Annotated in this window: 50 protein-coding genes and 3 tRNA genes (2 of these 53 cut by a window edge); 23 read left to right on the forward strand and 30 right to left on the reverse strand. The window is 71.5% G+C overall.

Annotation, left to right across the window (positions count from 1 at the left end; genetic code table 11):
- Positions 1–2,598, forward strand: partial view of a malto-oligosyltrehalose synthase gene (gene treY, locus ABD295_RS18570; protein ID WP_344305299.1) — the 3' portion only. Its footprint begins 1,497 nt before the window's first position; the window shows 2,598 of its 4,095 coding nt (coding positions 1,498–4,095); its start codon lies beyond the left edge, outside the window; it ends in the stop codon at positions 2,596–2,598.
- A 19-nt stretch (positions 2,599–2,617) separates the two neighbouring features.
- On the opposite strand, the gene ABD295_RS18575 is transcribed toward treY, so the two are convergent.
- Entirely contained in the window at positions 2,618–3,337 is a 720-nt protein-coding gene (locus ABD295_RS18575; protein WP_344305300.1) for a calcium-binding protein, read from the reverse strand.
- Between the two features lie 184 nt (positions 3,338–3,521).
- On the opposite strand from ABD295_RS18575, the gene ABD295_RS18580 reads away from it, so the two are divergent.
- On the forward strand, positions 3,522–4,013 hold the full coding sequence (locus ABD295_RS18580) for a gluconokinase (protein WP_344305301.1): 492 nt from the start codon (positions 3,522–3,524) through the stop codon (positions 4,011–4,013).
- A 48-nt stretch (positions 4,014–4,061) separates the two neighbouring features.
- Here ABD295_RS18580 and ABD295_RS18585 read toward each other — a convergent pair whose 3' ends face one another.
- Positions 4,062–4,778 carry an NAD-dependent deacylase gene (locus ABD295_RS18585; RefSeq protein WP_344305302.1) on the reverse strand — a complete coding sequence of 239 codons (717 nt, stop codon included), beginning with the start codon at positions 4,776–4,778 and terminating at the stop codon, positions 4,062–4,064.
- A 16-nt stretch (positions 4,779–4,794) separates the two neighbouring features.
- Positions 4,795–5,349 (reverse strand): DUF4333 domain-containing protein, encoded by a 555-nt coding sequence (locus tag ABD295_RS18590; RefSeq protein ID WP_344305303.1) that lies wholly within the window; start codon positions 5,347–5,349, stop codon positions 4,795–4,797.
- Between the two features lie 614 nt (positions 5,350–5,963).
- Between ABD295_RS18590 and ABD295_RS18595 the strand changes: the two genes are divergently transcribed.
- From ABD295_RS18595 to ABD295_RS18610, 4 genes are all read left to right on the forward strand, one after another.
- Entirely contained in the window at positions 5,964–6,236 is a 273-nt protein-coding gene (locus ABD295_RS18595; protein WP_344305304.1) for a site-specific integrase, read from the forward strand.
- A gap of 231 nt (positions 6,237–6,467) precedes the next feature.
- Positions 6,468–7,625: a Fic family protein gene (locus ABD295_RS18600; RefSeq protein WP_344305305.1), complete on the forward strand. Its 1,158-nt coding sequence runs from the start codon at positions 6,468–6,470 to the stop codon at positions 7,623–7,625.
- A 127-nt stretch (positions 7,626–7,752) separates the two neighbouring features.
- A complete protein-coding gene (locus ABD295_RS18605; RefSeq protein ID WP_344305306.1) occupies positions 7,753–8,145 on the forward strand; it encodes an NYN domain-containing protein in 393 nt (130 codons plus the stop codon).
- 112 nt (positions 8,146–8,257) lie between these two features.
- Entirely contained in the window at positions 8,258–8,593 is a 336-nt protein-coding gene (locus tag ABD295_RS18610) for a hypothetical protein (protein ID WP_344305307.1), read from the forward strand.
- Here the strand turns inward: ABD295_RS18610 and ABD295_RS18615 are convergent.
- Positions 8,587–9,534 (reverse strand): 1,4-dihydroxy-2-naphthoyl-CoA synthase, encoded by a 948-nt coding sequence (locus ABD295_RS18615; RefSeq protein WP_344305308.1) that lies wholly within the window; start codon positions 9,532–9,534, stop codon positions 8,587–8,589. The two genes, ABD295_RS18610 and ABD295_RS18615, sit on opposite strands and share 7 nt — an antisense overlap.
- Before the next feature lie 55 nt (positions 9,535–9,589).
- Between ABD295_RS18615 and ABD295_RS18620 the strand changes: the two genes are divergently transcribed.
- Positions 9,590–10,060, forward strand: coding sequence for a nitroreductase family deazaflavin-dependent oxidoreductase (locus ABD295_RS18620; protein WP_344305309.1), 471 nt, complete (start codon positions 9,590–9,592; stop codon positions 10,058–10,060).
- A 61-nt stretch (positions 10,061–10,121) separates the two neighbouring features.
- On the opposite strand, the gene ABD295_RS18625 is transcribed toward ABD295_RS18620, so the two are convergent.
- On the reverse strand, positions 10,122–10,988 hold the full coding sequence (locus ABD295_RS18625) for a PHP domain-containing protein (protein ID WP_344305310.1): 867 nt from the start codon (positions 10,986–10,988) through the stop codon (positions 10,122–10,124).
- Positions 10,989–11,047: 59 nt separating this feature from the next.
- Between ABD295_RS18625 and ABD295_RS18630 the strand changes: the two genes are divergently transcribed.
- On the forward strand, positions 11,048–12,364 hold the full coding sequence (locus ABD295_RS18630; protein WP_344305311.1) for an MFS transporter: 1,317 nt from the start codon (positions 11,048–11,050) through the stop codon (positions 12,362–12,364).
- On the opposite strand, the gene ABD295_RS18635 is transcribed toward ABD295_RS18630, so the two are convergent.
- The 10 genes from ABD295_RS18635 to ABD295_RS18680 all read right to left on the reverse strand — a co-directional run bounded on the left by ABD295_RS18635 (position 12,361) and on the right by ABD295_RS18680 (position 31,167).
- Positions 12,361–13,830: a purine-cytosine permease family protein gene (locus tag ABD295_RS18635; RefSeq protein ID WP_344305312.1), complete on the reverse strand. Its 1,470-nt coding sequence runs from the start codon at positions 13,828–13,830 to the stop codon at positions 12,361–12,363. The two genes, ABD295_RS18630 and ABD295_RS18635, sit on opposite strands and share 4 nt — an antisense overlap.
- Positions 13,827–14,648 (reverse strand): purine-nucleoside phosphorylase, encoded by an 822-nt coding sequence (locus ABD295_RS18640; RefSeq protein WP_344305313.1) that lies wholly within the window; start codon positions 14,646–14,648, stop codon positions 13,827–13,829. Before ABD295_RS18640 ends, ABD295_RS18635 begins: the two co-directional genes overlap by 4 nt.
- Before the next feature lie 4 nt (positions 14,649–14,652).
- Positions 14,653–15,273: an ACT domain-containing protein gene (locus tag ABD295_RS18645; protein ID WP_344305314.1), complete on the reverse strand. Its 621-nt coding sequence runs from the start codon at positions 15,271–15,273 to the stop codon at positions 14,653–14,655.
- 121 nt (positions 15,274–15,394) lie between these two features.
- Positions 15,395–17,077 carry a formate--tetrahydrofolate ligase gene (locus ABD295_RS18650; protein ID WP_344305315.1) on the reverse strand — a complete coding sequence of 561 codons (1,683 nt, stop codon included), beginning with the start codon at positions 17,075–17,077 and terminating at the stop codon, positions 15,395–15,397.
- A 136-nt stretch (positions 17,078–17,213) separates the two neighbouring features.
- Entirely contained in the window at positions 17,214–18,980 is a 1,767-nt protein-coding gene (recD, locus tag ABD295_RS18655) for an exodeoxyribonuclease V subunit alpha (protein WP_344305316.1), read from the reverse strand.
- Positions 18,977–22,336 (reverse strand): UvrD-helicase domain-containing protein, encoded by a 3,360-nt coding sequence (locus ABD295_RS18660; protein ID WP_344305317.1) that lies wholly within the window; start codon positions 22,334–22,336, stop codon positions 18,977–18,979. Before ABD295_RS18660 ends, recD begins: the two co-directional genes overlap by 4 nt.
- A gap of 20 nt (positions 22,337–22,356) precedes the next feature.
- Positions 22,357–25,659 carry an exodeoxyribonuclease V subunit gamma gene (gene recC / locus ABD295_RS18665; protein ID WP_344305318.1) on the reverse strand — a complete coding sequence of 1,101 codons (3,303 nt, stop codon included), beginning with the start codon at positions 25,657–25,659 and terminating at the stop codon, positions 22,357–22,359.
- A gap of 40 nt (positions 25,660–25,699) precedes the next feature.
- Positions 25,700–26,323: a TetR/AcrR family transcriptional regulator gene (locus ABD295_RS18670; RefSeq protein ID WP_344305319.1), complete on the reverse strand. Its 624-nt coding sequence runs from the start codon at positions 26,321–26,323 to the stop codon at positions 25,700–25,702.
- A gap of 93 nt (positions 26,324–26,416) precedes the next feature.
- Positions 26,417–29,812 carry a pyruvate carboxylase gene (locus tag ABD295_RS18675; protein ID WP_344305320.1) on the reverse strand — a complete coding sequence of 1,132 codons (3,396 nt, stop codon included), beginning with the start codon at positions 29,810–29,812 and terminating at the stop codon, positions 26,417–26,419.
- Between the two features lie 167 nt (positions 29,813–29,979).
- Positions 29,980–31,167 carry an exonuclease/endonuclease/phosphatase family protein gene (locus ABD295_RS18680; protein WP_344305321.1) on the reverse strand — a complete coding sequence of 396 codons (1,188 nt, stop codon included), beginning with the start codon at positions 31,165–31,167 and terminating at the stop codon, positions 29,980–29,982.
- Between the two features lie 75 nt (positions 31,168–31,242).
- Here ABD295_RS18680 and ABD295_RS18685 point away from each other — a divergent pair, with 75 nt between their 5' ends.
- Positions 31,243–31,653, forward strand: coding sequence for a VOC family protein (locus tag ABD295_RS18685; protein WP_344305322.1), 411 nt, complete (start codon positions 31,243–31,245; stop codon positions 31,651–31,653).
- Here the strand turns inward: ABD295_RS18685 and ABD295_RS18690 are convergent.
- From ABD295_RS18690 to ABD295_RS18700, 3 genes are read right to left on the reverse strand one after another with little or no spacing between them, the layout of a single operon-like run.
- Positions 31,643–32,824, reverse strand: a complete 1,182-nt coding sequence (locus tag ABD295_RS18690; RefSeq protein WP_344305323.1) for a cysteine desulfurase-like protein — start codon at positions 32,822–32,824, stop codon at positions 31,643–31,645. The genes ABD295_RS18685 and ABD295_RS18690 overlap by 11 nt on opposite strands.
- A gap of 26 nt (positions 32,825–32,850) precedes the next feature.
- Entirely contained in the window at positions 32,851–33,855 is a 1,005-nt protein-coding gene (locus tag ABD295_RS18695; RefSeq protein ID WP_344305324.1) for a YihY/virulence factor BrkB family protein, read from the reverse strand.
- A 24-nt stretch (positions 33,856–33,879) separates the two neighbouring features.
- Positions 33,880–34,356, reverse strand: coding sequence for a hypothetical protein (locus ABD295_RS18700; protein WP_344305325.1), 477 nt, complete (start codon positions 34,354–34,356; stop codon positions 33,880–33,882).
- A 262-nt stretch (positions 34,357–34,618) separates the two neighbouring features.
- Here ABD295_RS18700 and ABD295_RS18705 point away from each other — a divergent pair, with 262 nt between their 5' ends.
- On the forward strand, positions 34,619–35,815 hold the full coding sequence (locus tag ABD295_RS18705) for a CapA family protein (protein ID WP_344305326.1): 1,197 nt from the start codon (positions 34,619–34,621) through the stop codon (positions 35,813–35,815).
- 167 nt (positions 35,816–35,982) lie between these two features.
- Positions 35,983–37,410 carry an ATP-binding protein gene (locus tag ABD295_RS18710; protein WP_344305327.1) on the forward strand — a complete coding sequence of 476 codons (1,428 nt, stop codon included), beginning with the start codon at positions 35,983–35,985 and terminating at the stop codon, positions 37,408–37,410.
- A 117-nt stretch (positions 37,411–37,527) separates the two neighbouring features.
- Here ABD295_RS18710 and ABD295_RS18715 read toward each other — a convergent pair.
- Positions 37,528–37,600: transfer RNA gene (locus ABD295_RS18715), tRNA-Arg, on the reverse strand.
- A 300-nt stretch (positions 37,601–37,900) separates the two neighbouring features.
- On the opposite strand from ABD295_RS18715, the gene ABD295_RS18720 reads away from it, so the two are divergent.
- Positions 37,901–39,778 carry a phosphoenolpyruvate carboxykinase (GTP) gene (locus ABD295_RS18720; protein ID WP_344305328.1) on the forward strand — a complete coding sequence of 626 codons (1,878 nt, stop codon included), beginning with the start codon at positions 37,901–37,903 and terminating at the stop codon, positions 39,776–39,778.
- A 102-nt stretch (positions 39,779–39,880) separates the two neighbouring features.
- Entirely contained in the window at positions 39,881–40,906 is a 1,026-nt protein-coding gene (locus ABD295_RS18725; RefSeq protein WP_344305329.1) for a TrmB family transcriptional regulator, read from the forward strand.
- A 753-nt stretch (positions 40,907–41,659) separates the two neighbouring features.
- Here ABD295_RS18725 and ABD295_RS18730 read toward each other — a convergent pair.
- A tRNA-Ser gene (locus ABD295_RS18730) sits at positions 41,660–41,748 on the reverse strand.
- Between the two features lie 73 nt (positions 41,749–41,821).
- Positions 41,822–42,283 carry a hypothetical protein gene (locus ABD295_RS18735; protein ID WP_344305330.1) on the reverse strand — a complete coding sequence of 154 codons (462 nt, stop codon included), beginning with the start codon at positions 42,281–42,283 and terminating at the stop codon, positions 41,822–41,824.
- 123 nt (positions 42,284–42,406) lie between these two features.
- Between ABD295_RS18735 and ABD295_RS18740 the strand changes: the two genes are divergently transcribed.
- A complete protein-coding gene (locus tag ABD295_RS18740) occupies positions 42,407–42,790 on the forward strand; it encodes a hypothetical protein (protein WP_344305331.1) in 384 nt (127 codons plus the stop codon).
- A 73-nt stretch (positions 42,791–42,863) separates the two neighbouring features.
- A tRNA-Ser gene (locus ABD295_RS18745) sits at positions 42,864–42,955 on the forward strand.
- 11 nt (positions 42,956–42,966) lie between these two features.
- Here the strand turns inward: ABD295_RS18745 and ABD295_RS18750 are convergent.
- The 3 genes from ABD295_RS18750 to ABD295_RS18760 form a co-directional block, all read right to left on the reverse strand.
- Positions 42,967–43,197 (reverse strand): biotin/lipoyl-binding carrier protein, encoded by a 231-nt coding sequence (locus tag ABD295_RS18750; RefSeq protein WP_344305332.1) that lies wholly within the window; start codon positions 43,195–43,197, stop codon positions 42,967–42,969.
- Positions 43,198–43,227: 30 nt separating this feature from the next.
- Positions 43,228–44,157 (reverse strand): hypothetical protein, encoded by a 930-nt coding sequence (locus ABD295_RS18755; protein ID WP_344305333.1) that lies wholly within the window; start codon positions 44,155–44,157, stop codon positions 43,228–43,230.
- Positions 44,158–44,363: 206 nt separating this feature from the next.
- Complete coding sequence (locus ABD295_RS18760) at positions 44,364–45,140, reverse strand: carbon-nitrogen hydrolase family protein (protein WP_344305334.1); 777 nt, start codon at positions 45,138–45,140, stop codon at positions 44,364–44,366.
- A gap of 61 nt (positions 45,141–45,201) precedes the next feature.
- Here ABD295_RS18760 and mobA point away from each other — a divergent pair, with 61 nt between their 5' ends.
- From mobA to ABD295_RS18780, 4 genes are read left to right on the forward strand one after another with little or no spacing between them, the layout of a single operon-like run.
- Entirely contained in the window at positions 45,202–45,804 is a 603-nt protein-coding gene (gene mobA, locus ABD295_RS18765) for a molybdenum cofactor guanylyltransferase (RefSeq protein WP_344305335.1), read from the forward strand.
- Between the two features lie 12 nt (positions 45,805–45,816).
- Positions 45,817–46,140, forward strand: a complete 324-nt coding sequence (locus ABD295_RS18770; RefSeq protein WP_344305336.1) for a DUF6457 domain-containing protein — start codon at positions 45,817–45,819, stop codon at positions 46,138–46,140.
- 1 nt (position 46,141) lies between these two features.
- Positions 46,142–47,122, forward strand: coding sequence for an NAD(P)H-quinone oxidoreductase (locus ABD295_RS18775; protein WP_344305337.1), 981 nt, complete (start codon positions 46,142–46,144; stop codon positions 47,120–47,122).
- 9 nt (positions 47,123–47,131) lie between these two features.
- Entirely contained in the window at positions 47,132–47,770 is a 639-nt protein-coding gene (locus tag ABD295_RS18780; protein ID WP_344305338.1) for a bacterial proteasome activator family protein, read from the forward strand.
- A gap of 35 nt (positions 47,771–47,805) precedes the next feature.
- Here ABD295_RS18780 and ABD295_RS18785 read toward each other — a convergent pair whose 3' ends face one another.
- The 4 genes from ABD295_RS18785 to ABD295_RS18800 are packed head-to-tail and all read right to left on the reverse strand — an operon-like array spanning position 47,806 to position 50,510.
- A complete protein-coding gene (locus ABD295_RS18785; protein ID WP_344305339.1) occupies positions 47,806–48,465 on the reverse strand; it encodes a hypothetical protein in 660 nt (219 codons plus the stop codon).
- Positions 48,466–48,475: 10 nt separating this feature from the next.
- Positions 48,476–49,303 carry an HAD family hydrolase gene (locus tag ABD295_RS18790; protein WP_344305340.1) on the reverse strand — a complete coding sequence of 276 codons (828 nt, stop codon included), beginning with the start codon at positions 49,301–49,303 and terminating at the stop codon, positions 48,476–48,478.
- Entirely contained in the window at positions 49,300–49,620 is a 321-nt protein-coding gene (locus ABD295_RS18795) for a DUF1905 domain-containing protein (protein ID WP_344305341.1), read from the reverse strand. Before ABD295_RS18795 ends, ABD295_RS18790 begins: the two co-directional genes overlap by 4 nt.
- Positions 49,617–50,510, reverse strand: coding sequence for an HAD family hydrolase (locus ABD295_RS18800; RefSeq protein ID WP_344305342.1), 894 nt, complete (start codon positions 50,508–50,510; stop codon positions 49,617–49,619). The genes ABD295_RS18795 and ABD295_RS18800 overlap by 4 nt, the downstream gene beginning before the upstream one ends.
- A gap of 105 nt (positions 50,511–50,615) precedes the next feature.
- On the opposite strand from ABD295_RS18800, the gene ABD295_RS18805 reads away from it, so the two are divergent.
- Together ABD295_RS18805 and ABD295_RS18810 are read left to right on the forward strand one after the other, a co-directional pair.
- A complete protein-coding gene (locus ABD295_RS18805) occupies positions 50,616–52,193 on the forward strand; it encodes a bifunctional phosphatase PAP2/diacylglycerol kinase family protein (RefSeq protein ID WP_344305343.1) in 1,578 nt (525 codons plus the stop codon).
- A complete protein-coding gene (locus ABD295_RS18810) occupies positions 52,180–53,919 on the forward strand; it encodes a glycoside hydrolase family 13 protein (RefSeq protein ID WP_344305344.1) in 1,740 nt (579 codons plus the stop codon). Before ABD295_RS18805 ends, ABD295_RS18810 begins: the two co-directional genes overlap by 14 nt.
- A 503-nt stretch (positions 53,920–54,422) precedes the next feature.
- Here the strand turns inward: ABD295_RS18810 and ABD295_RS18815 are convergent.
- Positions 54,423–55,094 (reverse strand): hypothetical protein, encoded by a 672-nt coding sequence (locus tag ABD295_RS18815; RefSeq protein WP_344305345.1) that lies wholly within the window; start codon positions 55,092–55,094, stop codon positions 54,423–54,425.
- Positions 55,095–55,398: 304 nt separating this feature from the next.
- On the reverse strand, positions 55,399–55,803 hold the full coding sequence (locus ABD295_RS18820; RefSeq protein ID WP_344305346.1) for a DUF4446 family protein: 405 nt from the start codon (positions 55,801–55,803) through the stop codon (positions 55,399–55,401).
- Between the two features lie 81 nt (positions 55,804–55,884).
- Between ABD295_RS18820 and ABD295_RS18825 the strand changes: the two genes are divergently transcribed.
- A complete protein-coding gene (locus tag ABD295_RS18825) occupies positions 55,885–56,739 on the forward strand; it encodes a prephenate dehydratase (protein WP_344305347.1) in 855 nt (284 codons plus the stop codon).
- Positions 56,736–57,534: the 5' portion of an LLM class flavin-dependent oxidoreductase gene (locus tag ABD295_RS18830; RefSeq protein WP_344305348.1), read on the forward strand. It continues 26 nt past the right edge of the window; only the first 799 of its 825 coding nucleotides appear in the window; its start codon is at positions 56,736–56,738; its stop codon lies beyond the right edge, outside the window. The genes ABD295_RS18825 and ABD295_RS18830 overlap by 4 nt, the downstream gene beginning before the upstream one ends.

Consider the following 57,534-nt stretch of genomic DNA (forward strand, 5'->3'; position numbering starts at 1 on the left):
AAGCGTGGCGAGGACGTCCGCGCCCGGATCACCGTCCTGGCCGAGCTTCCCGAGGTGTGGGAGGCCGCGCTCGACGAGCTGCTGCGACTCGTGCCGCTGCCTGACCCCGGCTTCGGATCCCTGCTCTGGCAGGCGATCCTCGGTGCCTGGCCCAGCGACGGCAGGACCGACGACCTGCGCGCCCGGTTGCACGGCTACGCCGAGAAGGCCATGCGCGAGGCCGGGGACCGCACCACGTGGACCGACCCCGACACGGCGTACGAGGAGGCCGTGCACCGCGCCGTCGACGCTGCCTTCGACGACAAGGGTGTACGCCGCGTGCTCGACGACCTGCTCGACCGTCTCGAAGGTCCCGGCCGCTCGAACTCCCTGGCGGCCAAGCTCCTCGCCCTGACGATGCCGGGCGTGCCCGACGTCTATCAGGGCAGCGAGCTGCTCGAGCAGAGCCTCGTCGACCCCGACAACCGGCGCCCGGTCGACTTCGAGGCCCTCGCCGACCGGCTCGGGTCCGACGACCTGCCGGCCAAGCTGGCCGTCACGTCCGCCGCGCTGCGCCTGCGCAGCAACGAGCCCGACCTGTTCGCGTCCTACACACCTCTCGAGGCCATCGGTGCGGCCGCCGCCCACGCCGTCGCCTTCGACCGCGGCGGCGCGATCACCGTCGCGACCAGGCTCCCTGTCGGCCTCGAGGCCCGCGGCGGCTGGGGCGACACGACCATCTCGCTGCCCCCTGGTGACTGGGTGGACGCCATCACCGGCGAGTCGATGCGGGACGAGCTTCGGCTCGCTGACCTGCTGACCGAGCTGCCCGTGGCCCTGCTGCGCCGCCTCGCGCCGGCCGACGAACCGATGCCGGTGACGCGCGGACGCTTCGACGTCTGGGCGCCGACGCCGCAACGGGTCCGGCTCCAGGTCGGCGACGACGTCGTCGACATGGCCAAGGGCGCCGACGACTGGTGGCGGCCGACCGGCCGGGTGCCGGACGGCGAGGTCGACTACGGCTACCTCCTCGACGACGACCCCGATCCGCGCCCGGACCCGAGGTCCCGCTGGCAGCCGCGCGGGGTGCACGCACCGTCCCGCACGTTCGACCCGACGGCGTACGCCTGGCAGGACCACGCCTGGACCGGGCGCCAGCTGGCCGGCGCGGTCATCTACGAGCTGCACGTCGGCACCTTCACCCCCGAGGGCACGCTCGACGCCGCCCTCGGCAAGCTCGACCACCTCAAGAGCATCGGCGTCGACCTGGTCGAGCTGATGCCGGTCAACGCGGTCAACGGCGAGCACAACTGGGGCTACGACGGCGTGCTCTGGTCCGCGGTCCACGAGGCGTACGGCGGCCCCGCGGCGTACCAGCGCTTCGTCGACGGGTGCCACGGGGCCGGTCTCGGCGTGGTGCAGGACGTCGTCTACAACCACCTCGGGCCGAGCGGGAACTACCTCCCGCTCTTCGGGCCCTACCTCAAGGAGGGACGCTCGACCTGGGGCGACCTGGTCAACCTGGACGGCGACGGCTCGGCGCAGGTCCGGCGACTGATCCTCGACAACGTGCGGATGTGGTTCGAGGAGTTCCACGTCGACGGGCTCCGGCTGGACGCCGTGCACGCGCTGCTCGACGAGTCACCGGTGCACCTGCTCGAGGAGATGGCGGTCGAGACCGCCTCGCTGTCGGCGCACCTGCGCCGGCCGCTGACGCTGATCGCCGAGTCCGACCTCAACGACCCCAGGCTGGTGACCCCACGCGAGGCCGGCGGCTACGGCCTCGACGCCCAGTGGAGCGACGACTTCCACCACGCCGTGCACGTCGCCCTGACCGGCGAGACCGAGGGCTACTACGAGGACTTCGCCCCGCTCGGGGCGCTCGCCAAGGTGCTGGAGAAGGGGTTCTTCCACGACGGGACGTGGTCGTCCTTCCGCGGCCGTGCGCACGGCGTCCCGATCGACGTCGAGCGGATGCCCGCGTGGCGGCTGGTGGTCTGCAGCCAGAACCACGACCAGGTCGGCAACCGGGCCCGTGGCGACCGGCTCACCGAGAGCCTCGATGACGACCTGCTGGTCTGCGCCGCGATGCTGACCATCTGCTCACCCTTCACGCCGATGCTCTTCCAGGGTGAGGAGTGGGCGGCCACGTCGCCGTTCCAGTTCTTCACCTCGCACCCCGAACCCGACCTCGGCCTGGCGGTCGCCGAAGGACGCATCGACGAGTTCGCCCGGATGGGCTGGGACCCGGCCACCGTCCCGGATCCGCAGGACCCGGCGACGTACGACCGGTCCAACCTCGACTGGTCCGAGGTCGCCTACGGGCGCCACGCCGTCGTCCTCGAGGCCTACCAGCGCCTGGCCGCCCTGCGCCGGTCGTTGCCCGAGCTCACCGACCCCGACCTGCGCACGGTCTCGTGCGTGGTCGACGAGGAGGGCCGCGTGCTGACGATGCGCAGGCGCGGTGTGGTCGTCGCGGTCAACGTCGGGGACGAGGACCAGACGATCGACCTGGGCCCGGGCAGGCACGAGCTGCGGTTCACGACGCCGACCCCGGCGACGGTCGACGGAAGCGCTCTCCGCCTACCGCCGCACTCCGGGGCCGTCGTCGCTCACTGACCGGTCGAGGACCGCCTGGTCAGGACTCGCAGCCGGCCGCCGTCGTCCCGGCGGTGCAGGTGTCCGGACCCTGGCCGCCGTCCATCGCGGTGGTCCCGGTCGCGTCCTCGTTGACCAGCTCGTCGCTGCCACGACCGCCGACCATGGTGACGGCGTCGACGCTCGGGTCGTTCCAGTTGGTGAGGGTGTCGCCGCCGTTGCCGCCGTCGAGGGTGGTGGTGCCGGCGTACTGGTTGAGCACGTCCCGGCCCTGGCCGCCGTCGGCCCAGCCGCCGGACCAGACGTTGATGACGTCCTTGCCCTGGTTGCCGTGCAACGTGCTGCCGGTCGTCGGGAAGTCGGAGCTGTCCAGCACGTCGTCGCCCTGGTTGCCGTAGAGCACGTCGTCGCCGCTGTTGGAGGCGGCGTCGCAGCAGCCGCCGACGCCGCCGTCGATCAGGTCGTCGCCCTGCTCGCCGAAGATCCGGTCGTTGCCGCCGTGACCCGACAGGGTGTCGTCGCCGGTGCCGCCGCAGATCACGTCGTCGCCGAGGTCGCCGACGACTGTGTCGTCACCCTGGAGGCCGACGATCACGTCCGGCCCGGTCGTGCCGGTGAGCGTGTCGTCGCCCTTGGTGCCGACGATGGTGGCCGTGAGGCCGTCGCAGGTCGGCGCCTTCGGCGCCGCGACCGCGGTGCCGGCTGGGGCAGCCAGCGCCACGGCGGCGAGGGTGGTCAGGACGAGGGAGCGCATCGTCATCGCGATGTCCTTCCGGACGGTGGCTGCGAGCTGATCCAGCCGGGCAGCCGATGTGGATGGCCGCGGACGGCCGTGGGGGGATCTCCAGGATAGATACTTAAGTCGTAGCGGGCTACCGATCGCGCCGGGCTTTGCCTTCGGGCGAGGGGCAGGCACTCTCGGGCGACTGGATATCGTGGTCGAGATGTCGACGCCGGTGGTGGTGATGGGCGTCTCCGGGTCCGGCAAGTCGACGGTCACGGCGGCGCTGGCGCAGCGACTCCGCGTGCCCTTCGCCGACGGCGACGACCTGCACCCCGAGGCCAACATCGCGAAGATGTCACGCGGCGAGGCCCTCGACGACGGCGACCGCTTCCCGTGGCTCGAGGCCGTCGGCCGGTGGCTCGCCGACCACGAGCACGGTGGTGTGATCGCGTGCTCGGCCCTGCGTCGCACGTACCGCGACCAGCTCCGACGGCACGTCGCGGACGTGCTCTTCGTCCACCTCGACGGCTCGCCGGAGATCTTCCAGCGCCGACAGGCCGGCCGGTCGGGGCACTTCATGCCCCCGTCTCTGCTGGCGTCGCAGCTCGCGACCCTCGAGCCGCTGGAGCCCGACGAGCACGGTCTCGTCATCGACGTCGACCAGTCCGTCGACGCCATCGTCGATCAGTTCATGACGAGTGACCGTCCCTGACGACGGCCGCTTCTCCGAGCGCCTGAGCCGGCCGAACGTCGGAGATCCTCAACCCAGCAGGTCGTCGACCCAGGCGGGCACGAGCTCGGACGCCTGGCCCTGCCGGGCCTCGGAGAAGTACGCCGTCCCCTCGGACGGCTCGAGGTTGAGCTCGAGCGTGCGCGCACCGAAGGCGTTGGCCAGCTGCACGAAGCCGGCAGCGGGGTAGACCGCGCCCGACGTACCGACCGAGACGAAGAGGTCCGCGCGCAGCAGGGCCGCCTCGATCTCGTCCATGCGGTAGGGGATCTCGCCGAACCACACGATGTCGGGTCGCAGGGTGGCCTTCCCGCAGCCGGGGCAGAGCGGGCCGTCCCGGAGCGGGTCCGCCCACCGGTGCCGCTCGCCACAGCCCGTGCACCAGGCCGACAGCAGCTCCCCGTGCATGTGCACCACGCGGGTGGACCCGGCGCGCTCGTGCAGGTCGTCGACGTTCTGCGTGACGACCAGCAGGTCGTCGCCGTACGCCGCCTCGAGCCGGGCCAGCGCGAGGTGCGCCGGGTTGGGCTCGACCCGGCGCAGGAACGCCCGTCTGGCGTCGTAGAAGTCCTGCACGACCGCAGGCTGGCGGGCGAACGCCTGCGGCGTCGCGACGTCCTCGACCCGGTGGCCCTCCCAGAGCCCGTCGGTCGCGCGGAAGGTCGGCACACCACTCTCCGCGGAGATACCTGCCCCGGTGAGGACGACGATCCGCGCGGGGCGGTCGGGGACGACGGGACCGTGCATGTCGACGCCGCTGGCCTCAGGCGCTCTTGAAGTCGTAGTTGATCATCAGCCCGTCGACCTCGGTCACCTCGACGTTGACGACGGTGTCGCCCTGGTCGCTGGACAGGTCGCAGACGAGCTTCTGGCCCACCTCGCCTACCAGGTCGTCCTCGCACGTGGTCTCCACGCCGGTGTAGCCGCCGCCCTGCATCTCGACGGTCTGCGAGATCGCGCCGGCCACGTCCTCGGCGTACACGAACGGCGTCAGGACCATGCCCAGGTCGTCGGCCTCGATGTCGGTGACGACGGCGCGCACGCCCACGTGGTCGTCGCCGTTGGTGACCTTGCAGTCCTGGGTGCCGTCCGCGACCGCCTCGAGGTCTCCCTCGCAGTCGGTCGCCAGCTCGTCCTCGGGGTCGTCGGGCTCGAAGCTGTCGTTGATGTGCGCCTCAAGCTGACCCTGGCTCAGGTCCTTGCCTCGCGGGACCTCCGGCTCGCCGCCGCAGCCCACCAGGGCCAGCGATGCGACAGCGGTCACCAGGACCGCGGCGTACGTCGACGGGTTCTGGCGGCGGAGAAGGGGGCGGCTCATGACGCATCGAAACTACACGCGCGCCGAGACCGCCCAGGAATCCTGAGGGGATCGAAGGTGTGGGCGCACGACCGCCCGGACAAGGCGGCGCCGGAGGACGGCGCTGAGGTGGTCCAGCGGTGGAACGAGGAACTGCGGGCGCTCGGGTACGTCGATCCACACCACTCCGTGCGGCCCGGTCTCTCCGAATCGGCGACGTCGATCGCGAGGCCGCAGTCGAGCTCGTGCTGTCGCGACTCGGCCCGAAGAGGTCGGCGTGGAACACGGCCGACGTCCGGGGACAGGTCGAGACAACGGACAGGGCGGCCCTATCCCTTGGCACCTAATACAGGACATTCGCCACGACCATCTACGCGCTCAAGGCGAGACCGTCGACCACGCTCATGTCGCCATCGGGGACTCGACCGGTGCCGCGGCGGCGTACGTCACCATGACCAGAGGCCGACAGAGCAACGTCGCCCACCTCGTCACAGAGTCGGTCGACGACCCCCGCAGGTGTCGACGCGTCACGGCTTCCGCGTCTACGTCGCCCTCTGCGCGTTCGCAGGGCTGCGGAAGGGCGAGGCGGCCGGAGTCCAGGTCGGCGACATCGACTTCGCGCACCGCGGCTGACGGTGTCGCGGCAGTTGCAGCGGGACGGCTCGACCTTCGTCGCTCGGCTGCCGAAGTACGGATCCGGGCGGGTGGTCCACCGGCCTGACGAGCTGGTGGAGATGCTCCGCCTGCACATCGAGAGGTTCTTGCCCGAGGAGCCGCCGCCGGACGCGTGGCTGTTCACCGTCGGCGACGGGCCGATGTACGACAACGACATCGACTGGCGGTGGCGAGCGACCCGGACCTCAGCCGGCCTGCCAAAGGTGCGGCTGCACGATCCGCGGCGCTTCTAAGCGTCGGACTGATCGCTGCCGGCTGCGACGTCGTCACCGTCCAGCGGGCGCTCGGGCACTCCTCGGCGACCACCACGCTGAACACCTACAGCCATCTGTGGCCGACTGCTGAGGACAGGACGCGGGCTGCAGCAGCAGATCTAGTGAACCGGGCTGTCTGTTTGTCGCTTAATAAGTGACAAACGGACAGGAGTCGGCCTATCCTTGGCACTTAATATAGGACATAACGACATGCCGGCTCTCTTCACCACCCCAGACCCAGATCTCGAGGACCAGCAGTTCATCGCCGAGATCCACGCCTTCCGCGCCTCGCTCGCCGACTTCCTTCGCGTGCCCAAGCGTTGGAACGGCCTACTTCGCCGCACGACGACGGCCCGAGCGATCCGAGGCTCCAACACCATCGAGGGGTACACGGTCAGCGACGAGGACGCCGTCGCCGCGGTCGATGACGAGCCGCCGCTGAGCGCGGACGAGGCCACCTGGATGGAGATCCTCGCGTACCGGCGCGTGCTGACGTATGTGCTCAACGTGGCGACCGAGCCGGGCTTCGTGATCGACGAGGCGGTCCTTCGGTCCATGCACTTCATGCTGCTCGACCACGACCTCACGAAGACGCCGGGGCGGTACCGCACCAACGAGATCTTCGTCCGCGACGACAAGCGCGGGGTCAACGTGTACGAGGGCCCCGACGGGGGTCTGGTGCCTGAGCTGATGCGCGCCCTCTCGCAGTCGCTCGCCATACCGAGTCCCGACGACCCGCTGGTGCGGGGCGCCATGGCGCACCTGAACCTCGTCATGATCCACCCGTTTCGCGACGGCAACGGGCGCATGGCTCGTGCCTTGCAAACCATGGTGCTGGCACAAGACCAGGTCGTGGAGCCGACCTTCTCCAGCATCGAGGAGTGGCTCGGCAACAACACGCAGGACTACTACGACGTCCTCGCGGCCACCGGACGCGGATCCTGGCACCCGGACAACGACGCGACCCTCTGGGTGAAGTTCAATCTGCGGGCGCACCATATGCAGGCACAGACGATGCGCCGCCGATTCGATGAGGCCGAGACACAGTGGCGCAGAATCGATGAGCTCATTAGCGAACACCGACTGAACGACCGGATCGGCGCCGCTCTCTTCGATGCCCTCCTCGGGCTTAGGGTGACGCGGCCGTCGTACGTGAAGCTCACCGAGCTCGACGAACGCACCGCGACTAGAGATCTCGTAAACGCGGCCGAGCTCGGGCTCTTGGACGCTCGCGGCGAGCGTCGGGGGCGCCACTACGTCGCCGGCGAGCCACTTCGGAAGATCCGGGAACAGCTTCGGGCCGAGAGGAAGCCGCTTGAGGACCCGTATCCGACACTCACCGGTGAGATCCGTCGCGCACTACCGTAGTTCGGGCAGACCCATGCGCGCAAAGGCGCCACTCAAGCGCCCGCTTCTGCCCGGTCGCCGTGACCTCTCGGCATAGGTCGGACGTCGCTGGTAAGACAGCGACATGAGGTCGAACTGTGCTTTGTACGTGGACGCCGGCTACCTGCTTGCCTCGGCCGCGACCCGAGTCACCGGGACGTCACTCCGCAACGGCATCCATGTCGAGTATCGGGCGCTGATACAGGCGCTGGTCGACCAGGCTGAGCAAGTTTCGGGCCTCCCGCTGCTCCGTGTCCACTGGTACGACTCCGCAAAGGACGGGGTACCGGATCCTCAGCAGGAGCGGATCGGCGAGCTGCCCAAGGTGAAGTTGCGCCTCGGTCGCTTTGGCGTCGATGGGCAGCAGAAAAGCGTGGACCTGCGGATCGGGCTGGACCTCGTTGCGCATGCGCGGAACGACGCCGCCGATGTCTTCTTCCTCGTCTCTGGCGACGATGACCTTACCGAGGCGGCAATCCGACGGTTACCGCCGGTGGCGTAGGCAGTGATGGTACGGCTCGCGGTTTCTCGACACGCATCACCGTGCTGTCTACCTTGCTGGGCGAGAGGGTCACCAGCTCGTCTGCTGCTCGGAGCAGGTGCCTGCTCACGCCGTGCGGACGATCATCCGGGTTCGGCACCGCAAGCACGATTACCTGAACGCCGTGGACCTGTGCCTCCTCGACCGGTGCCTGGCCAAGTGCGGGATCCAAGTGTTGATGAGCGACCTGTTCGGAGTAGAGGGCACCAAGCTGCTGGATCGGCTCGACCTCCCGGCCGCGTACACGGCCCGGATCGGGTCGTTGCGCCGGATCATGGACGACCTGGACTTAATGGACGACCTGGACTTCGAGGTCGAGGTGTTTGAGAACCTCACCCGAGGCCGGCCAACACGCTTGACCGGCCCCGCCCCTTCAGGGATGACCTGCGGAAATGCAACGACTCAGTAGTACCAGGGGTAGGGCGACCAGTCGGGCTCACGCTTCTCCAGGAACTGGTCGCGGCCCTCTTGGGCCTCGTCGGTCATGTAGGCCAGCCGCGTGGTCTCGCCGGCGAAGAGCTGCTGGCCGACGAGGCCGTCGTCGATGAGGTTGAAGGAGTACTTCAGCATCCGCTGGGCGGTCGGGCTCTTGCCGTTGATGAAGGCGCCCCACTCGAGACCGACCCGCTCGAGGTCGGCGTGCGGGACGGCGCGGTTGACGGCTCCCATGCGCACGGCGTCGTCGGCGGAGTACTCCTGGCCGAGGAAGAAGATCTCGCGGGCGATCTTCTGGCCGACCTGACGGGCGAGGTACGCCGACCCGAAGCCGCCGTCGAAGGACCCGACGTCGGCGTCGGTCTGCTTGAAGCGCGCGTGCTCGGCGCTGGCCAGCGACAGGTCGCACACGACGTGCAGCGAGTGGCCACCGCCGGCCGCCCAGCCGTTGACCAGGCAGACGACGATCTTGGGCATGAAGCGGATCAGCCGCTGGCACTCGAGGATGTGCAGCCTGGCCAGCCGCGCCTTGTCGATCTGGTTGGGCGGGGCGCCTGCGTCGTCGTGCCCGTCGGTCTCGTACTGGTAGCCCGCCCGGCCGCGGATCCGCTGGTCGCCGCCGGTGCAGAAGGCGCGCTTGCCGTTCTTGTCGCTCGGCCCGTTGCCGGTGAGCAGCACGCAGCCGACGTCGGCCGACGTACGCGCGTGCTCGAGGGCGCGCAGCAGCTCGTCGACGGTGTGCGGGCGGAAGGCGTTGAGGACGTCGGGACGGTCGAAGGCGATCCGGACCGTGCCGTGCGCGCCGCTCGACTTCCGGGCGCGGTGGTAGGTGAGATCGGTGAGGTCCTCGAAGCCGGGCACGTCGTCCCACGCGTCCGGGTCGAACGTCTCCGACACGCCCTCGATGGCAGTCATGGGCCGCACGCTACCGGCGGCGGAATCCCGATGGCCCGGCCGGTGTTCCCCTGACATGACGGTCTTGGAAGGCGAGTACGAGCCGAGCACCTGGGACTGGGTGCACGACCAGGTCGACACCTACGAACGGACGGGCGGCCGCGAGGCCAACCTGCTGCGCGGTCGGCCCGAGTGGCCCATCGTCGTGATCACCTCACGCGGAGCCAAGTCCGGCAAGCTGCGCAAGAACCCTGTGATGCGGGTGGAGAAGGACGGCGTGTACGCCGCGGTGGCGTCGAAGGGCGGCGACCCCACCCACCCGGTCTGGTACTACAACTTCCTCGCGCACCCCGTCGTCCAGCTGCAGGACGGGCCGGAGCCGCACCTCTACCGCGCCCGGCTCGTCGAAGGCGCCGAGCGCGCCGAGTGGTGGGAGCGGTCCGTCGCGCAGTACGCGCCGTACGCGTCGTACCAGGAGAAGACCGACCGTGAGATCCCGGTGTTCCTGCTCGAGCGCATCGAGGACGACGCGGAGCTGAGCGCGTAGCCAGAGTCGGTGGTCGAGGAGGTCGCGGAGGTCGCGGAGCGACCGTCACAAGACCCCTGACTCACGAGCTTCCCCACAGCTCGTGCGGGTGCCGGCCTGGTCGGTAGCCGTGTGCCTCGGCCAGGTGCGCGGCCTCACGGAAGCCGGCCGCGAGCTTGGTCGGCTCGTGCGCGTCGCTGCCGAAGGACACCGCGGCGCCGCCGGCGTCGCGCCACCACCGCAGCAGCGGCTCCGCGTGCGGCAGTCGCGTGTTGAGCTCGAGCGCGCGCCCTGAGACGGCGGTCGCTTTCAAGGCAGCACGGAACTCTTCCTCGAAGTCCCCGATGTCGAAGGGACCTGACGACTCCGGCCACCAGCGCGCCGGGAAGTCGACGTGGGCCAGCACCTCGAAGCGGGTGTCGGCGCGTACGAGCTCGACGATCTCGGCCAGGTAGTCGCGCACGACCATGGCGGGGTCCTGCTCGACGTACAGCGCCGGGGGCTCACCGAAGCCGTCACGCATGGGCAGGCAGTGCAAGGACCCGAGGACCCGGTCGAACGACGCCCGGGCGAGCAGGTCGTCGAGCATCGGGCCGTGCCGGTGCGGCTCGCCCAGCTCGAGGCCGGTGAGGATGCGCAGCTGGGGGAAGCGGTCGCGGCACTCCGCCACCGAGGCGAGGTAGCCGTCCACGTCGAACGGCGGCGGCGTCAGCTGCCCCTCGCGGGTGAGCACGACGACCGGGTGGTCGGGCGCGTCGACCGCCAGCGCCGCGACGACCTCGTCGGGCACCACGGTCGGTGTGATGTCGACGTGCTCGGTGAACGCCAGGGCGGGCAGCCCGATCGCGACCGCCCGCTCGCAGGTCGCGACCATGTCGCCGCCGGGGGCGTCCCACGACCACTGGGTGTGCACGTGGCTGTCGACGGGCAGGTCGGCCGGGAGGCTCACGGGTCCACCCTGGCACCTCGAGGCGTCCGGACGGTCCATGATGTGGCCGTGATGTGCCCGTGACGGCGACCGCCGGCGAGACCGGGGTGCCCCGGCCCTCCGCGCTCGACGAGCCCACCAGCGCCCCGCCGGCCCCCTGGGTCGGCGCGCTGACGCTGGTCAACCTCGCGATCTTCTCCGGCTGGTTCGGGCCGATCCAGGTGCTGCTCGCGGAGCAGGCGCGCGAGCTCTCACCGGACCACAAGGAGGCCGTGCTGTCGGTGGTCCTGCTGGCGGGCGCCGTCGTCTCGACCATCAGCAACCCGGTGTTCGGTGCGTTCTCCGACCGCACCACCCTGCGGATGGGCCGGCGGCTGCCGTGGGTGCTCGGTGGCGCGGCCGGCGGAGCCGCGTCGCTGCTCGTGCTCGCGGTCGCACCGAACGTCGCCGTCATGGTGGTCGCCTGGTGCGGCGCGCAGATCGCCATCAACGCGATGTACGCCGCGGTGACCGCCGCCGTGCCCGACCAGGTGCCGGTCGGGCGGCGGGGCCTGGTCGGCGGCTTCCTGGCGATCGCGCAGACGCTCGGGATCCTCGTCGGCGTCGGGATCGCAGGGGCGACCGGGAGCATCGCGCTCGGGTACGTCGCCACCGCGGCTCTGCTCGTGCTGCTCGTGGTGCCGTACGCCGTCGGCTCCCGCGACGTGGCGCTCCCCGAGGGGCACCATCCCCCGCCGTTCTCGCTGGTCGGACTGTTCAGGTCGTTCTGGATCTCTCCACGTGACCACCCGGACTTCGCCTGGGCTTGGGTCACCCGGTTCCTGGTCAACTTCGGCAACGCGGTCGGGACGCTCTACCTCCTCTACTACGTCACCGACGGTCTCGGCTTCAGCGACGACGACGGCGCCGGTCGGGTGCTGGTGCTCACGGGCCTGTACGCCGGCACGACCGTGGTCACCACGGCGGTCTTCGGCCACTGGAGCGACCGGATCGGCAAGCGCAAGATCTTCGTGATCTGGTCCGGGATGTGCGCCGCCGTGGCCGCGCTGATCCTGGCCGTCCCGCAGACCTGGCCGTCGGCGGTGGTGGCCGCCGTCGTGCTCGGCTGCTCCTACGGCATCTACACCGCGGTCGACTTCGCGCTGATCACCCAGGTGCTGCCGGACGCCGTCGACCGGGCCAAGGACCTCGGCGTCATCAACATCGCCAACGCCCTGCCGCAGGTCTTCGCCCCGGCCCTGGCCGGTCTGCTGCTCACCGTCGTCGAAGCGCTCGGGGGCAGCGTCGCCACCCGCGGCGACGCCTGGTCCCTCGGCTACGGCCTGCTCTACGGCGTCTCCGCCGTCGCCTCCGTGCTCGGCTCCGTCCTGGTCACCCGCATCCGCTCCGTGCCCTAGGCCTCCTGCCGGGCGACCGTCGTACGCCGGGCCAGGTAGGCGACCGCGAAGCCGAGGACGAGGGCGGCGAGGACACCGAGGTTGGCGAACGCCCAGGCGCCGTCCTTGCCGCCGAGCCCGAGCGGCTCGAGCAGGTAGCCCTGCCAGTTGTTCCACGACGCGTCGTCGGAGAACGTGTTGATCACCAGTCCCCAGCCGATCAGCGAGACGGCGACCAGGGTGCCGACAGAGACCCAGTCGACGGCGCCGTACCGGCCGCGCGCGTCGAAGAGCGCGTCGTCGTCGTAGTCGCGCTTGCGCAGCGCGATGTCGGCGATCATGATCCCCGCCCACCCGGCCAACGGGACACCGAGCGTGATCAGGAAGCTCTGGAACGGGTTGATGAAGTTCTCTGCGAAGAAGACGACGTAGATCGTCCCGATCGTCAGGATGACGCCGTCGATGAACGCCGCCGCGGGGCGCGGGATGCGTACGCCGAGCGAGAGCAGGGTCAGGCCGGAGGAGTAGATGCCCAGCACCGCTCCGCTGACCAGGGCGAGGACGGCGGCCAGCAGGAAGGGCACCAGGAACCACGTGGGCAGCAGGGTCGCGAGCGTGCCGATCGGGTCGGCGGCGACGCCGTCGAGGATCTCTGCGGACGAGCCCGCGAGTGCGAGCCCGAAGCACACCAGGAGGACGGGGGCGAGCGCGCCGCCGAAGGTGTTCCAGAAGACGATGCCGCCGTTGGCGGCGTCACGCCGCTGGTAGCGCGACCAGTCCGCGGCGATGTTGATCCAGCCGAGGCCGAAGCCGGTCATCACCATGACCAGGGCACCGATCACGGACTGGGTCGAGCCGGACGGGATGGCGCTCACGGCGTCCCAGTCGACGTCGTCGACCGTCATCAGGATGTAGACGATCGACACCGCGCCCGTGAGCCAGGTCAGGACCGCCTGCATCCGCATGATCAGGTGGTAGCCCGCGACGCTGGCCGACACGATGAGAGCCGCCACCACGGCCGCCGCGACGATCTTGGTCCCCGTGCCGCCGCCCCAGCCCAGCCGGTCGAAGACGGTCGCCGTCGCGAGGACGGCGAGGATCGACAGGAACGTCTCCCACCCGATCGAGACCAGCCACGAGAGCACGCCGGGCAGCTTCTGCCCGTTCACCCCGAAGGCGGCACGGCTCAGGATCATCGTCGGCGCCGAGCCGCGCTTGCCGGCGATCGCGATGATCCCGCACAGCAGGAACGACACGACGATGCCGACCACGGCGACGAGCACGCCCTGCCAGAAGGAGATGCCGAAGTAGAGGATGAAGGCGGCGTAGCTGAGCCCGAAGACCGACACGTTGGCCGCGAACCACGGCCAGAACAGGTCGACGGGGCGGGCGGTCCGCTCGGACTCGGCGATGATCTCGATGCCGGTGGTCTCGATGCCGGCCCGGCGTGCGCCAGTGACATCGGTCGGGCGGGTGGTGTCGGTCATCCGCGTGCTCCTTCGGTGATCCCCTCGGTCAGGAGGGCAGCCAGCAGTGGCCCCAGCCGTGCGGCGGTCGACTCCGCGGCTCTCACGACCTCGCGCGGGTCGGTGACGTCGCCGCCGCCCTCGATGGCCGTGACCGTCGAGAAGCCGACCACCTCCATCGAACACTCTCGTGCCGCGATCGCTTCCGGCACCGTCGACATGCCGACCATGTCGCCACCCACCCGGCGCATCCACTCCGCCTCGGCGGCGGTGTTGTAGTGCGGGCCGACGAGCTGCGCGTAGACGCCCTCGGTGAGGCCGGCATCCAGACGCCGGGCGATCGACCGCAGCCGGGGCGACCAGGCGTCGGTGAGATCGACGAAGGTCGCACCCTCGACAGGCGAGGTGGCGGTCAGGTTGAGGTGGTCGCTGATCAGCACCGGCTGGCCGATCTCCCAGTCCGGCCGCAGCGACCCGTTGGCGTTGGTGAGCAGGACGAGTCTGACCCCGAGAGCGGCAGCGGTCCGTACGCCGTGCACGACCGGCCTCGGTCCGTGGCCCTCGTAGAGATGGGTGCGCCCGGACTGCACCAGCACCGCGCGACCACCGAGGTCGAACACCAGCAGCTCGCCGCGATGGCCTTCCGCGACCGGCGCCCGGAAGTGCGGGACGTCGGACGCGCGGAGGCGCAGCACCGGCTCGCCCCACGACTCGACGGCCGGTCCCCAACCGGAGCCCAGGACGACGAGGGCGACGTACGCCGCCTGGCCGGTCTGCTCGGCGAGGTGTGCCGCCGCCTCGCGCGCTTGGTCGAAGGCGCTGGGTCCCGTCGGTGACACGGGCTCAGGATCGACTGATCGACGCGGCCAGGGCAACCAGGTGGGCGAGCCGGGCCAGCTCGCTGTCGAGGAACTCGGGCCCGCCATCGCGCCCCAACACGACGAGCCCGTCGTCGCCGAGCGGGGCTCCGCAGTGCAGGGTCACCCCGTCCTCGCCGGACGCGGGCAGCCGGTCGGCGGTCTTGAGCTCGGTCCACCCGATGGTGCGCGGCGCGGCGTCGGTGGCCATCAGCACGCGCCCCCCGCCGTCCGAGCGCTGCAACCGGGCCGCCCAGTCGACCCGGAACGTCACCGGCAGCAGCCCCACGAGGGTGTCCAGAGCAGACGCCGGATCAGCGGTCAGCTCCTCGACCACCTCGAGGTCGAGGAAGAGGTTGCCGCCGGCGGCGTACCTGCTGATCCAGATCACCTCGACGCCCTCGAGCGACTGGCAGGCCGAGACCACCGAGTCGGGCATCGCACCGGGTGCCATCTCGAGGAGCACGTCGTCGACGGCCGTCCCGTCGTGGCGCTTCTCGACGATCTCGATCGCCTCGATGTCGCCGCCCGCCTCACCGATCGCGGTCGCGACGCGGCCCAGGGAGCCCGGGACGTCGGGCAGCGCGACGCGCAGCAGGAACGGCATGACGTGGGGTCTCCTCGGGTGGGGTCGGCTCCACGCTAACCGTCGCGTGTTTCGGCGACATGACCGGCGTCCACCCGTCGGTCCGTGCCGGTGAGATCCCCCGGCTGACCGGGGAGTCTCATCACGAAAGCCCGGTCACCACGCCCTCGTCGTCGACGTCGATGTGGGCCGAGGCGGGGACCTTCGGCAGGCCCGGCATCGTCATGATGTCGCCGGTCACCAGCACGATGAAGCCCGCACCAGCGGAGAGCCGCACCTCGCGCACGTCGATGGTGTGGCCCGACGGCGCGCCGATCGCCTTGGGGTCGGTGGAGAAGGAGTACTGCGTCTTCGCCACGCACACCGGCAGGCCGGCGAACCCGTCCGCCGCGATCTGCGCCAGCTGCTTGCGGGCCTTGGCCGCGAAGGTGATCCCGGCGGCGCCGTACAGCTTGGTGGCCAGTGCCGTGGCCTTCTCCTCGACGGTGGACTCGTCGGGGTAGGCGAACCGGAAGTTGGGCGCGCCCTCCTTGAGCTCGTCGAGCACGCCCCACGCGAGCGCCTCGGCACCCGCGCCGCCGTCGACGAAGTGGGTCGCCGGGAACGCCTGGAAGCCCAGCGCTTGGGTGAGGTCGCGCAGCAGCTGGATCTCCGCGTCGGTGTCGGTGGGGAACCGGTTGATCGCCACGACCGCCGGGAGCCCGAAGACGTTGCGCAGGTTGTTGAGGTGGCGCTCGATGTTGACGAAGCCGCGGCGCAGCGCGTCGGTGTCCTCCTTCTGGAGGTCGGGCAATGCGACGCCGCCGTGGAACTTCAGCGCGCGGACAGTGGCCACCACGACGACCGCGTCGGGACGCATGCCGGACTTGCGGCACTTGATGTCGATGAACTTCTCCGCGCCGAGGTCGGAGCCGAAGCCCGCCTCGGTCACGACGATGTCGGCCAGCTTGAGCGCCGTCCGCGTCGCGATCACGGAGTTGCAGCCGTGGGCGATGTTGGCGAACGGTCCCCCGTGCACGAAGACCGGTGAGTGCTCGAGGGTCTGCACCAGGTTGGGCGCCATCGCGTTCTTGAGCAGGACAGCGATCGCGCCCTCGGCACCGAGGTCGGCGGCGGTGACCGGCTGCTTGGTCCCGCGCGTGTGCGCGACGACGATCCGGGCGACCCGGCGCTTGAGGTCCGACAGCGACTCGGACAGGCAGAAGATCGCCATCAGCTCCGAGGCGACGACGATGTCGAAGCCGTCCTCGCGCGGGTAGCCGTTGGCAGTGCCACCCAGGCCGACGACCAGATGGCGCAGGGCGCGGTCGTTGAGGTCGACCACGCGCTTCCAGGTGATGGACCGGACGTCGATGTCGAGCGCGTTGCCGTGGTGGACGTGGTTGTCGATCAGCGCGGACAGGAGGTTGTTGGCCGCCGCGATCGCCGCGAAGTCGCCGGTGAAGTGCAGGTTGATGTCGGTCATCGGGACGACCTGCGCGTAGCCGCCACCGGCCGCGCCGCCCTTCATCCCGAAGACTGGACCCATCGAGGGCTCGCGCAGCGCACCGCACGAGCGCTGGCCGATGCGGCGCAGCGCGTCGGTCAGCCCGACGGTGGTCGTGGTCTTGCCCTCGCCCGCGGGGGTCGGCGAGATGGCGGTGACCAGCACCAGCTTTCCGTCGGGCCGGTCGGCCAGGGTGCTGATGTAGCCGAGGTCGATCTTGGCCTTGTCGTGCCCGTAGGGCACCAGGACCGAGGCGTCGTCGATGCCGAGCATCGAGCTGGCGATCTCGGAGATGGGCTTCAGGGTCGCGGCGTTCGCGATCTCCCCGTCGGACAGCATCAGGTGGGTCTCCTCCCCTTCAGCGTCACTCCTCTTTGACTGATCGGTTGATCAAACCGAGAAGTGACCCAGGGCACAGTACGGGAGCACGTGCCCGCCGTCGATGGGTCGAAGGCCACCGCGAGCCAGGCGTCCTCTAGGGGGCGTCCTGAAGGCGCTGCCGCAGGCCGGACGCGCGTACGGCGCGGCGCTCGACGGCCGCGCGGACCTCGGCCTCGGTGCCGACCACCCGCACCAGGCCACGTGCCCGGGTGATCGCGGTGTAGAAGAGCTCGCGGGTCAGCAGCCGGGAGTCCTCCGGCGGCATCAGCACCGTCACCTCGTCGGCCTGGCTGCCCTGGCTCTTGTGGATGGTCATCGCGTGCATCGTCTCGACGTCGCCGAGTCGGCCGGGGGCGACCTCGACGGGGCCCGAGGTCGCCTCGAGGGCCGCCCGCAGCCCGGCGCCCCGGCGTACGGCGACACCGGCATCACCGTTGTAGAGGCCCAGGCCGTAGTCGTTGGCGGTGACCAGCACAGGGCGTCCGGGGTACCACGCCGACCAGATCCCGACCCCGGTCTCCTCGCTGATCCAGCGCTCGGACAGGCGGTTCCAGTGGTGGACGCCGCGGCTGCCGTCGCGGTGGGCGCAGAGCAGCCGGTGGCCATCGAGCAGCCGCAGCGCGGTCGGGGCGTCGCCCTGCTCGGCGGCACCGCGCAGCGCGAGCATCCGCGGCAGCAGGGCCTCGCGCAGGTGGGGAACGGGATCGGCGTCCTCGACGAGGACGACGTGCTCACCGCCTGCCCGGAGCAGGTCGATCACGGCATCGGCGTCGCCGCGGCGCACGGCTGCCGCGAGCGTGCGGATCGACTCGCCGAAGCGGTGCGAGGTGGACAGCGCCGCGATCCGCGTGTCGGACCGAGCGCCCAGACCCTCGACCAGGTCGGCCAGCACGGCCCCGGCCTCGACCGAGGTCAGCTGGTCGGGGTCGCCCACGAGGATGAGCCGGCTCTCCGGCCGCACCGCCTCCAACAGCCGGGCCATCATCGTCAGCGAGACCATCGAGGTCTCGTCGACGACGACCACGTCGTGCGGCAGTCGGTTGTCGCGGTGGTGCCGGAACCTCGTGGAGGAGTCGGGCCGCGAGCCCAGCAGCCGGTGCAGCGTCACCGACCGGAGATCGCCGAGCCGGTCGCGGTCGACGGAGGGAAGCCGCTCGACCTCGTCACGCACCGCCTGGTGCAGGCGCGCCGCCGCCTTGCCCGTCGGCGCGGCCAGCGCGATCCGCAACGGCGGGTCGCCCGCGACCTGGGTCTGCTCGGCCAGCAGCGCCAGCAGCGCCGCGACCGTGGTGGTCTTGCCGGTGCCTGGGCCGCCCGTGAGGACGGTGGTGCGCTGGGAGAGCGCGATCGCCGCGGCTGCCCGCTGCTCGTCGTACCCCTCGTGCGGGAAGACCCGAGCCAGCCCCGCGTCGAGGGTGGCGCTCGCGTCGGTGCTCAACGCGGGCAACGGCGGCCGGCCCAGCAGGTCGGCGCAGACCTGTTGCTCCTCACGCCAGTAACGGTCGAGGTAGAGCATCCGCCCGCCCTCGATCCGCAGCACGCGGGGCTCTCCCGCGAGCGCGCTGGCCGTCACCGCCTCGACCCACTCGGGGCCACTCGGCCAGGCCAGCTCCTCGGCCCCGGTGTCGCCGGCCACGGTGTGGAGGTCCACGCACACGGAGCCGGCGCGTACGGCGCGGGCGGCTACCGCGACCGCGAGCGCGACCCGCTCGTCGTCGTCGCCGGCCAGCGACGTCAGCCGTCGAGCCACGTGCACGTCGGCGGCCTCGAGGACGCCTGCCGCGTTGAAGTCTGCGAGCAGCCCGGTCGCTCCCAGGGCGAGCCGGGCGTCGTGCGGGTCGTCCACGCCCAAGGCCGTCATGTCGCGAGCCTTCCGTCGAGCAGGTCGGACAGCGCGACCACCAGCGCGGCTGGCGGCCGCCAGCCGAGCACGCCCGCCGGGTGTCCGTCGGTGAGCGGGGTGTCAGGACCGCACATGCCGCGGAGGTAGAGGTAGAGCACGCCGGCGAGGTGGCGGGCGGGGTCGTAGCCGGGCTGGCGCCAGCGCAGGTAGCGGTGCACGACCGCGGCATAGAGGAGGGCCTGAAGGGGATAGTCGGAGTGCAGCATCGACTCGACCATGCGGTCAGGCGAGTAGTGCGCCGTGGTCAGCGGCTGGCCCTGCTCGCCGAGATGGTTGGTCTTGTAGTCGACGACGAGATAGCGGCTGTCGCCCCGCTGGTCCGGGTCAGGGACGCGGAGCACCACGTCGATGGAGCCGGTCAGGTAGCCCCGCAGCGGCTGGTCACCCAAACCGGGCTCGAGCAGCCGGTCGGCGTAGGCACGGAAGGGGTCAGCGGCGTCGAGGTGGGTGACGAGCAGCCGGCCAACGTCGGCCAGCGTGACGTCGGTCCCCGATCGGACGTCGCCGCCGGCGAGCGGGATCTCGAAGTCGAGCTCGCGCAGCCGGTCGCCGAACCCGATGTCACCGAGCGTGAGCCCCGCAGCGAACGGTCCGAGCGGCGTGTGGTGCAGGGGCACCAGCGCCTCGGCGATCGCGTCGGCGGAGGCGTCGACGGGCCACCACGGCAGCTGGTCGGTGACGTGCCGGGTGAGCTCGGCGAGCAGGTCGCCGGCGTGCGGGTCGGCCCCCTCGAGAACCGCGTGGACGAGCGACCCGAAGGTCGCGCTCGAGGGGAGGTCGGTCATCGGCGAGACCAGGTCGCCGTCTGCTGACGACGATCCGGTGGCCGCATCGGCGGACGGTTCGCCGAGGGCCAGGTCGGTCGCCTCGTCGTCGAGCGGGGTGTCCTCGGGCTCGCTCGACGTGCCGATGCTCGGCTCGGCGGCGCGGACCAGTCCGGAGTAGGACGTGCGCGTCCAGGTCACGTCGATCGGCCGCGCGAACCGTCGTACGCCCAACCCTTGCGGCGACGCCACCGCCAAGGGCGCGTCCGCGCCGAGAACGGCCGACTCCTCGACGACCGGTCCGCCCTCGGCCTCCCAACGCCGGAACACCGCCAGCGCCTCGAGGTCGGTGACCTTCGGCTCGCACCGGTCGGGGACCGCCGCCGCGTCACGCACCCGGCCGCGCAACAGCCGGGACAGCCCGCCGTTGGGCTCGTCCCAGGTCGGGGCCCACCAGGCCACGACCTGCGACTGCGCGCGGGTCAGCGCGACGTAGGTGAGCCGGATGTCGTCGCCGGCGACCTCGCTGCGGGCCAGGGCCTCGATCTCACGGAAGCCGGCCCGACCCTTGCCGCCGATGTCGAGGCAGCGCTCCCCCGCGGTCACGAGGTCGCGGTGGAAGAGCAGGTTGTCGCGCTCGGGGATGTTGCGGTTGAAGGCGAAGGGGAGATAGACGATGGGGTACTGCAGCCCCTTGCTCACCCACACGGTCATCACCTGGACCGCCGCCGCGTCGGAGTCGAGACGACGGTTGCGCTCGGTCGTGCGGCGCTTGTCGCTGCACTGGACCCGCAGCCAGTCGAGGATGGCCGGTTGACCGAGCCGCTCGCGCTGTGCCGTCTCGTGCAGCACCTGGGCCACGTGGGCGAGGTCGGTGAGGTGGCGTTCGCCGCCCTGCCAGCCGAGGATCCGCCGACCCAGCCCGGCGACCTGGGCGGCCTCGAAGACGGCGGCCAGGCCACGCTCGCGGGCATGGTCGGACCAGACCCGCAGGGTGTCGGCGATCCGGTCGGTGAGCTCGTCGCCCCCCTCGGCGATGCTCTGGGCGGTCTCGCCGAAGAACATCGTCGTCGCGGCCGCGCGCACCAGCCCGCTGCGGTGCGGCTGCTCGAACGCCTCGAGGAGGCGCAACCAGTCGCCGGCCGCGACCGAGGCGAAGACGTCGGTGTCACCGGTGTAGACCGCCGGGATGCCCGCGTCGGCGAGCGCGTCGCGACACACCCGCGCGTCGCGGTGCGCCTCGACGATCACGGCGATGTCGCCTGCGCCCACCGGGCGGCCGTCGTACGTCGCGTCGCCGGCCAGCAGCCTGCGGATGTCGGCCGCGAGGTCGCGGGCGATGTGCTCGCGGGCCACGTCCATCTGGATCGTGCGGGTGCCGGAGAGGCCGAACTTCTCGCGGGTCACGACGCGCAGGCGGAAGGGGTGCGTCTGCGGGCCACCGGCCAGGCGGTGCTCCTGCCGGTGCGCCTCGATGGGGCGGACGACGATGTCCTCGTGGCCGAGCGCGGCGCCGCGCATCACGACCTGGAGGCGGTCGACCAGCGGCTTGTCGCTGCGCCGGTTGGTGTCGAGGGTCTGCCGGCTGGTGGCGGCCTCGCGGGCGCGGAGGTAGGTGGCGATGTCGCCGCCCCGGAACGCATAGATCGCCTGCTTGGGGTCGCCGATCAGGACGACGGTCGCGTGGCCGACGAACGCGTGCTCCACCACCTGCCACTGCACCGGGTCGGTGTCCTGGAACTCGTCGACCATCACCACGCGCCAGCGCCGGCGCATCCGGTCGGCCGCCGGCGAGTCGGGGACGGCGAGCGCGGCCGCCAGCCGGGTCAGCAGGTCGTCGTAGCCGAGCACCCCGAGTCGGCGCTTGCGCCGCTCGAGCTCGGTCAGCACGTCACGGGCGAAGCCGACGCGCACGGCGGCCGTCGTGCCGGGCTCGGGCTCCTCGGGAGTCAGCGTCGTGTGGGGGTTGGCCACCACCTCGCGGGCCAGGACCAGGGCGGCGTCGCGCGTCAGCACCGGGGCGTCGCGGTCGTGGCCGAAGCGGCGGAGGTAGAGGTCGTCGACGACCTCGGCCACCAGCTCGTCGAGGCTCTCCACGAGGGTGACGCCCGAGTCGGAGTCACCGGCGACGCCGAGGGAGGCCAGCACCAACCGGCAGAACTGGTGGGTCGTCGCGATGGTGGCGGCGTCGAAGCCCGCCAGCGCGTCGCGGACGCGGTGTCGCCGCTCGGTCAGCTCGGCCTCGGTGCCGTTGGCGAGGTGGCGCAGGAGCTCGTCGTCACCAGCCCTGGCAGGGTCGGACGGGTCGTCGAGGACCCGCGCTGCCGCCACGAGCTGGTCGCGCACCCGCTCGCGCAGCTCCTGGCTCGCTGCCCGACCGAAGGTGATGAGGAGCATCTCGTCCAGCCGCGCGGCGCCCTCCGCGACGAAGCGGGTCACCAGCCCGGCGAGCGCGTAGGTCTTGCCGGTGCCGGCGCTGGCCTCCAGCACGGTCGTGCTGGCTGTCGTGGGCAACGCGCCGAGCAGGTCGAAGGACTGCAGGCTGCTCACCGGCCCACTCGCAGCGCCGTTCACAGGGCTCCCCGCTCGCAGCGCAGCAACGGCAGCCACACCCGGGCCGCCCAGGCGCCGAGGCGCGTCGACTCGCCCTCGACCTTCTCGTCGGGCCGGGGGGTGCCGAGCAACACCGACAGCGGGGCGTGCTGGCCCCACACCCGCACCTGCGCGGGGTCGGCGTCCTCGCCCGGGTAGCGGCCGCTGCGCCAGCGCTTCTCGGCCGCCGGCAGCGGGTCGTCCCCGATGTGTCGCGCGGACGCCCACGCGAACGAGGTCTTCACGGGCAGGGGCAGCGGCTCGCGACGGCCTGCGTCGTAGACCGCCACGAGGTCGCGCAGCAGCACGTCGGGCGCCTGGTCGGCAGGCCCGATCAGCCGCTGCGCGGCCGAGGCCCCGCGCGGCGGGCGGCCGATGACCAGGGCGGTCCAGTTGTGGTCGGGGCGGCCGGCGCCGAGGGCGAGCAGCCTGAGCCAGGCCTCGATCAGGTGCTTGCCGTCGAGCCTGGAGTAGCCGACCGACACCAGCCGATCGGCGTAGACCGGGCCGACAGTGCCGGTCAGCCGGCGCCCACCGCCCAGGTCCACGTCGACGTCGTAGGTCGCGGGCGCGACCTGCCGGTGCGTCAGCGCCGCCATCGCGAGCGCCATCGCCTGCTCGCGGACCTGCTGCGCCTTGCGCCAGCCGAGCTGCCCAGGCGGCAGCGCGCCGCGGCGCCACTCGAGCTCGAGCGCCTGGTCGGGATGGACCATCCGGAGCATGTCCGCCAGCATCCGGTCGCCCACGCCCCAGGCCTCGAGCTGGTCGATCTCGACCGGCATGGCGTCGGAGACGCCGTCGACCTCCCACGGGAGGGTGATGTCGAGCGCCCGGAAGAAGCCCTTCACGGGGTCCTTGAAGAAGGCGACGAGCTCGTCGAGGGACACGTCCGCCGGCGGCGGAGCGGCCAGGCGCTCGGCGAGGAAGTCGGGTCGACGCGGTCGCGACCTGGCCACGGCCTCGGCAGCGGGCAGCAGGGTGGGGTCGAAGGTGAACGGCCCGTCGCTGCCGAGGGCACCCGGCGTCACGTTGCGGACGTCGAACGGCTGGAGCGGGTGGCGTACGACGACGCGCTCGCGCACCGGCGCGGAGGTGGTGAGGTCGAGGGCGTCGAGGATCTCGCCCAGAGGCACCGCGGGCGGCCGAGCCTGACCCGAGTGCTCGTCGGCGCCGGTGTAAGTGATGACGAGCGTCTCGGTCGCGGCGCCGATCGCGTCGAGGAGCAGCTGCCGGTCCTCGGAGCGGATGTCGCGCTCACCGGTCAGCGGCTGCCGCGCCAGCACGTCGTCGCCGTCGGCGAGGCCCACCCGGGGGAAGATGCCGTCGTCGAGCCCGACCAGGCAGACGACCCGGTGTGGCACCGAGCGCATCGGCACCATCGTGCAGACCGTGAGCGTGCCTGTGCGGAAGTTGGCCCGCGTGGGGCGGCCCGCCAGGTGGTCGGCCAGGAGCGCGCGCACGTCGGGGAGCCGCATCGGCAGGTCCGCACGGTCGCCTGCGTCGGTGAGCACGTGCGCCAGCTCGCGCTGCACCTGCGCCACCTGCCACTGGTCGTCACGGTCGACGTCGGTCAGCACGGCCACCCCCTCGCGCAGCGCGCCGATCCAGGACCGCAGCGGGTGGGTGCCGGTCAGCCGACCACAGACGGCGGCCAGCCGGTCGACGTACTCCGCCAGGCGGCCGGCCAGGTCGACCCGGTTGCTGCCCACGTCGTCGAGAGGGAGCGTCGTGCCCAGCCAGGCGCGGGCGTCGTCGGACACCGCGACCCCGGCGAGCACCCGGTCGACGCCGAACTCCCAGGTGTTGTGGACGATCCCCTCCAGCCCGTAGGGCTGGCGGTGGGCACGGTCGAACCCCCACCGCACCCCGGCCTCGCGCACCCAGTCGGTGACGGCGTCGAGGTCGTCGTCGCTGAACCCGAACCGGCGCCGCACCGGCTCGGCCTGGGCGAGGTCGAGCACCTGGCTCGCCGGCGCGCGGCCGCCCGCCAGGTCGAGGAGCGCGGCCGCCACCGAGAGGAGCGGGTTGGTCTGGGTGAGCGCGCGGTCGGCGAGGCGGACCCGCAACCGGTGAGCGGGGTGACCACCTTCGACCACGTCACCGAGCCCGAACCCCGCGGTGATCAGGGGCGCGTAGGTCTCGATGTCGGGGCACATCACGAGGATGTCGCGGGGCTCCAGCGTCGGGTCGTCCTGAAGCAGGCCGAGCAGCACCTCGCGGACGACGTCGACCTGCCGGGCCGCGCCGTGGCAGCTGTGCACCTGGACCGACCGGTCGCCGGGCGCCAGCACCCGCCCCTCCGGCCGCAACGCGTCGGCGCGCAGGTCGTCCTGCAACCACCCGAGCAGCGTCGCAGGCGGGGTCGGGCCGCGATGGTGGTGGTCCCGCGCGGACAGGGTGCCGAGGCCCCGCTGCAGCTCGCGCAGGTCGCGGCCGAGGGTGGCGAGCAGCGGGTGTCCGACGAGCCGGTGTCCGACGTCCTCCCGCCGAGGGACGGCGCCGACCAGCCCCGACGCCGCCTGCCACTGCGGGTCGCTCGGATGGGGCAGCCACACGTGCAGGTCGTGGTGGGTGGACAGCGCGCCGAGCAGGTCGAGGTCGGTCACCGACAGCCGGGTGTGCCCGAAGAGGGAGACGCGCGGTGGCAGCTCGGCCGGCCCCTCTCGAAGCCGGGTGACGGCCGCGGTGTGCCGCGCGAGGGGGGTGGGCGCCGCCACCCGCTCGGCCAGGGCTCGCCACAGAGGCGGTTGCCACGCCAGATCGGGATCCAGGTCTGCGCCGGCGCCGTCGGTCGCATGGCCCTCGGACCAGTCGGCCAGCACGCGCGGGCGCTGCGCGGCGTACGAAGCGAAGAGGCCCGCCAGCCGCCTGGCGACGGAGTAGCGACGCCCCCGCCGCAGCTCGGCCTCGTCACCCTCGAGCCGATGCCCCAGGTGAGCCGCCAGGCTTCCTGCCCACGGCTCGTCGAGACTGGCGTCGAGGGTCTGCAGCAGCGGCCAGGCCAGCGCGTCGGGAGCCCAAGGGTCCTCGTCGGTCGTCCCGGTGAGCTCGGCCACCAGGGAGCGCGGGTTGCGGAACTCGACGCCCGCGCACACCCCGTCACCCGCAGAGCCGGCACCCAGCACGTGGGAGAGCCGCTGGCTCAACCACCGCTCGACGCCCTTGGCCGGCACCAGCACGAGCTCCTGGGCGAACGGGTCGTCCAACGGCGTCGACAGCATCACGCCCAACGCGTCGGCGAGCACGTCGTTGCGCGGCGCGCGGTGCAGGTGGAGTGTCATCGCGGCTCACCCTAGGCGGGACCGCCGACGTTGGCCGCTGTCAGGCGAGCAGCGTCGGCATCAGCGTGCGCGCACGCTGATGGATGGTCGAGAGCGCGGTCTCGTCACCGACGATGTGGCCGAGCAGGGCCTTCTCGAAGATGCCGTCGAGGACGGCGTACGTCGTGCCGGGGTCGTACGCCAGCTCGCCGCCGGCGAGCTCGGCATAGCGCGACACCACCCGCCACACCATCTGCTCGAGAGTGTCGTCGATCTCCAGGACCGCCTCGCGCAGCTCGGGCTCGAACATGGACTGGGTGCGCAGGTCGTACCAGAGCCGATGCATCGGCGCCTCGTCGGTCAGCGTCTCCACGAGCTTGTCCGCGAAGGCGTCGGCCAACCCTTCTGCGGTCGTCGACTCCTCGACGATGGCGTCGTACCGCGTCACGCACCGGGCCTTGTAGTGGCGCACGCAGTAGACGATCAGCTCGACCTTGTTGGCGAAGTAGTAGTGCACGACGCCGTGGGAGAACTCGGAGTTCTGCGCGATCTCACGCAGGCTCGTGCGCGCGTAGCCCAGCTCACCGAGGGTCGTCAGCGCCGACTCGGCCAGCTGGTCGCGCCGCTGACCGTGCTTGTCTGCGGGATCGCGACGACCCTGGCGAGTGGCGCTGGCAGCGGGCACGGGCGACATCGTACGGCGAACGGCCGATTCGGTAACGCCGCGCCGGGTGCGCTCGAGTCGCTGTAGCGGGACCTGAGCGTCCGCGCCGCGGCGTCACCCGCGGACGACGACGACCAGGTCCCCACCGTCGACCGGTTGTACGGCGGTGAGCGCGACCCGCTCGACCGTGCCGGCGACGGGCGTGGTGATCGAGGCCTCCATCTTCATCGCCTCGATCGTCGCGACGGTGTCGCCGGCCGCGACCTGCTGGCCCTTCTCGACCACCACGGTGACGGTGCCCTGGAAGGGCGCGGCGACCTGGCCCACGTCGGAGGGGTCGGCCTTCTCGGCCGTCGCCACCGCGGACGCGACGCTCCGGTCGCGGACGCTGAGCGGCCGCAGCTGGCCGTTGATGGTGCACATCACGGTGCGGAAACCGCGCTCGTCGGGCTCGCTGACGGCGTCGAGGCCGAGCAGGAGGGTGACGCCCTCGCCGAGGGTGACGGTGTGCTCGGCGCCGGCCCGCAGGCCGTAGAGGTAGTCGAGGGTGGCGAGCACCGAGACGTCGCCATACGTCTCGCGAGACTCCAGGAACTCCCGCGTGGGCCCGGGGAAGAGCAAGGTGTTGAGGGTCGCGCGCCTGTCGTCGCGCAGCCCTGCCTCCTGGTCGTCGGTCAGGACCGCGACGGGCTTCTTCCACGAGCGGCCCTCGAGGGCCTTGGTGCGGAACGGCTCCGGCCAACCCCCGGGCGGGTCCCCGAGCTCGCCGTTGAGGAAGCCGATGACCGAGTCGGGGATGTCGAACTTGCCAGGGTTGTCGGCGAACTCGGCCGGGTCGGCGCCGACCGCGACGAGGTGCAGGGCCAGGTCGCCGACGACCTTGGACGACGGCGTCACCTTCACGACGTTGCCGAGGATGTCGTTGGCGGCGGCGTACATGTCCTCGATCTGCTCGAACTTCTCGCCGAGGCCCAGCGCGATCGCCTGCTGGCGCAGGTTGGACAGCTGCCCGCCGGGGATCTCGTGGGTGTAGACCCGGCCGGTCGGCGACGCGAGCCCGGACTCGAAGGGTGCGTACACGCGACGCGTCGCCTCCCAGTAGGGCTCGAGCGCGCAGACCGCCTCGAGGTCGAGCCCGGTCTCGCGGTCGGAGTGGTCGGTCGCGGCGACGAGGGCCGACAGGGCCGGCTGCGACGTTGTTCCGGCCATGGACGCGGTCGCGGCGTCGACGGCGTCGACCCCTGCGTCGATGGCGGCGAGCAGGGTCGCGAGCTGACCACCCGGGGTGTCGTGGGTGTGCAGGTGCACCGGCAGGTCGAAGTTCTCGCGCAGCGCGCTGACCAGGCGGCGGGCAGCAGGCGCCCGCAGCAGGCCCGCCATGTCCTTGATGGCCAGCACGTCGGCACCGGCGTGGACGATGCGCTCGGCGAGGGCGAGGTAGTAGTCGAGCGTGTAGAGCGTCTCGCCCGGGTCGGAGAGGTCGCCGGTGTAGCAGAGGGCGACCTCCGCGACCGACGTACCGGTGGCCCGTACGGCGTCGATGGCAGGGCGCATCTGGTTGACGTCGTTGAGCGCGTCGAAGATCCGGAAGACGTCGATGCCGGTCTGTGCGGCCTCGGCGACGAAGGCGTCGGTGACCTGGTTGGGGTACGGCGTGTAGCCCACCGTGTTGCGGCCACGCAGCAGCATCTGCAGGCAGATGTTCGGCACCGCTTGGCGCAGCGCCGCCAGCCGCTCCCACGGGTCCTCGGACAAGAACCTCAGCGCGACGTCGTACGTCGCCCCGCCCCACGCCTCGAGCGACCACAGCTGGGGCGTCGTGCGCGCCACGTGTCCGGCGACCCCGAGCAGGTCACGGGTGCGGACGCGGGTGGCGAGCAGCGACTGGTGGGCGTCGCGGAAGGTCGTGTCGGTGACGGCGACGTCGGTGCGCTCGCGCAGCGCGCGGGCGAAGGCCACCGGCCCGAGCTCGAGGAGCTGCTGGCGTGAGCCGTCGGGCACGGGGTCGCTGAGCTCGAGCGGCGGGAGCTTGGAGACGGGGTCGAGGCTGACCGGCGCGGGCCCGTGCGGCTGGTTGACGGTGACGTCGGCGAGATAGCTGAGCAGCTTGGTGCCCCGGTCGCCGGACGAGCGCGCGGTCAGCAGCTGCGGGTGGGTCTCGATGAACGACGTGGTGACGTTGCCCGCGGCGAAGTCGGGGTCGTCGAGGACCGCCGCCAGGAACGCGATGTTGGTGGAGACGCCACGGATCCGGAACTCCGCCACCGCCCGCCGGGCGCGCGCGACCGCGATCGGGAACGTCCGCCCGCGGCAGGTGAGCTTGGCCAGCATCGAATCGAAGTGGGCGCTGACCTCGGCGCCGGTGTACGTCGTGCCGCCGTCGAGGCGGACGCCGGCCCCGCCGGGAGAGCGGTACGTCGTGATCCGGCCCGTGTCGGGACGGAACCCGTTGGCGGGGTCCTCGGTGGTGATGCGGCACTGCAGGGCGGCGCCCCGCAGCTGGATCGCGTCCTGGCTGAGACCGAGGTCGGCCAGCGTCTCGCCGGACGCGATGCGCATCTGCGACTGCACGAGGTCGACGTCGGTGACCTCCTCGGTCACGGTGTGCTCGACCTGGATGCGCGGGTTCATCTCGATGAAGACGTAGTTGCCGGCGGGGTCGAGCAGGAACTCGACGGTGCCGGCGTTCTTGTAGCCGATCTCCTTGGCGAAGCGCACCGCGTCGGCGCACATGCGGTCGCGGAGCGCGGGGTCCAGGTTGGGCGCGGGCGCGATCTCGACGACCTTCTGGTGCCGACGCTGCACCGAGCAGTCCCGCTCGAAGAGGTGGAGGACGCCCTCGTCAGGACCGGCGCCGGTGCCGTCGGCGAGGATCTGCACCTCGATGTGGCGGGGGTCGACGACGGCCTGCTCGATGAAGACGGTGGGGTCTCCGAAGGCCGCCTCCGCCTCGCGCATGCAGGTCTCGACGGCCTCGCGGAGAGCTCCCGGCTCGTCGACCTTCCGCATGCCGCGGCCACCGCCGCCCGCCACGGCCTTCACGAAGAGCGGGTAGGGCATCGCGGCCGCCGAGGCGATCAGCGCGTCGGCGTCGGTGCCCGGCGCGACGCTGGCCAGGGTCGGCACGCCGGCAGCCTTCGCGGCGGCGATCGCGCGGGCCTTGTTGCCGGTCAGGGTGAGCACGTCTGCGGACGGTCCGATGAAGGTGATGCCGGCGTTGGCGCATGCCTCCGCGAGCTTGGGGTTCTCGCTCAGGAAGCCGTAGCCGGGGTAGATCGCGTCGACGCCCGCTCGGACGGCGACTGCCACGATCGCGTCGGCGTCGAGGTAGGCCCGGACCGGGTGACCGCGATCGCCGATCTGATAGGCCTCGTCGGCCTTGAGCCGGTGCTCGGACCAGCGGTCCTCGTAGGGGAAGATCGCCACTGTCCGCGCGCCGAGCTCGAAGGCCGCCCGGAAGGCCCTGATGGCGATCTCGCCGCGGTTGGCCACGAGAACTTTCGAGAACACGGGCGGGCTCCCTTGGTGGCGTGGTGGTGGGCGCGGGGGTCGAGACGGGGCTTGAGGGGATCAGCCTAGGCAACGCCGCGCCCGGCGGCGTACGTCCGTCCGAGTGCTGGGTGCGCTGTCGTGCGTGGTTGGTCCATCAACAGCGGAGCCGGCAGGAACCCCGTCGCTCACAGCCCGCGCAGGCGCAGCACCACACCGGCGTGGTCGGAGGGCCACAGGCCGGTGGCGGGGTCGCGGTCGGACAGCTGGTCGCCGACCACCTGGCCGCGGTCGACGCCGAGCCCGTCGCCGGAGGCGGTCCGCGCCAGGACCAGGTCGATGCGGTGGTCGAACCTGGCGGCGCTGGTGTCCTTCACCCGCTCGGACAGCCCTGAGGTCCACCCCTCGGAGGCCGGCGCCCACTCGAGCCACTGGTCGGTGAGACCGCCGGCGCCGACGAGCAGGTCGTACGGCGCGTTGTGCGGCACCGTGTCGGTCGGCTTGGTCGAGCCGTTGAGCGGGTCGGTGTTGCAGTCGCAGACGAAGACCACGGTCCGGTCGTCGGGCAGGGCGCCGACGAGCTCCGAGGCCTGGGCGAGCGCGAGGTCCGAAGAGAACGCCTCGAAGTGGCTGTTCACGAAGCGGAACCGCTCGGCTCCGAGCCGCACGTCGACCCACTGGAAGCCGCGGTCGAACCGCATCTGCTTGCCGGCCACGGTGACGGCCAGGTTGTGCGCGAACACCCGGTCGCCCTCACCGGTCACGCGGAGCCCGTTGTCGGTGCGCGCGAGGATCACGTCGCGCATCGTCAGGCGCACGTCGCGAGGCTGGACCAGTGCTCCAGTGCTCGGGTTGATGCCGAAGGACGGCGCCTCGACGTCGGCTCGGTCGCCGACGCTGACGGCGGCGTACGACGCCCCGCGCGCGGCCAGCTCGTCGAGCAGCATCTGGAGGAAGTCGTAGTCGACCGTCTGCGCGTCGAGCTCACCGACGCGGTCGAGCTGGAGCGGACCGGACCGCCAGAGCGCGACCTCCTGCAGGCCCACCAGGTCGGGCGCGGCCGCGACGATCTCGTCGGCGAGCAGGCCGGCGCGCACGCCGAAGTCGGTCTCGTCGACGATCCCCCGCGTCACGTGGGTCGCGGTGGCCAACGCGGCCACGATCTCTGGGAGCGTCTTGCCCTGCGCCTGCGCGACCAACGCGGCCTCGACGGGCCTGTTGATGTTGGCTCCGAGGTAGAGGTTGCGGGTCATCACCGTGACGGGCTTGCCCGGCGGGTTCCCCTTGGGTGCCGCCGTCGCGGGCGCGGCGAGCAGGGGGACGGCGAGCAGGACGGATGCGGCAGCAGTCAGGAGCCGGCTCACGGAGAGGCGCATAGGGACACCTTGCGCCACGCTCCTGCCCGAAGTCCACGGGTACCCGGCTCCTCGACATCGGCCTACGCTCCCGACATGAGCGAGGGCCAGGGACAGGTTCGACAGCTGCGCGTGGTCGTGGAGGCCGAGGACTTCGAGCAGGCCGCGCAGTTCTACCGCGACGAGCTCGGCCTCGAGGTCGAGCTCGACCTCGAGAGCGAGGGCGGGGCGCACGTGCTCATCCTGCACGCCGGACGGGCCACCCTCGAGCTGTCCAACCCGGCGCAGGTCGCCCTGATCGACGACGTGGAGGTGGGCAGGCGGGTGAGCCCGCACATCCGCCTGGCCTTCGAGGTGGTCGACGCCGACGCCACCACGAAGAGGCTGGCGCAGGCCGGTGCCGACGTCATCGCGGAGCCCACGCGGACGCCGTGGGACTCCGTCAACGCCCGGCTCGCGGCCCCCGCCGGGTTGCAGCTGACGCTCTTCGAGGAGCTCAGCGACTGAGCGCGTCCCCCAGCGCCACGAGCAACCGGTCGACGTCGGTCTCGTCGGTGTACGCCGACAGCCCGACGCGCATGCCGCCCTCGTCACCGAGCCCGAGGTGGCGCGACGCCTCCAACGCGTAGAAGTTGTCGGCGGGCGCGACCACGCCGCGCTCGGCCAGGCTGGCGCTGACCTCGTGCGCGTCGATGCCGTCGAAGGTGAGCAGCGCCGTCGGCGTACGCCGCGCCGGGCGGCCGTGCACGGTCACGCGCTCCAGAGCGCCGAGACCTTCGAGCAGCCGCGCCATCAGCGCGCGCTCGTGCGACTCGACCGCTGACATGCCGAGCGACTCGGCGACCTCGACGGCCGCGCGCACTCCGGCGAGCAGCTCGTAGGGCAGCGTCCCGAGCTCGAACCGCTCCGGGACGACGTTCGTCGAGGGCAGCAGCTTGTCCGGGTGCATCGACTCGAGACGCTCGGGGGTCGAGGCGAGCACGCCCAGGTGCGGGCCGAAGAACTTGTAGGGAGAGCAGACCAGGAAGTCGGCGCCGAAGCCGTGGAAGTCGAGCGGGGCGTGCGGGGCGAGGTGCACGGCATCGACATACATGAGCGCGTCGACCGCGTGGGCCGCCGCTGAGATCGCCGGGAGGTCCGGTCGCGTCCCGAGCAGGTTGGACGCCGCGGTCACCGCGACCAGCCGGGTCCGCTCCGAGAGGAGCGGGGCGATGTCGTCGAGCTCGCAGGTGGTGGTGTCGAAGCCGAGCCAGCGCACGGTGGCCCCTGCCCGCTCGGCCGCGATCACCCAGGGGCGGACGTCGCCGTCGTGGTCGAGCCGAGTCAGCACGATCTCGTCGCCAGGGCCCCACTCGCGAGCGAGGATCCGCGCGACGTCCATCGTGATGGCCGTCATCGATCGGCCGAACACGATGCCGCGCGGGTCACCCAGACCGGTGAAGCGCGCCATCGCCGCCCGCGCACCCAGCGTGATCTCGTCGGCCAGCCGATCGGGGGCGGTCAGACTTCCTCGCTGGCACAGCCCCGACCGCATCGCGGTGGCCACCGCGTCCGCGACCGACGCGGGCGTCAGCGACCCACCCGGTCCGTCGAACCTGGCGAGCCCGGCCGAGGGACCCTCCACCAGCGCCGGGAACTCCTTGCGCACTGCCGCCACGTCGTAGGTCATGACCGCCATGTTGTCAGGGTCGTCAGGGCCGGGACTCACTCGTCCCGGTCACCGAAGTCGACGTTCACTGTCTCGAAGCCCTTGTGGCGCTGCGCCTGGGCGTACGCCGTGTAGGCCCGCCGGTCGGCGTCGGTGAGCTGGACGGCGTCGGTGAACGGCGTCAGCAGCGCACGAGGCCACAGCCGCCGCTCGAGGACGACGTTGAGCTCGACGCCAAGCAGTCCCATGACCGAGGCGAGGAAGAGCAGCGCCATCAGACCGAGCACGACGCCGAACGTCTGGTTCAGGGCAGAGGCGTTGGCGAGGACCCGGCCGACATAGATCGCCCCGCCGACCTGCAGCAGGTGCCAGAGGGTGGCGGTGAGCAGCGCGCCCGGCAGGGCCTTGCGCGTCCCAGGTGCGCGGGCGGCGCCGAGCCGGTGCAGCACGGCGAGGAAGGCGGCGACGACCAGGACGCTCGCCAGCCGGGCCAGCCACCGCAGCGGGGACGCCTCGAACGCCCCGATCACGCTGGTGCTGCTGACCAGCACCGACAGCGTGGTCAGCCCCAGGATCGAGAGGCCGCCGATGGTGACCACGAGCAGGCTGCGCAACCGCAGCAGGAAGGGATTGGGCCGGCTGTTGCGCGGCACCCCCCACGCGATGTTGAGCGCGTTCTGCACCGCCGAGCCGAGCCCGATGGCGCCGTACAGCGCGGCGATCGTGGCGATCACGACGGTGGAGGTGGAGCCGCGCAGCCCCTCGGGCGTGCGGAACTGGTCGCCGATGATGGGGAACTGGCTCAACGCCGAGTCGAGCACGCGCTGCTGCAGCTGGGGGTCACCCTGCAGCACGAAGCCCAGGATCGAGCTGCCCAGCAGCAGCAGCGGGAAGATGGCGAAGAGCGCGTAGTAGGTGACGATCACCGACAAGTACGTCGCCTGGTCGTCGACGTACTTGTAGACCACCGCGATCGGCAGCCCGAGCGCGGACCAGCGCCGCTGGGCGCGGTCCACCGGGCCGATCCGGGGACCGGACACCGTCCCCTCGTCATCGGTCACCTGTCCAGGGTGACAGGCGGGTCTCTACGGGCAGTAGCCGTAGTCGCCCGTCTTCCACGGAGTGAACTTCACCGCGTTCTGGGAGATCGAGTAGGTGCCCATCACGGTCGTGCCCTGAAGGACGCTGTAGTTGACGGTGACGTCGTAGCTGCTGGGGCTCTTGTCGGTCAGGAACCGCACCAGCATCGTGCCGCCCGACGCGGGGATCGAGGACGTCAACGGCTCGGCCGGTGACGTGGCAACGCCCCCGACGATCAGGCTGTCGCCCCGGAAGGAGTAGCCGGGCCCTCCGGGGGAGGTCAGCGTGAGGGGCAGGTTGTAGTAGTAGACGTTGCCGCCCGTCGTGCTGCCCTTGCCCGGGCACTTGGTCCCGGCGGCGAGCGTCGCCAGCGGCACGATGTAGGAGACGGCGGCGTACGCCGGGGCCGCCACGCTCACCATCACGGCCGGAGCCGCCCACGCGGCACCTCGCGCCACCGTGCGTCTGCTGACCTGCGCCATCGCGTCCTCCACCTCGAGCGGGCCCGCCCGGGGTGCGGTGCCTCGCCACGTCTCGCGGTCCGCCTAGGTGCGGCGCGACCGACGAGGAAAATGTTAATGAACCGGTGGCCAGAATTTGTGGGTTCTGGGTCTCGATTAGTACGAAAGTCTTAAATTGCGCCTGCCCGACCATCCCGGTCCAGAAGGCTCCGGTGGCGTCCGTTGAGCGGCCAAGGCCGGTGGGACGCCACACCCGCTCGGCGGTCACAACTACGCTCGCCGCATGCGGCTCCTCGCGATGGGCCCGGTGGCCGTCCTGGCCACGTTGACCCTCGCCGCGTGCACGACGGAAGGCGCCGATCCGGGCCGCACGCCGGCCGCGGAGCCGCCGACCGCGTCGACCATCACCCCGTCGACAGGCAGCGTCACTCCCGCTCCGTCGTCGTCGGCCGAGCCACCCCAGACCGCGCCGACCTCGACCTTCAAGCTTGCCCTCGCCGGCGACGTGCACTTCGAGGGCGTCCTCCGCGACCGCCTGGACGACCCGGCCACGGCTCTCGCCCCCGTCGCCGAGGCGCTCATCGCGCCGGACCTCGCCGTGGTCAACCTCGAGACCTCGGTCGGGTCCGGCGGTCGGCCGGAGCCCGGGAAGCGGTTCACCTTCCAGGCCCCGCCGTCGGCGTTCGCCGCCCTCGCCGCCGCAGGCGTCGACATCGCGTCGATGGCCAACAACCACGCGCTCGACCACGGTCGCGCGCCGCTGCGAGGCACCTTCGCCGCGATCGCGCGGGCACGCATCGCGGATCCTCCGTTGCAGGTCGTCGGCCTCGGCCGGGACGCCGCCGAGGCGTTCGCCCCCGCCGTGGTCGACGTGCACGGGACCGCCGTCGCCGTCATCGGCACGACCGTGGCCGGCGCCGACCCGACGGCCGACCCCACGGGACAGTGGGCGGCGACCCCCACCTCCGCAGGCACGGCCGACGCCCTGGACCCCGCCCGGCTGCTGCGCGCGGTCCGTCGCGCCGACAGAGGCGCCGACGTCGTCGTGATCTACGCCCACTGGGGCATCCAGGGCCAGCGCTGCCCCAGCGTCGAGCAGCGCGAGCTCGCCGCGGACCTGGCCGAGGCCGGCGCCGACATCGTCATCGGGAGCCACGCCCACGTCCTCCAGGGGGACGGCCTGCTTCAGGCTCGCGGCCGCGACCCCTACGTCGCCTACGGCCTGGGCAACTTCGCCTGGTACACCCAGAATCCCGCCACCGCTGCAACCGGGATCCTGACCCTCACCGTCCGGCCGCCCGCGGAACGAGCCGGACGGGCCTTAGTCGTCCGTGCCGACTGGCTGCGCCTGAGGATCGGCAGCGACGGCCTACCCCGACCGCTCCCGGTCGACGAGAGTGCTGTGGTCGCCGGAGAGCGCGCGGACCTGCGCACGTGCGCGGGCCTGCGCCGCCTCCGGGATCAGAAGGTGGACGGGTAGAGCCCTGCGATGTCGCACGACCCGGGTAGGCGAACCCCCGGGGGCGGACTGGTCGGGCGTGAGGAACCGTGCCCGACAACCATGCCATTTGTGACTAACGTCGATGTTAGTATCATCTCTGTTAGTCACTTCGGTGAAACTCCTTCCGGAGCCAAGTGGGGAGACCCATGTTCATCGGCCGCAACGAGCAGCTCGCCGTGCTCGACGAGCTCCTCGAGGGCCTCCAGACGCGCAATGACCGAAAGCCTGGTCACGCCATCCTCATCCGGGGCCGACGCCGCGTCGGGAAGTCGCGCCTCGTGGAGGAGTTCGTGCAGAGGGCGAATGTGCCGCACCTGTTCTACGCGGCGGCGGGACGGACGGTGGAGGAAGAGCTTCGCCTCTTCGTGGCTGAGGTCCTTGCGTCGGACCTACCCGAGGCAGACTCCTTCAGGGGCGTCACCTTCGAGACCTGGGACACGGCTCTGCGGTTCCTCGTCTCGGCGCTGCCCGAGGACGGGGCGAGCATCGTGGTCATCGACGATCTCCCCTACCTCATCGACAAGGACCCAGGCTTCGAGGGGACGCTGCAGACGGTCTTCGACCGTTTCCTCTCGCCCCAGCGGGTGCTTCTGGTCGGCATCGGGTCGGACCTGGCCATGATGGAGATGCTGAACGACTACGGGCGCCCGTTCCATCAGCGCGCGACCGAGATGATCGTTCCTCCGCTCTCGCCAGCCGAGGTCGCCGAGATGCTCGAGCTGCCTGCGGCCGAGGCGATGGACGCGTACCTCGTCAGCGGCGGTCTACCGCTCATCCTCGCTGAGTGGAAGCCCGGCTGGACGATGTGGGAGTACTTGGAGTGGGCCCTCCAACGGCCCACGTCGGCGCTCCTGGTCTCGGCTGAGCGGGCGCTCGCTGCCGAATTCCCGACCGAGGCGCAGGCCAGGCTGGTGCTTTCGACCATCGGCGGCGCCGGAGAACGGACTTTCACGACCATCGGCCAGCGGGCCGGCATCCAGGCCACCCAGGTGACTCGGGCGACGAAGCTCCTCGGCGAGAAGCGAATGGTCGACGCCGTGCGCCCACTGTCGACGAGGAAGTCATCGGAGACCCGCTACCGGGTCGCCGACCCCTACCTGCGGTTCTGGCTGTCGTTCATCGAACCCCAGATGCCGCGGATCGAACGCGGTGGAGGGCTGGAGGTCCTCGAGCGCATCCGGGAGGGCTGGTCGTCGTGGAGTGGTCGGGCGATCGAGCCGGTCATCCACGAGGCCCTGGACAGGCTCCGCCTTCCGCTGGGGCCGAAGGCCGCCGCCGGGGTCGTCGGCGGGTACTGGACGCGCACCAACGACGTCGAGATCGACGTGGTCATCGCCGACCGACCCGAGGTGGCGAAGCAGATCTACGCGGTGGGGTCGATCAAGTGGAAGGGCGAGCGGCCCTTCGACGGCCACGACCTGGGCGAGCTGCTCAAGCACCGCGGACAGTTGCCCGGCGCCGACGGGACGACGCCGCTCGTCGCAGTCACTCGGTCCGGCTACACCGCGGGAACGGTGCCCGACCTGCATGTTCTCGGACCAGAGGACCTCCTCGAAGCGTGGCGGCGCAGGTAGCAGCGCCTGCCGTAATACCAACCACTCGGACGCCCATCTGGCCCCAGACCCAGAAACACAAAACCGGACCCCGATCCGGGGTCCGGCCTGTCCGGGATCTCTTGAGAGATCACACTGCGCGCCTGTAGGGATTCGAACCCCAAACCTTCTGATCCGTAGTCAGATGCTCTATCCGTTGAGCTACAGGCGCTCGGCCCCGCGAACGACGGTGAACGACCCGCGCAGGACTGGTCGAGGATAGCCGACCCCGTCAGGGGCGGCGAAATCGCAGGGGCGGGCGCGGGACGGTCCTCACGACGTGATCCCGGCCACACACCCTGGATCGATCCAATATGTGGACCGCAGTTGCGCAGGTAGCCTCGCGCAATCCGGGCACGGCGGAGCCTCACGCTCACCGCCGGTCCCCCGGTCGAAGTCACCGAGCACGGCACCGGCAATGACGCCGAGCGAAACCCTGCACCGCCCGTCGCGAGAGGGACCCACGACGCACATGACCGCCGACACGCACACCCGAGACTCCGTCGAGGGCGCCAACCTCAGCGACCGGCCGTCACCGACGACCCACCCGGGCATCGCCGAGTTCGTCGCCGAGACCGCCGCACTGACCAAGCCCGAGCGCGTCCAGTGGGTGACGGGCTCACCCGAGGAGTGGACCGAGCTCACCGACGCGCTGGTCGCGACGGGCACCTTCACCCGGCTCAACCCAGCGCTGAAGCCCAACTCCTTCTACGCCGCGTCCGACCCCATCGACGTCGCCCGGGTCGAGGACCGCACCTACATCTGCTCGGTCGACGAGAAGGACTGCGGGCCCACCAACAACTGGATGGACCCGCAGGAGATGAAGACCCTGATGCGGGGTCTCTACGACGGCTGCATGCGCGGCCGGACGATGTACGTCGTCCCGTTCGTGATGGGCCACCTCGAGGCGGAGAAGCCGATGTTCGGCGTCGAGATCACCGACTCGGCGTACGTCGTGGTCTCGATGCTGGTGATGGCGCGCTCCGGCACCCACGTGCTCAAGCGGATCGAGGAGCTCGAGGCCGCCGGCGAGAGCCCGCAGTGGGTGCCCGCGCTGCACTCCGTCGGCATGCCGCTCGAGCCGGGGCAGGCCGACGTCGCCTGGCCGTGCAACGAGACCAAGTACATCGTGCAGTTCCCCGAGGAGCGGGCCATCTGGTCGTTCGGCTCGGGCTACGGCGGCAACGCGTTGCTGGGCAAGAAGTGCTACGCCCTGCGCATCGCGAGCGTGATGGCGCGCGACGAGGGCTGGCTCGCCGAGCACATGCTGATCCTCAAGCTCACCAGCCCGCAGGGCGTGGTGAAGTTCATCGCCGCGGCCTTCCCGTCGGCGTGCGGCAAGACCAACCTCGCCATGCTCCGACCGACCATCCCGGGCTGGAAGGTCGAGACCCTGGGCGACGACATCGCCTGGATGCGGGTCGGCGAGGACGGCCGCCTGTGGGCGGTCAACCCGGAGTACGGCTTCTTCGGGGTCGCGCCCGGCACCAACCAGAAGACCAACCCCAACGCGATGGACACCATCGACAAGGGCAACTCGGTCTTCACCAACGTCGCGCTCACCGAGGACGGCGACATCTGGTGGGAGGGCCTGGAGAACACCCCGGCCAAGGCCACGTCGTGGAAGGGCGAGCCCTGGACGCCCGACAGCGAGGAGCTGTCGAGCCACCCCAACAGCCGCTACTGCACCCCGATCAAGCAGTGCGACATCCTCGCGGCGGAGTACGACGACCCACGCGGCGTCCCGATCGACGCGATCCTCTTCGGTGGGCGCCGTCGAACGACGGTGCCGCTGGTCTTCGAGGCCCGCGACTGGACCCACGGCACCTTCCTCGGCGCCACCCTCTCGTCGGAGACCACCGCCGCCGCAGTCGGCCAGGTCGGGGTGGTGCGCCGAGACCCGATGGCGATGCTGCCGTTCATCGGCTACAACGCCGGTCACTACTTCAACCACTGGATCACCGTCGGCAAGGAGAACGACGCGGCCAAGCTGCCGAAGATCTTCTACGTCAACTGGTTCCGCCGCGATGAAGACGGTGGCTTCCTGTGGCCCGGGTTCGGCGAGAACTCCCGCGTGCTCAAGTGGGTCGTGGAGCGCATGGAGGGCCAGGCTGACGCCGTCGAGACGCCCATCGGCTACGTCCCTACGGTCGACAGCCTCGACGTGGAAGGGCTCGACATGACCCGCGACGCGGTGGAGGCCGCACTGGCCGTCGACGCCGAGGAGTGGCAGGCCGAGCTTCCCCAGATCCAGGAGTGGTTCGAGAAGTTCGGCGACGACCTGCCGGCCGTGCTGTGGACCGAGCTCGACGGGCTCCGAGCCCGTCTGGACGTGCCTTCCGGAGGCTGAGCCGCGCGCACTGCGACCCGAAGGGTCTCGCCCGGATGTCCGGGTGGGACCCTTCGTCGTCTGACACAGTTGTGTGCAGCCCGTCAGCCAGAAGGAGGTCGCGTGTCCGAGTTCAGCCCGGAGGACCGTGCGGTCTTCTCCGACGCGGCGGCTGACCTGTACGAGGAGGCCGTCGAGACCGACGGCATCGCGGCCGACGACCCACGGCTGAAGAAGCGCAGCGACGTGCGGCCGGCCTTCGACCTGCTCCTCGAGCTGGGCCTGCTGCTGCACGACCCGGACGCCAAGCGCTACCGCCCCGTCGACCCCGCCTCGGTGCAGGCGCGCGTCGTCGCGCCGATGAGCCAGAAGGGCGCCGAGCTCATCAACGAGTCGGCCCAGTGGGCGCAGAGCTTCGGTGCGCTGGCGCAGGCCTGGCGGCGCTCCCCCGCGGCAAGTCGCGGCCCGATGACCGAGCTCCGCGGGCTCGACACGATCAACAGCTACATCGTCTCCGTGGTGGCCGGCGCGGAGACCGAGCTGCTGACCGCTCAGCCGCAAGCGACCCGGACCGCCGCGGCTGTGGCCAAAGCAGCAGAGCGCGACATCGCCGCCCTCGATCGTGGCCTCAAGATGCGCACCCTCTATCAGCACTCCGCCCGGCGGATGGCCGCCACCCACAAGTACGTCCTCGCGGTCGAGCGGCGTGGGGCCGAGGTGCGCACCCTCGACGAGTTCTTCAACCGTTTGATCGTGGTCGACCGTCGGATCGCGATCATCCCCGGCTCGTCGGGGCCGCTGGCCATGGCGATCCGCGAGCCGATGATCGTGGAGTACCTCGTCGACCTCTTCGAGCGGCACTGGGAGCGGGCCCGCCCCTACATCAACCGCGAGCAGAAGCTGATGCGCGAGGTCGCCAAGGAGCAGCGGGCCATGACCATCCGGATGCTCATCGAGGGACACGCGGACCCGGCCAGCGCCAAGCGGCTCGGCGTCAGCCCCCGCACGTATGCCGGCTACATCTCCGACCTCAAGGTGGAGTACGACGCCGAGACCAGGTTCCAGCTCGGCTACACCATGGGGCGCCTGGGCGTGGCCGGCGAGGAGGACGAGGACGACGACGAGGGTCCCGCGGCTCGCGGGGCTTGAGCGCAGCGCCGAATCCGCGACGGGGGAAACCCCTCCGAAATCGCCACGAGGGCAGAGACGATGTCTCTGCCCTCGGGCAACTGAGACGCGCCGGGGGGATGGCTACCGAGTCCGCAAAGGTGGGGGGGTGCGGTACTCGTCCGTCTCAGGGGATCTTCAGTTGTGTCCGTTAAGTCTGGTGATCTCGGTTACTTGATGGCCGTCTTGGTCCATCCGGTGTCGCGGGCGTCTGCCGGGCTCGCCGTGAGAGCGAGGCCACTGACGGCCAGGATGCTGGTAACCAGAGCGATAGTTGCGCGCCGTGCGAAGTTCATTGCTGGTGATCCCTCCACTATTCATGTGTCAAGGAGACCCTTGCTGGTGAGTCTTCCTGAGCGAGCGACCCTTGCTGGTGAGCCCCTCGCGATAACTAGTCTGGGGCTAGTCAGACCCCACTTGTTGCAAAACGTTTCCTCAGAAACTTGCATTGCATTTTCTTGCAATTTTGGCGCGCCGACTTGCTTGGCGTGGGGGGGTCCCGTAGAGGCCCGAGGTACTCCAACGACGAAGTGTCCAGGTCGGAGAACCCGCAGGTCAAGAGGCAGTGTAAAGAGATTCCTTTACAGAAGGCGCCCCATGGTCAAGCGCCTGGTGTGGACTTCTGTGGCTGGTGGGGCCGCACCGCAGCCGCGCGGGTTGTAGGCAAAACGCCGCGGGGACGGACCCGAGCACGTGCAGGGGCCCCCGCCACCTGAGGTGACGGGGGCCCTGGTGCGGAGGCGGCGGGATTTGAACCCGCGAGAGGTTTAACCCTCAACCCGCTTAGCAGGCGGGCGCCATAAACCGGACTAGGCGACGCCTCCCTGTGTGTGCGCACAGTCGCCCGGAAGGGCGGGGACAGGCTACTAGGGCAGCCGGGGGCGGACCGAATCGGACCTACTTCCAACGCGCGCCGCCGGCCGCCTCCAGCCGCGTCACCACGTCCTCGGTGAGCGCGTCGGGTGAGGCCGCGACGACCTCGACCGGGATGGTGGTCGTCCGGCCGTCGCGCAGCCGGAGCACCAGGCACCGCGAGCCCGCGACGTGCTGGCGTGTCGCGTCGACGACGTCGGCCCACCGGGCGCTGGACACACCGACGCCGCGCACGAAGCGCACGCGGTAGCCGAGCTCGTCCAGGTGGACGACCCGGGCCCGGGTGCCGGCGTACCAGGCGACGAGGGCGGCGCCCAGGACCCCGAGCCCGGCCACGACCAGGAGCGCCAGCGGATCGAGGCCGGCGGCCACGACGAGGACGGTGACCACGAAGACGAGCAAGCCCACCACGGCGAGGGTCAGGCCGACGAGCCTGGCCGCGAGCGCGGGTGCGACGCGGTAGTCGGACGGCGGTCGGGTGTCCACGTCCGCATTCAACACACGGCGTCGGCGGGCTGGCCAATCGGCTCTTGTGCCGGCCGTTCCACGGGTTCAGACTCGCCCTACCCCAAGATTCTCGGCCCCATCTCGGCCCGTCGGAGGCCGCCCGTGACCACCAGCCGCACCGCCCTGCGAGACCTCAGTGCCGTGCTCGAGTCTGCGCGCCGCTCGACGTCCGGCGCCACGACGGGCTCGGGCACCTGGCGCTGGACGGTGCGCCAGCGCCTCGCGGGCGTGCGCGACCTGCTGGTCAACCAGTCGACCTGGCACGAGGACAGCTGGCTCGCGGCACGGGGCGGCGCGATGCTCCGCGAGCGCAACGCCCTGCTCGCCCGGGTGTCGGCTCTCGGGGCGCGCGTGCTCCAGGATGCCGACGTCGCGGCCCTCGACAGGGACCTGCGACGTCTGGTCGTCGATGTCGCGCATCACCTGCAGAGACTGCACGACCTCGCCTACGACGAGGTCGAGTACGAGCTCGGCGGCTCGGAGTAGCGCACGTCGCCCGGACCGGGGTCGCCACCTACACTCGGGCGGTGCCGGCCGCGTGATCAGCGGGCGCCGGCTCGGAGGGGTGCCGGAGTGGCCGATCGGAACCGCCTTGAAAGCGGTCGCTGGCAGAGATGTCAGCCGCGGGTTCGAATCCCGCCCCCTCTGCCAACGAAACTTCCCTACTGACGAAGGACGAGCAGGACGTCGCCCTCCTGGACGACGTCGCCGGTGGCGACCTTGACCTCGGTGACCTCGCCGGGAAGCTCGGCGATGACAGGGATCTCCATCTTCATCGACTCGAGCAGGCAGACGGTGTCGCCCACCGCGACCCGGTCGCCGGGTCCGACCGAGACGGTCAGCACGTTGGCCACCATCTCCGCGACGATCTCGTGCCCGTGCCTCGACGCCATGACTCGGACGTTACCGGCCGGGGCGACGGGTCACAGCAACGGCTGCGTGCGGCCGGCCTCGGGCCGCAGCGCGGCTGCTTCCTCCTCGCGCGCGGCCCGGCGGCCGCCGGTGCCTCCCAGCAGCAGGTCGACCCTGATGACCAGGACGCCGATGACCAGCCCGGCGAGGAGGGAGTAGACGCTGGTCAGGGTGGCGTTCACCAGGGTCAGCCGCGGATCGGCGAGCAGGTGCGCGACGGGCACCAGCCCGACCACCCCGAACGCGCACGCCCACCAGCCCTGACGGCGCCGCGCCCGCATGTGACAGCCCCAGAGCAGCATGGGCACGCCGAGCAGCGACGGCATGGCGCGGGGGAAGCCGCCGATGTGCTCCTCGCTCCAGGCGGCGACGTCGAGGACCCAGCCCACGAAGCCGGGGGTGCCGTAGAGGCGGAGCAGCTCGGCGTACGCCAGTCCGAGCGCCAGGAGCGCAGCACCGCCGACGAGGATCACCGCGCCCCGGCGACCCAGGCCGTGGAGCCCCGCGCCGAGCCGGTAGACGAGGGTGATGACCAGCACCAGGGCCAGAGCGAGGGTCGTGTACTCGAACCGACCCAGGGCGATCAACGGGTGCAGACCGACCGCTGCGACCGCGCCGACGGCTGCCACCACTCCGGCGCCGACCACCTCCCGCGCGGCACGGGCGATGGTGACGGCGGGCTTGGTGAGCATCACGCCCAGCACGGCGCTGAGCGAGGTGATCAGGACGGCAGCCCCCGAGCGCAGCGAGTCCTGGTCGGTCACCAGGACGGCGACGCCGATCACCAGGGCGAGGAGGCCGAACACGACGGGGCGTCCGCCCGTGCGCACCGCCAGGGCCCACACGTACGCGACGCCGATGGCCACGGCCCCACCGGTCGAGGCCACCTCGGGGGCCAGGTCGAGCGCGGCGGCCAGGATCGCCAGCAGGCCTGTAAGCACGACCGCGCACCAAGCGGTGACCGAGACCGGACCGCGCAGCACCCGGCCGACCGCGGGCCGGCGCGACGGACGGCTCGCGGCCCGTCGGCCGCCCCGTCGGGCGCCCCGTCGGTCGTCCCGTCGGTCGTCCCGTCGGCCGCCCCGGCGGGCGACCCGGGGCCGCCTCGACGTCTCCGGGGGGAAGGGGTCCGACACGGGCAGGAAGGCTACAACCGCCGGTTGGCGAGGCTCGGGTTGGTACGACGTGCGCGGTCGAGCCCGTCGCGGGTGAGGTCGGCGCGCAGCACCGTGGGACCGGGGCCGGCCTCCGCGAGCACGTCGCCAAGCGGGTCGACCACGAGCGAGTGACCGGTGTAGCGGCCGGCGGGCTGCCCCACGGCGAGGACGTAGACGGTGTTCTCGATCGCGCGGGCCCGCGCCAGCGTCCGCCAGTGGTCGGCCTTGCGCTCGCCGGAGACCCACGCGGCGGGCACCACGAGCACCTCCGCGCCGGCGTCGACCACCCGCCTCGCCAGCTCGGGGAAGCGCAGGTCGTAACAGGTCATCAGGCCGACCCGGAAGCCGCGGACGTCCACGACGACGAGCTCCGGCTCCCCGGGGCTGACCCGGTCGGACTCGCGGAAACCGAAGGAGTCGTAGAGGTGGATCTTGCGGTACTCCGCGTCCGCCTCGCCCCGCACGACCAGCGTGTTGAACGGCCGGGCGGGGTCCTCGGACCCCTCGAACATCCCGGCGACCACGGTCGTGTCGTGCTCCTTGGCCGCACTGGCCACGGCCTCCGCGAACGGACCGTCGACGGTCTCGGCGTACGGCGCCAGGTCGGACCCCGGCTCGCCGAAGTCGCGCTGGAAGGCCTCGGGGAAGACCACGAGGTCGGTGTCGTCGGGCGTCAGCGCGGCCACCGCGGTGCGGTTCTCGGCCGGGTCGAGGCTGGCGGCATGCTGCACCAGCGCCACACGGAGTGGATGGGACGGATCGGTCACGGTCCCAACCTACGATCCCCACCTACGATCCCCCCCTACGATCCCCCCCTACGCTCACGGCATGGCGACGGCGAGCACCCCGACCGGGCAGCAGCCCGGACCGCGCAGCGGGTATGCCGCCGTCGTCCTCTCCGGCGGGACCGGGCGGCGACTCGGCGGCGCCGACAAGGCGCTGCTCGAGCTGGACGGCGGCACGCTCCTGGGGCGAGCGCTGGCGGCGGTCGCGGGCGCCGACGAGGTGATCGTGGTGGGACAGCCGGCCGCGACGGCGTACCCCGTCCACTTCGTGGTCGAGGACCCACCGGGCGGCGGTCCTGCGGCGGGCCTGCTCGCCGGCCTCGGCGCCCTCGGTGACAGGCACGCCCTGGTCGTCGTGCTCGCCGTCGACATGCCCTACGTCGGCGCCGCGACCGTGGCCCGCCTGCTCGAGGCGCTGGGCCCGGACGCGGACGGGGCCTTCCTCGCCGATCCGCACGGACGCCGCCAGCTCGCGGGCGTCGTGCGACCGGAACGGCTGAAGGTGCCTGACGACCCGCACGGGCTGCCGATGCACCGGCTGCTCGGCTCTCTGACGCTCGTCCTGGTCCCTCCCACCGGCCAGGAGGCGCTGGACGTCGACACCTGGGACGACGTGAGGGACTTGCGGGGCCTACGCTCCCCGTAGGACGGTGATCGCGTGAACCTGCACGACTGGATCGACGAGCTCTGTGACGTCCTCGACGTCGAGGCCGAAGTCGACGAGGCCCTGGTGCTGGACCTCGCGCGGGACGCCGCCCACAACGTGGAGCGCCGGGCGGCACCCATCACGACGTACCTCCTCGGCTACGCCGCGGGTCGTGCCGACGCGAACCCCGTCGCCATCGAGGCCCTCGCGGCGAAGGCGACGACGCTGGCCCTCGAGTGGGACCGGCCCGCCGACGCCCCCGACCCCGACGACATCGACGACGACGTGCCGGACGACAGCGTCGTCGACCACACCGACGACGAGTTCGACGACTGACGTGTGGGCCGTCGTCGCCGCCGACCCCGGCGGCCCTGAGGTGCTGTCCCTGGCCGAGGTGGACGACGCCGTCGCCGGACCGGACGAGGTCCTGCTGCGAGTCGCGGCCGCCGGGATCAACCGCGCCGACCTGCTCCAGCGGCAGGGGCACTACCCGCCGCCGCCCGGCGCCTCGCCCTTGATGGGGCTTGAGTGCAGCGGCACGGTGGAGGCCCTCGGCGCGGAGGTCTCCGGGTGGTCGGTCGGCGACGAGGTGTGCGCGCTGCTCTCCGGCGGCGGGTACGCCGAGCTGGTCGCGGTGCCGGCCGGGCAGCTCCTCCCGATCCCCGCCGGTGTCGACCTCGTCACGGCGGCCGCGCTGCCCGAGGCGGCGGCCACGGTGTGGTCCAACCTCTTCATGGTCGCCCGACTGCAGGAGGGCGAGACGCTCCTCGTGCACGGCGGCGCCGGCGGCATCGGGTCGTTCGCGATCCAGCTGGCATCCCGGCTGGGGGTCCGCGTGCTGGCCACCGCCGGCTCGCCGGACAAGCTCGGGCTGTGCCGGGAGCTGGGTGCGGACACCGCGATCTCCTACCGCGACCAGGACTTCGTCGAGGAGGTCGAACGGGCGACCGAGGGGCGCGGCGTCGACGTCGTGCTCGACAACATGGGCGCGGCGTACCTGCAGCGCAACATCGCCGCTCTCGCCCGCAACGGCCGCGTCGTCGTGATCGGGATGCAGGGGGGCCGCAAGACCGAGCTCGACCTGGGTGGGCTGTTCGCCAAGAACGGCACCCTGTCGGCGATCCTCCTGCGCCCTCGGCCGGTCGCCGAGAAGGCCGCGATCTGCGCCGAGGTCGTGGAGCGGGTCTGGCCGCTGGTGGCCGACGGACGCATCGTCCCGAGGGTGCACGCGACGTACCCCTTCGCCGAGGCAGCCGCGGCGCATGCCGACATGGAGAGCGGCACCCACACCGGCAAGATCCTGCTCACCGCCCCGTAGGGTCGGGGCATGACACAGAACGGTCCCGAGCCCGGTCACGACGACGAGACCACGGTCGTCATCGTCGGTCCCGACGGACAGCCGGTCGCGCGGGTGCCGGCCAGCGCCCTGGCCGCCATGAGCGACGGCAGGCAGGACGACGGCGAGCCTGATGACGGGGGCGGCGCCACCCACTTGACCGACCTGGTCGAGCAGCCCGCGAAGGTGATGCGGATCGGCAGCATGATCCGTCAGCTGCTCGAGGAGGTGAAGGCGGCTCCGCTCGACGAGGCCAGCCGCAACCGTCTCAAGGAGATCCACCAGGCCTCCATCAAGGAGCTGGAGAGCGGCCTCGCGCCCGAGCTCGTCGAGGAGCTCGAGCGGCTGTCGCTGCCCTTCACCGAGGAGGGCGTGCCGTCCGAGGGCGAGCTCCGGATCGCGCAGGCCCAGCTCGTCGGCTGGCTCGAGGGGCTCTTCCACGGCATCCAGACCGCGATCTACGCCCAGCAGATGTCGGCCCGCGCCCAGCTGGAGCAGATGCGCCGCCAGCTGCCCGCCGGCTCCGGGATGGCGGGCCAGCAGCCCGGCCAGCACCAGGGGCAACGACCTCAGCCGGACGCCCCCGCCGACGGTCCCGCGCAGCCGGGCTCGTCCGGGATGTACCTCTAGGAGTTCGGCAACGCCGCGCTGGGTTCGGTAACGGGTCAGGCGCGACGCGAGCGCGCGAACCGCACCAGCACCAGCCCGAGCAGACCGACGATCACCAGCGCCGCGCCGGGCGCCGCCGCGCGCGTGACGCTGCCCGGCGCGGAGGTGTCCAGCGGCGTCAGCTCCACGGGTGGCCGCTCGTCATCGGGTACGACGGCGCGGCCGTCGCCGAGCTCGGCGACCACCTCGCTCTCGAACGACGTGGTCAGCGGGCGCGAGCCGCCGCACTTGGCCGCCTGGAAGCCGTTCTCCCGGGCCTTGGCGAAGAAGACGAACTCCGTGCCCGGCTCGATGTCACCGAGCCCGCAGGCAGACTCGGCGCGCGGGGAGGACACCCGGACGGTGTCGGTCACCACGGTGCCGTCCTCCTGCCAGACCGTCTCCACGTCGACGACGTGCACGACCTGGCGCTGGGCCCGGCCACCGCCACCAGCACCGCCGCCGCCCTCGGGCTCGGCGTTGCGGCTCTCGCGCACCGTCCCGCTGAAGACGGCGTCCGCGGCCGTGGCGTGGTCCCCGAGCGTCTTGTCCTGGCAGGTGCAGGCGGCCTGCGCGGGCGAGAGCCCCGCGAGGACGAGCGTGGTGCCCAGCAGCACGGCGAGCGCGAGTCCCGCGGCGAGTCGAGACGCCAGCCGAGACGCGAACCTGCCGACCATGCCCGCCACCCTACGCAGAGGGAGGCGCAAGCCCGAAGATCGCGGCGAGCGTGACCGCGACCCCGTCCTCGTCGTGGTGGGGTGCGACGTGGTCGGCGGCCGCCAGCACGGTCGGGTGCGCGTTGGCGACGGCGTACGACGTCCCGGCCCACTCGAGCATCGGCAGGTCGTTGGGCATGTCGCCGAACGCGACGACGTCGGACCCGGCCACGCCGAGCTCGTGAGCGACGATGGCCAACGTCGACGCCTTGGTCACGCCGGGTGCGCTGATCTCGAGCAGCGAGGAGTCCGAGGACCAGGTGACGACCGCGAGGCCGCCGACGGCGTCGGCAGCGAGGTCCCAGAACTCCTGCGGCGCGAGCTCCTCGTGGCGGGCCAGCAGCTTGATCGTGGCGACGCCGACGATCTCCTCGAGGGCGCCGCGCGGGCTGCCGTCGGGGACGGGGTACCGCTCCACGTAGTCGGTCTCCAGCGCCATGCCCCCGGTCCTCTCGACGGCGAAGGTCGAGCCGGGGACGCGCTCCCTGATCGCGCGCGCCACCGCGAGCACCGCCTCACGGTCGAACGCACGCTCGGACCAGGCCCGGTGCCCGTGGACGTCCCAGACCAGCGCGCCGTTGGAGACGATCGCGAGACCGTGCTCGCCCACGTGCTCGAAGACCTCCTCGGTCCAGCGCAGCGGCCTTCCGGTGACGAAGACGAGAGGGGTGCCGGCGTCCTCGAGCGCCGTCAGCACCTCACGCGTGTACGCCGACACGGACCCGTCCGAGCGCACCAGCGTGCCGTCGAGGTCGGTGGCCACCAGCCGTGGCAGCCCGGTCTGCGCCTGCCCCGTCACGGGTCGCGGACCCGCAGCGTGACGGTGAGCTCGTCGTCCTCGTCGACCTGCTCGGCCAGCCGGACCGCCTTCTTGACCGGCAGCACGAAGCAACCCGAGTCGCTGTCGGGAAAGACGCTGGTGTCCCAGGACGAGCCGCCCGCCACGGCCGAGACCCGCACCGACCCGAAGCCCCTAGGCGGCCCGGTGCGCGAGTCCCGGATCTCCTCGCTGAGCTCGCGCGGCACGGTCACGAAGAACCAGGCGCCACCGTCGCCGCTCTGCTCACGGGCCCGCCACTGCCACAGCGGCGCCGTGAAGGTCACCTGCGTGCTCACAGCGACTCGGGCGCCCTCAGCTCGGCGTGCCGGTCGGGCTCCTCGGCGGGTCCGGGCGGGAACCACCGGGAGATCTCGACCGCGGCGCCGTCGTCGTAGACGCTGTCGGTGACCGCGTCCGCCGCTGCGATCACCTCCTCGACCGCCTGCCCCATCGCGACCCCGCGGCCGGCCCAGGCCAGCATCTCGATGTCGTTGCGCCCGTCGCCGATGGCGAGCACGTCGGCCGCCGCCACACCGAGACGCTCACAGACGTGCTCGAGCCCGGACGCCTTGCTGACGCCCATCGGCGCCAGGTCGAGCCACGCGGTCCACCCGACGACGTAGTCGGTGCCGTGCAGCCCGAGGCGCCCGGCCAGCTCGACGAAGTCCTCGGCCGTCGCATCGGGATCGCGAATGATGACGCGGCTCACCGGCTTGGCGACCATCTGGTGCACGGAGGTGATGAACTGCACCCCGCTCAGCTCACCGTGCGGGAAGGGCTTGCTGACGCGGTAGCCCCGGCCACGCTCCTCGATCGCCACGCGGGCCTTGGGGTGGTGCCTCAGCACCGCCTCGACGGCCGGCGCGGCATCGAAGGTGACCTCGTGCACGATCTCGACCGGGGCGTAGCGGAACACCACCGCGCCGTTCGAGGCGACGACCCAGAGCCGGTCCTCGCCGTCACGGGGCAGCCCGAAGAGGTCGGCGATGCGGGTCATGCCGTGCGGCGACCGCCCGCTGGCCAGCACGATGTGGGCGCCGGCGTCGTAGGCGCGGTGCACGGCGGCGTACACCTCGTCGGGAATGACCTCGTAGGTCTGGCCCGCCCCCTCCATCCACTTGAGCAGCGTGCCGTCGATGTCGAGCGCGACCAGCCCAGGTCTCCAGCCGGGCGTCCCATCGCTCATGGGCGCAGGCTATCGGCGCGGGTGGACAGCGCGTCGACGCGAGGGGGCCCGTCCCACCCTCGCGGATGAACGATCGGCGGCGGCCGGGCGGCATAATCCGGGCACGTGACTGAACGCAAGCGGCTGCTGCCCCTGATCTGGGCAGCGCTCTGCGCCGGCGCCTTCGCGATCCTTGCCGTCCTGGTCACTCGCGACCGGTCGCCCCTCGACTCCTTCGACCAGATCGGCAAGGCCGGCGAGGACTGGGCCGACGACCACACGGTGCTCGTCGACATCCTGCACTGGGTCGAGATCCTCTTCGGCGGCGCGGCGATCGCGGTCATCACGGTGCTGCTCGCGGTCATCCTGCTGGCCCGACGGCACCGACGGGCGATGGTCTTCGTCGCCGTCGTGATGATCATGCAAGGGCTGCTGACCACCGCCCTGAAGGTGACCCTCGGCCGCAACCGCCCCGACTGGCAGACCGTCGACCTCGACGCACTGACCACCCGCTCGTTCCCGAGCGGTCACGCCGCTTCCATCGCGGCGTACGTCGGCGTGCTCATCGTCCTGACCTGGATCTTCGTCCGCCGCTCGAGCATGCGGCGGGGCATCATCGTGGCCCTCCTGCTGGTCTGGTTGACGGTGTGCCTCGATCGCGTGCTGCTCGGCCGGCACTACCCGACCGACGTCATCGCCGGGTCGCTGCTCGGCGCCGCCATCGTGCTGGTGGCCATGGTCGTCATCGACCCCTGGCCGCGCGGGCACGCGGAGAAGGTCGAGCCGCTCGCGATCGTCGTCCCGTCCTCGCGCCAGCTCGCCGTGGTCCTCAACCCCATCAAGGTCGAGGACGCCGCGCAGTTCCGCGCGACCGTCGAAGCGATGGCCAAGGAGTCGGGCTGGGGCACTCCCAGCTGGCACTACACGACCGTCGAGGACCCCGGCACCGGCATGGCCGAGGCGGCGTCGGTCGAGGGTGCCGACCTGGTGCTCGTCTGCGGCGGCGACGGGACCGTGCGTGAGGTCTGCGCCGAGCTCGCGGGCACCGGCATCCCCGTCGGGATCATCCCGGCCGGCACCGGCAACCTCCTGGCGCGCAACCTCGACATCCCGCTCTACCTCCGCTCGGCGATCGACGTCGCCCTCAACGGCCAGGACCGCGCCATCGACATGGTGGAGGTCGCCGGCGACGGGTTCGAGGACACCTTCTTCATGGTGATGGCCGGCATGGGTTTCGACGCCGCGATCATGGAAGGCGTCAACGAGGAGATCAAGGCCAGGGTCGGCTGGTTCGCCTACGTCATCTCCGGTGTGCGGTCGCTGATGTTCCCCGCGCAGCGCATCGAGATCTCCGTCGACGGCGGCGAGTTCACCCGGCACCGCGCCCGCACGGTCGTCGTCGGCAACGTCGGCTTCCTGCAGGCCGGAATGCCCCTCCTCCCCGACGCTGCCATCGACGACGGCCTCCTCGACATCGTGATCCTGCACCCGCGCAACTTCCTGTCCTGGATCCCGCTGGCGTGGCGGGTGCTGCTGAAGGTCAAGCACACCGACGAGCTGGTCGACCGCAAGGTCGGCGCCTCCGTCGTCATCCGCTCCGCCCAGGAGACCCCGCGCCAGCTCGACGGCGACTCGATCGGCCCGGGCCGCGAGCTGCGGATGAAGGTCGTGCACGGGCGGGTTTTGGTCCGTGTCCCCCGCTGAGTGGTTCAAGTCGGCCGTCGTCTACCAGGTCTACCCGCGCAGCTTCGCCGACTCCGACGGTGACGGCGTCGGAGACCTGGGCGGGATCATCGCCCACCTCGACCACCTGGCGCGGCTCGGCGTCGACGTCGTCTGGCTGAGCCCGGTGTACCGGTCGCCGATGGCCGACAACGGCTACGACATCTCCGACTACGACGACGTGGACCCCCTCTTCGGCACCCTCGACCAGCTCGACGAGCTGATCGCCGGCCTGCACGAGCGCGGCATCAAGCTGGTGATGGACCTCGTCGTCAACCACACCAGCTCCGCGCACGCGTGGTTCGTGGAGTCGCGCTCGTCGACCGACAACCCCAAGCGCGACTGGTACTGGTGGCGGCCGCCCCGCGCGGGCCACGAGGCCGGTACGCCGGGCGCCGAGCCGACCGGCTGGCAGTCGGTGTTCTCCGGGCCGGCGTGGACCCTCGACGAGCGGACGGGCGAGTACTACCTGCACATCTTCGCCGCCGAGCAGCCCGACCTGAACTGGGAGAACCCCGAGGTGCGACAGGCGGTCTACGCGATGATGCGTCGCTGGCTCGACCGCGGGGTCGACGGCTTCCGGATGGACGTCATCAACCTGATCTCCAAGACGGTCGGGCCTCCCGACGCGTCCGGACGGCCGACGCTGGTCGCCGACCCGGACGACGCGGCGTACCACGGCACGCCGCCGGTCCTGAACGGGCCGCGGATCCACGAGTTCCTCCAGGAGATGCACCGCGAGGTGTTCGCGGGGCGTCCCCCCGGGCTGCTCAACGTGGGCGAGACTCCCGGCTGTCCGATCGACGAGGCGGTCCTCTACACCGATCCCGCGCGCGGCGAGCTCGACATGGTCTTCCAGTTCGAGCACGTCGACCTCGACTCGGGTCCGCGCGGCAAGTGGGACATCGTGCCGATGACCGTGCGCGACCTCAAGGCCTCGCTGGCCCGCTGGCAGGAGGGCCTCGCCGAGGTCGGGTGGAACAGCCTCTACCTCGGCAACCACGACCAGCCCCGGGCGGTCAGCCGGTTCGGCTGCGACGACCCCGCCCATCGCGAGCAGTCCGCCAAGACGCTCGCCACGGTGCTGCACCTGCACCGGGGGACGCCGTACGTCTACCAGGGTGACGAGCTCGGCCTGCCCAACGTCGGCTACACCCGGCTCGACCAGCTGCGCGACCTCGAGTCGCTCAACCACCACGCTGCCGCAGTCGCCGCCGGCGAGGACCCGGCTGCGGTGATGGCCGCGCTCTCGGCCAAGGGCCGCGACAACGCCCGGGTGCCGATGCCGTGGGACTCCTCTCCCGGCGGCGGCTTCACGACGGGTACGTCGTGGCTCGACCCGCACCCCCTGGCCGGGTCGATCAACGCCGCGGCCCAGGTCGACGACCCGGACTCGGTCTTCACCCACCACCAGCGGCTGATCGCGCTCCGGCACGCGGAGCCCTGCGTCGCGCACGGGTCCTTCCGCCTGCTGCTCGCCGACCACGAGCAGCTGTGGTGCTTCCTGCGTGAGACTCCATCATCAGTTGGGGGCACTCGGTTGCTCGTCGTCGCCAACTGCTCGGCGGCCGACGGCGTCGTCCCCGACCTCTCCGAAATGGGCGGCTGGACGACCGCCGAGCCGCTGGTGCTCTCGGTGCCAGGCTCGACCGCCGGGCCGGCGGACCCGCTGGCTCCGTGGGAGTCGCGGGTCCACCGGCTCAGCTAGGCGGCAGTGCGAGCCACACGAAAGTGACCAAGAACCAGTCACCTCTTGTGGACGGGGCTGCCAGCCACACCATCCCGCCGAACAGGAACGGCAACGTAGCGCAGGCGTAAGCCAGGCGACGCCCAAGGGGCGTCGGGCGGTGAGTGTTGGGGCGGTCAGTCGGCCGCACACGATCTGCCACGACCAGAAGAGCCATGCAAAAGGCAGCCAGGGCTACCGCCACCTCAGTGCCTAGTTCGACCGGCGTAGATAGTTGACCTAGCGGCAATCCAGAGCATGTGCGGACCCCGTCGGCAGGACCAACGCGGGCCCTCAAGATCATGCGCGAGGCCCGCGCCTCGACCACCAGACGTATTCACCGATGGCAACCCCCAACGTCGTCGCCCCCCAGATGGTGGCGATCATCGCCCAATCCGGCTGTCCAGCGATCAAGGCGACGATCACCAGGGCTGCGGCAGTGCACCCAGACGTGAATGCGACCTTGCGCCAGTCTGCCGTCGGGTTCAACAACTCTCGGTCTTCCACCACAGCGGTGCGCCAATTCGCGAGAAGTGCAGCTCGACACACTTTCCGCTGCCTGCGGCCCCGTCGAAGCTCTTGACGAGGAGGTAGGCGTAGACGCTGACGTAGATCGCGCAGCCGCCGGCGATGACCGGCACCGGGATCTTGCTGCACACAGCGCCGGCCCACGTGAACGCTCCGACCAGTCCGGGGTTGGCGAACTTGGAGATCGCCACGGTCTCCGCCTTCGTGAACTTCACACAGGTCGCCGTCCACGCGTCGCAGGTGAAGACGCTCGGGTCGGCGAGGATCGGGTACGTCGCGCCGGAGTCGATGTGGTCGACGACCTGGACCAGGGCCCCGTCGGCGACCTCGAAGTGCGTGGGAACGTCAGCGCCGTTCGCGTCCTCGGCCCAGGGCGCGGGGATCGTGGCGAGGCTTCCGCCGCCCCCGTCGGCCACCTGCGCTCCCCCGTCCTCCGTCAGCTCGAGCCGCGCACCGTCGGGCACGTCGACCGGGAAGGCGTAGGTCTCAGGCGATTCTGCCCCACCGATGGCGACCACGAACTGGGTTCCTCCATCGGCCAGCGGGTTGACCGCGACCGAGGTGGCGTCGGCGTCGTTGGTGAAGATGCTGACCTCGTCGCGGACGACCGACGCCTCGGCGCCGGTCACCGGCAGGCCGATGCTCAGGCCCTCACCCTCAGGGCCGGGGCATCGGCATCCGATGCCGACGCGGCGGACTTGGGAGGGGCCGGGCTGGCGCCAGCGGGAGCCGGGCTCAGGCCCAGGAGGACCAGCGGCAGGACGAGGGCCGGAAGAGCCCGTCGTGCAAGTGCGTGCATGTCATGTGCTCACCATCTGGGGGCTGGGTTCACTGGTCGCCCGGGAGCAGATTGCAGCCCGAGGTCGCTGACCGTAGGGACCCACACGTGACCGGTCAAACAACTGAGCACAACTGACGAAGATTGGTCAGATTTCAGCTGGGACGGGCGGTGGCGATGGCCTCCTGCTCCTCGGGGCTGAGCTGCTGGTCGGAGGTCCACGACGAGACGGACTTGGCGTACGTGCGCGCGTCTGAGCGGCCGGCGATCGAGGTGAGGACGACGCCGTGTCCGGCCTGGTCGAGGAGCGCCACCGACCAGGAGAGGTGGCCGCCCATGTCGCCGAAGGCGTCGTACCGGACGACGGCGAGGTGCCGCAGTGCGTCGGCGCCCTCGGCGCGCAGCGCCGCGACCTCCTGGCGCAGGCCGTGCACGTCCTCGGGCAGCGCCTCGGCGCCGAGGCGGCGGCGCGCGCCGGCCTGGCGGCGCAGTGAGATCACCGAGAAGACGACCGCGACGACGGCGAGCACCAAGGCGAGCGAGGCGAGAGCGGTCGGCATACGCCGACCATAAGCAGGCGGACCGCCCACCCCTGGAGCGAAGCGCCGGGCACGTCGCCGGCTCGTGCCAAACTCGACGCCGTGACCGACGCCCCAGCCGGAGCCAGGCGGATCGCCTACCAAGGCGAGCCCGGCTCCAACTCCCACCTCGTCTGCACCCAGGCCTACCCCGACTGGGAGGCGGTGGCCTGCGCCTCCTTCGAGGACGTCTTCGCCGCGGTCGAGGGACACCAGGCCGACCTCGCCCTCATCCCGATCGACAACTCGCTGGCCGGCCGGGTGGCCGACATCCACCACTTCCTCCCGACCTCTGACCTGCACATCGTCGGCGAGCACTTCCTGCGCATCCGGTTCGCGCTGATGGTCCTGCCCGGTGCGACCACGGAGACGATCAAGACCGTGCACAGCCACGTGCACGCGCTCGGCCAGTGCCGGCGGGTGATCCGCGAGCTCGGCCTCCAGCCGGTCATCTCCGGCGACACCGCGGGTGCCGCGCGCGAGATCGCCGAGGCCGGCGACCCCACGCAGGCCGCGATCGCGCCGCCGCTGGCCGCCGAGATCTACGGCCTCGAGATCCTGGCCGACGACGTCGAGGACGAGGACCACAACACCACCCGGTTCGTCGTGCTCTCCCGCGACTTCGTCAAGGCGCCGCAGGGCAACGGACCGGTGGTGACGTCGTTCGTCTTCCACGTGCGCAACCTGCCCGCCGCGCTCTACAAGGCGCTCGGCGGTTTCGCGACCAACGGGGTCAACATGACCAAGCTCGAGAGCTACATGGAGGGCGGGCACTTCTCGGCCACCCAGTTCCTCGCGGAGGTCGACGGCCACCCCGACGACCTCGGCGTGCAGCGAGCCCTCGAGGAGCTGGCGTTCTTCACCACCGAAGTGAAGATCCTCGGCGTCTACGCCGCCGACCCGGAGCGCCGCACGTGACCGGCCGGCCCCGCCTCGGCGTCGTGCTGCGGCCCCAGATCGAGCCCGAGCGGTTCCGCGAGGCCGTACGCCGCTGCGACGCGGCCGGCGTCGACGACGTGTGGCTCTGGGAGGACTGCTTCCTCACCGGAGGCATCGCCGCCTCGACCGCCGCGCTGGCCTGGTCGGACAACGTGCGGGTCGGGCTCGGCCTGATGCCCGTCCCCTTCCGCAACCCCGCGCTCGCGGCGATGGAGATCGCGGCGGTGGCGCGGCTGTTCCCGGGCCGCTTCGCGCCCGCGGTCGGCCACGGCGTCCTCGACTGGATGAGCCAGACCGGCGTCCGGGCCGCCTCCCCGCTCACCTTGCTGCGCGAGCACGCCGGCGCCGTCCGCGCCCTGGTGCACGGCGAACGGGTCACCGTCGACGGCCGTTACGTCCACCTCGACGACGTCGCGCTCGACTGGCCGCCGGCCGTGGACGACACCCCTCCCCTGCTCTTCGGCGCCCGGGGCGACAAGACGCTGGCGTTGGCCGGCGAGCTCGCCGACGGCGTCGTGCTCGACGACGGTGACGACGACCACCAGGACCTGGACGGCGAGAGGCTGGCCCGCGCCGTCGGGGTCGCGCTCGAGGCGCGCGCGACGGGTCCGCTGTCGGACGAGCCGTTCGAGGTGGTCGCGTACGTCGGGCTCGGAGCCGACCCGGCCGAGCGGGCCCGCGAGCTGGTGGCGGCCGGTGCGACGACCCTGGCGTTCCAGCCCACCGGCGACGCCCCCGACCCGGCCGAGGCGCTCGCCGCCGTGGCGGCGGCCC

Source organism: Nocardioides bigeumensis (assembly GCF_039531755.1).
In the GTDB taxonomy this organism is placed as follows: Bacteria; Actinomycetota; Actinomycetes; order Propionibacteriales; family Nocardioidaceae; genus Nocardioides; species Nocardioides bigeumensis.

Excerpts from the sequence above, each read along its gene's own strand:
- ABD295_RS18575 (WP_344305300.1), bottom strand. The coding sequence starts at position 3,337 with ATGACGATGCGCTCCCTCGTCCTGACCACCCTCGCCGCCGTGGCGCTG.
- ABD295_RS18580 (WP_344305301.1), top strand. The coding sequence starts at position 3,522 with ATGTCGACGCCGGTGGTGGTGATGGGCGTCTCCGGGTCCGGCAAGTCG.
- ABD295_RS18585 (WP_344305302.1), bottom strand. The coding sequence starts at position 4,778 with ATGCACGGTCCCGTCGTCCCCGACCGCCCCGCGCGGATCGTCGTCCTC.
- ABD295_RS18590 (WP_344305303.1), bottom strand. The coding sequence starts at position 5,349 with ATGAGCCGCCCCCTTCTCCGCCGCCAGAACCCGTCGACGTACGCCGCG.
- ABD295_RS18600 (WP_344305305.1), top strand. The coding sequence starts at position 6,468 with ATGCCGGCTCTCTTCACCACCCCAGACCCAGATCTCGAGGACCAGCAG.
- ABD295_RS18615 (WP_344305308.1), bottom strand. The coding sequence starts at position 9,534 with ATGACTGCCATCGAGGGCGTGTCGGAGACGTTCGACCCGGACGCGTGG.
- ABD295_RS18620 (WP_344305309.1), top strand. The coding sequence starts at position 9,590 with ATGACGGTCTTGGAAGGCGAGTACGAGCCGAGCACCTGGGACTGGGTG.
- ABD295_RS18635 (WP_344305312.1), bottom strand. The coding sequence starts at position 13,830 with ATGACCGACACCACCCGCCCGACCGATGTCACTGGCGCACGCCGGGCC.
- ABD295_RS18645 (WP_344305314.1), bottom strand. The coding sequence starts at position 15,273 with ATGCCGTTCCTGCTGCGCGTCGCGCTGCCCGACGTCCCGGGCTCCCTG.
- ABD295_RS18650 (WP_344305315.1), bottom strand. The coding sequence starts at position 17,077 with ATGCTGTCCGACGGGGAGATCGCGAACGCCGCGACCCTGAAGCCCATC.
- recD (WP_344305316.1), bottom strand. The coding sequence starts at position 18,980 with ATGACGGCCTTGGGCGTGGACGACCCGCACGACGCCCGGCTCGCCCTG.
- recC (WP_344305318.1), bottom strand. The coding sequence starts at position 25,659 with ATGACACTCCACCTGCACCGCGCGCCGCGCAACGACGTGCTCGCCGAC.
- ABD295_RS18680 (WP_344305321.1), bottom strand. The coding sequence starts at position 31,167 with ATGCGCCTCTCCGTGAGCCGGCTCCTGACTGCTGCCGCATCCGTCCTG.
- ABD295_RS18685 (WP_344305322.1), top strand. The coding sequence starts at position 31,243 with ATGAGCGAGGGCCAGGGACAGGTTCGACAGCTGCGCGTGGTCGTGGAG.
- ABD295_RS18690 (WP_344305323.1), bottom strand. The coding sequence starts at position 32,824 with ATGGCGGTCATGACCTACGACGTGGCGGCAGTGCGCAAGGAGTTCCCG.
- ABD295_RS18700 (WP_344305325.1), bottom strand. The coding sequence starts at position 34,356 with ATGGCGCAGGTCAGCAGACGCACGGTGGCGCGAGGTGCCGCGTGGGCG.
- ABD295_RS18705 (WP_344305326.1), top strand. The coding sequence starts at position 34,619 with ATGCGGCTCCTCGCGATGGGCCCGGTGGCCGTCCTGGCCACGTTGACC.
- ABD295_RS18710 (WP_344305327.1), top strand. The coding sequence starts at position 35,983 with ATGTTCATCGGCCGCAACGAGCAGCTCGCCGTGCTCGACGAGCTCCTC.
- ABD295_RS18720 (WP_344305328.1), top strand. The coding sequence starts at position 37,901 with ATGACCGCCGACACGCACACCCGAGACTCCGTCGAGGGCGCCAACCTC.
- ABD295_RS18750 (WP_344305332.1), bottom strand. The coding sequence starts at position 43,197 with ATGGCGTCGAGGCACGGGCACGAGATCGTCGCGGAGATGGTGGCCAAC.
- mobA (WP_344305335.1), top strand. The coding sequence starts at position 45,202 with ATGGCGACGGCGAGCACCCCGACCGGGCAGCAGCCCGGACCGCGCAGC.
- ABD295_RS18780 (WP_344305338.1), top strand. The coding sequence starts at position 47,132 with ATGACACAGAACGGTCCCGAGCCCGGTCACGACGACGAGACCACGGTC.
- ABD295_RS18785 (WP_344305339.1), bottom strand. The coding sequence starts at position 48,465 with ATGGTCGGCAGGTTCGCGTCTCGGCTGGCGTCTCGACTCGCCGCGGGA.
- ABD295_RS18800 (WP_344305342.1), bottom strand. The coding sequence starts at position 50,510 with ATGAGCGATGGGACGCCCGGCTGGAGACCTGGGCTGGTCGCGCTCGAC.
- ABD295_RS18820 (WP_344305346.1), bottom strand. The coding sequence starts at position 55,803 with ATGCCGACCGCTCTCGCCTCGCTCGCCTTGGTGCTCGCCGTCGTCGCG.